This window comes from Streptomyces sp. H39-C1, assembly GCF_027158125.1.
GTDB lineage: Bacteria > Actinomycetota > Actinomycetes > Streptomycetales > Streptomycetaceae > Actinacidiphila > Actinacidiphila fildesensis.
Genome location: NZ_JAPVLS010000016.1, coordinates 56,956 through 114,626 on the forward strand (window position 1 = coordinate 56,956; position 57,671 = coordinate 114,626).

55 protein-coding genes, 2 pseudogenes and 2 riboswitches are annotated in these 57,671 nt (G+C 63.1%); of the genes and pseudogenes, 26 read left to right on the top strand and 31 right to left on the bottom strand.

Going from position 1 to position 57,671, the window contains the following annotated elements:
* The first annotated feature begins 9 nt into the window (after positions 1 to 9).
* From O3W51_RS13465 to O3W51_RS13475, 3 genes are all read left to right on the top strand, one after another.
* Positions 10 to 846: a helix-turn-helix domain-containing protein gene (locus O3W51_RS13465; RefSeq protein WP_269271780.1), complete on the top strand. Its 837-nt coding sequence runs from the start codon at positions 10 to 12 to the stop codon at positions 844 to 846.
* Complete coding sequence (locus O3W51_RS13470; protein ID WP_269271781.1) at positions 843 to 1,067, top strand: DUF397 domain-containing protein; 225 nt, start codon at positions 843 to 845, stop codon at positions 1,065 to 1,067. Before O3W51_RS13465 ends, O3W51_RS13470 begins: the two co-directional genes overlap by 4 nt.
* 123 nt (positions 1,068 to 1,190) lie before the next feature.
* Positions 1,191 to 1,523, top strand: a complete 333-nt coding sequence (locus O3W51_RS13475) for a histone-like nucleoid-structuring protein Lsr2 (RefSeq protein ID WP_269271782.1) — start codon at positions 1,191 to 1,193, stop codon at positions 1,521 to 1,523.
* A gap of 479 nt (positions 1,524 to 2,002) precedes the next feature.
* Here the strand turns inward: O3W51_RS13475 and O3W51_RS13480 are convergent, their stop codons facing one another.
* Positions 2,003 to 2,206 carry a hypothetical protein gene (locus O3W51_RS13480; protein WP_269271783.1) on the bottom strand — a complete coding sequence of 68 codons (204 nt, stop codon included), beginning with the start codon at positions 2,204 to 2,206 and terminating at the stop codon, positions 2,003 to 2,005.
* Between the two features lie 2,391 nt (positions 2,207 to 4,597).
* Between O3W51_RS13480 and O3W51_RS13485 the strand changes: the two genes are divergently transcribed.
* From O3W51_RS13485 to O3W51_RS13515, 7 genes are all read left to right on the top strand, one after another.
* The gene (locus O3W51_RS13485) at positions 4,598 to 4,858 is read left to right on the top strand and encodes a hypothetical protein (protein ID WP_269271784.1); all 261 of its coding nucleotides are present in this window, start codon (positions 4,598 to 4,600) and stop codon (positions 4,856 to 4,858) included.
* Positions 4,859 to 5,717: 859 nt separating this feature from the next.
* Positions 5,718 to 6,377, top strand: a complete 660-nt coding sequence (locus tag O3W51_RS13490) for a hypothetical protein (RefSeq protein ID WP_269271785.1) — start codon at positions 5,718 to 5,720, stop codon at positions 6,375 to 6,377.
* A 374-nt stretch (positions 6,378 to 6,751) separates the two neighbouring features.
* A complete protein-coding gene (locus O3W51_RS13495; protein WP_269285923.1) occupies positions 6,752 to 7,012 on the top strand; it encodes a hypothetical protein in 261 nt (86 codons plus the stop codon).
* Positions 7,013 to 7,421: 409 nt separating this feature from the next.
* Positions 7,422 to 7,808 carry a hypothetical protein gene (locus O3W51_RS13500; RefSeq protein WP_269271787.1) on the top strand — a complete coding sequence of 129 codons (387 nt, stop codon included), beginning with the start codon at positions 7,422 to 7,424 and terminating at the stop codon, positions 7,806 to 7,808.
* A gap of 591 nt (positions 7,809 to 8,399) precedes the next feature.
* A complete protein-coding gene (locus O3W51_RS13505; RefSeq protein WP_269271788.1) occupies positions 8,400 to 9,668 on the top strand; it encodes a hypothetical protein in 1,269 nt (422 codons plus the stop codon).
* Between the two features lie 66 nt (positions 9,669 to 9,734).
* On the top strand, positions 9,735 to 10,370 hold the full coding sequence (locus O3W51_RS13510) for a hypothetical protein (protein WP_269271789.1): 636 nt from the start codon (positions 9,735 to 9,737) through the stop codon (positions 10,368 to 10,370).
* 105 nt (positions 10,371 to 10,475) lie between these two features.
* Complete coding sequence (locus O3W51_RS13515; protein ID WP_269271790.1) at positions 10,476 to 10,868, top strand: Lsr2 dimerization domain-containing protein; 393 nt, start codon at positions 10,476 to 10,478, stop codon at positions 10,866 to 10,868.
* Positions 10,869 to 11,250: 382 nt separating this feature from the next.
* Here O3W51_RS13515 and O3W51_RS13520 read toward each other — a convergent pair whose 3' ends face one another.
* The 20 genes from O3W51_RS13520 to O3W51_RS48820 form a co-directional block, all read right to left on the bottom strand.
* On the bottom strand, positions 11,251 to 11,523 hold the full coding sequence (locus O3W51_RS13520) for a hypothetical protein (RefSeq protein ID WP_269271791.1): 273 nt from the start codon (positions 11,521 to 11,523) through the stop codon (positions 11,251 to 11,253).
* Positions 11,524 to 11,567: 44 nt separating this feature from the next.
* Positions 11,568 to 12,368, bottom strand: a complete 801-nt coding sequence (locus tag O3W51_RS48455) for a peptidoglycan-binding protein (RefSeq protein WP_331283911.1) — start codon at positions 12,366 to 12,368, stop codon at positions 11,568 to 11,570.
* Positions 12,369 to 12,458: 90 nt separating this feature from the next.
* Complete coding sequence (locus tag O3W51_RS13535) at positions 12,459 to 12,728, bottom strand: hypothetical protein (protein WP_269271792.1); 270 nt, start codon at positions 12,726 to 12,728, stop codon at positions 12,459 to 12,461.
* 10 nt (positions 12,729 to 12,738) lie between these two features.
* A complete protein-coding gene (locus O3W51_RS13540; protein ID WP_269271793.1) occupies positions 12,739 to 14,433 on the bottom strand; it encodes a glycerophosphodiester phosphodiesterase in 1,695 nt (564 codons plus the stop codon).
* On the bottom strand, positions 14,430 to 15,467 hold the full coding sequence (locus O3W51_RS13545; protein WP_269271794.1) for a hypothetical protein: 1,038 nt from the start codon (positions 15,465 to 15,467) through the stop codon (positions 14,430 to 14,432). The genes O3W51_RS13540 and O3W51_RS13545 overlap by 4 nt, the downstream gene beginning before the upstream one ends.
* Before the next feature lie 13 nt (positions 15,468 to 15,480).
* Positions 15,481 to 16,491 carry a phage tail domain-containing protein gene (locus O3W51_RS13550; protein WP_269285925.1) on the bottom strand — a complete coding sequence of 337 codons (1,011 nt, stop codon included), beginning with the start codon at positions 16,489 to 16,491 and terminating at the stop codon, positions 15,481 to 15,483.
* 3 nt (positions 16,492 to 16,494) lie between these two features.
* Complete coding sequence (locus tag O3W51_RS13555) at positions 16,495 to 17,733, bottom strand: siphovirus ReqiPepy6 Gp37-like family protein (protein ID WP_269271796.1); 1,239 nt, start codon at positions 17,731 to 17,733, stop codon at positions 16,495 to 16,497.
* Between the two features lie 77 nt (positions 17,734 to 17,810).
* Complete coding sequence (locus tag O3W51_RS13560; protein ID WP_269271797.1) at positions 17,811 to 24,551, bottom strand: CHAP domain-containing protein; 6,741 nt, start codon at positions 24,549 to 24,551, stop codon at positions 17,811 to 17,813.
* Between the two features lie 10 nt (positions 24,552 to 24,561).
* The gene (locus O3W51_RS13565; protein WP_269271798.1) at positions 24,562 to 24,801 is read right to left on the bottom strand and encodes a hypothetical protein; all 240 of its coding nucleotides are present in this window, start codon (positions 24,799 to 24,801) and stop codon (positions 24,562 to 24,564) included.
* Positions 24,802 to 24,965: 164 nt separating this feature from the next.
* A complete protein-coding gene (locus O3W51_RS13570) occupies positions 24,966 to 25,265 on the bottom strand; it encodes a hypothetical protein (protein WP_269271799.1) in 300 nt (99 codons plus the stop codon).
* A gap of 85 nt (positions 25,266 to 25,350) precedes the next feature.
* Positions 25,351 to 26,028: a phage tail tube protein gene (locus tag O3W51_RS13575; protein WP_269271800.1), complete on the bottom strand. Its 678-nt coding sequence runs from the start codon at positions 26,026 to 26,028 to the stop codon at positions 25,351 to 25,353.
* 77 nt (positions 26,029 to 26,105) lie between these two features.
* A complete protein-coding gene (locus tag O3W51_RS13580) occupies positions 26,106 to 26,498 on the bottom strand; it encodes a hypothetical protein (RefSeq protein ID WP_269271801.1) in 393 nt (130 codons plus the stop codon).
* Entirely contained in the window at positions 26,488 to 26,847 is a 360-nt protein-coding gene (locus O3W51_RS13585; protein ID WP_269271802.1) for a hypothetical protein, read from the bottom strand. Before O3W51_RS13585 ends, O3W51_RS13580 begins: the two co-directional genes overlap by 11 nt.
* A gap of 306 nt (positions 26,848 to 27,153) precedes the next feature.
* Positions 27,154 to 27,738, bottom strand: coding sequence for a phage gp6-like head-tail connector protein (locus O3W51_RS13590; protein WP_269271803.1), 585 nt, complete (start codon positions 27,736 to 27,738; stop codon positions 27,154 to 27,156).
* Positions 27,739 to 27,861: 123 nt separating this feature from the next.
* Positions 27,862 to 28,854: a phage major capsid protein gene (locus tag O3W51_RS13595; protein ID WP_269271804.1), complete on the bottom strand. Its 993-nt coding sequence runs from the start codon at positions 28,852 to 28,854 to the stop codon at positions 27,862 to 27,864.
* Positions 28,855 to 28,870: 16 nt separating this feature from the next.
* Positions 28,871 to 29,467 (bottom strand): hypothetical protein, encoded by a 597-nt coding sequence (locus O3W51_RS13600; protein WP_269271805.1) that lies wholly within the window; start codon positions 29,465 to 29,467, stop codon positions 28,871 to 28,873.
* 70 nt (positions 29,468 to 29,537) lie between these two features.
* A complete protein-coding gene (locus O3W51_RS13605) occupies positions 29,538 to 30,986 on the bottom strand; it encodes a phage portal protein (RefSeq protein ID WP_269271806.1) in 1,449 nt (482 codons plus the stop codon).
* Complete coding sequence (locus O3W51_RS13610; RefSeq protein ID WP_269271807.1) at positions 30,973 to 32,541, bottom strand: hypothetical protein; 1,569 nt, start codon at positions 32,539 to 32,541, stop codon at positions 30,973 to 30,975. Before O3W51_RS13610 ends, O3W51_RS13605 begins: the two co-directional genes overlap by 14 nt.
* Before the next feature lie 19 nt (positions 32,542 to 32,560).
* Positions 32,561 to 32,953, bottom strand: coding sequence for a phage terminase small subunit (locus O3W51_RS13615; protein ID WP_443047853.1), 393 nt, complete (start codon positions 32,951 to 32,953; stop codon positions 32,561 to 32,563).
* A gap of 208 nt (positions 32,954 to 33,161) precedes the next feature.
* Positions 33,162 to 33,515 carry an HNH endonuclease gene (locus O3W51_RS48820; RefSeq protein ID WP_443047854.1) on the bottom strand — a complete coding sequence of 118 codons (354 nt, stop codon included), beginning with the start codon at positions 33,513 to 33,515 and terminating at the stop codon, positions 33,162 to 33,164.
* Positions 33,516 to 35,088: 1,573 nt separating this feature from the next.
* Between O3W51_RS48820 and O3W51_RS13620 the strand changes: the two genes are divergently transcribed.
* The 12 genes and pseudogenes from O3W51_RS13620 to O3W51_RS13670 all read left to right on the top strand — a co-directional run bounded on the left by O3W51_RS13620 (position 35,089) and on the right by O3W51_RS13670 (position 41,832).
* The gene (locus O3W51_RS13620; RefSeq protein ID WP_269271809.1) at positions 35,089 to 35,547 is read left to right on the top strand and encodes a hypothetical protein; all 459 of its coding nucleotides are present in this window, start codon (positions 35,089 to 35,091) and stop codon (positions 35,545 to 35,547) included.
* A gap of 99 nt (positions 35,548 to 35,646) precedes the next feature.
* Positions 35,647 to 35,952: a hypothetical protein gene (locus O3W51_RS13625; RefSeq protein ID WP_269271915.1), complete on the top strand. Its 306-nt coding sequence runs from the start codon at positions 35,647 to 35,649 to the stop codon at positions 35,950 to 35,952.
* A complete protein-coding gene (locus O3W51_RS13630; RefSeq protein WP_269271810.1) occupies positions 35,849 to 36,733 on the top strand; it encodes a PD-(D/E)XK nuclease family protein in 885 nt (294 codons plus the stop codon). Before O3W51_RS13625 ends, O3W51_RS13630 begins: the two co-directional genes overlap by 104 nt.
* A gap of 3 nt (positions 36,734 to 36,736) precedes the next feature.
* Positions 36,737 to 36,955, top strand: coding sequence for a hypothetical protein (locus tag O3W51_RS13635; protein ID WP_269271811.1), 219 nt, complete (start codon positions 36,737 to 36,739; stop codon positions 36,953 to 36,955).
* Positions 36,956 to 36,978: 23 nt separating this feature from the next.
* Positions 36,979 to 37,506, top strand: a complete 528-nt coding sequence (locus O3W51_RS13640) for a hypothetical protein (protein WP_269271812.1) — start codon at positions 36,979 to 36,981, stop codon at positions 37,504 to 37,506.
* A gap of 47 nt (positions 37,507 to 37,553) precedes the next feature.
* Complete coding sequence (locus O3W51_RS13645) at positions 37,554 to 38,405, top strand: DnaB-like helicase C-terminal domain-containing protein (protein WP_269271813.1); 852 nt, start codon at positions 37,554 to 37,556, stop codon at positions 38,403 to 38,405.
* Positions 38,406 to 38,777: 372 nt separating this feature from the next.
* Positions 38,778 to 38,975 (top strand): annotated as a pseudogene (locus O3W51_RS48825) (CHC2 zinc finger domain-containing protein); the annotation flags it as partial.
* A 25-nt stretch (positions 38,976 to 39,000) separates the two neighbouring features.
* Positions 39,001 to 39,651, top strand: coding sequence for a toprim domain-containing protein (locus O3W51_RS13650; RefSeq protein ID WP_269271814.1), 651 nt, complete (start codon positions 39,001 to 39,003; stop codon positions 39,649 to 39,651).
* On the top strand, positions 39,652 to 40,647 hold the full coding sequence (locus O3W51_RS13655; RefSeq protein ID WP_269271815.1) for a hypothetical protein: 996 nt from the start codon (positions 39,652 to 39,654) through the stop codon (positions 40,645 to 40,647). It begins immediately after the preceding gene.
* Positions 40,644 to 41,270, top strand: a complete 627-nt coding sequence (locus O3W51_RS13660) for a hypothetical protein (RefSeq protein WP_269271816.1) — start codon at positions 40,644 to 40,646, stop codon at positions 41,268 to 41,270. Before O3W51_RS13655 ends, O3W51_RS13660 begins: the two co-directional genes overlap by 4 nt.
* Before the next feature lie 57 nt (positions 41,271 to 41,327).
* Positions 41,328 to 41,543, top strand: coding sequence for a hypothetical protein (locus tag O3W51_RS13665; RefSeq protein WP_269271817.1), 216 nt, complete (start codon positions 41,328 to 41,330; stop codon positions 41,541 to 41,543).
* A gap of 61 nt (positions 41,544 to 41,604) precedes the next feature.
* Positions 41,605 to 41,832 (top strand): hypothetical protein, encoded by a 228-nt coding sequence (locus tag O3W51_RS13670; RefSeq protein WP_269271818.1) that lies wholly within the window; start codon positions 41,605 to 41,607, stop codon positions 41,830 to 41,832.
* A gap of 296 nt (positions 41,833 to 42,128) precedes the next feature.
* Here the strand turns inward: O3W51_RS13670 and O3W51_RS13675 are convergent, their stop codons facing one another.
* Positions 42,129 to 43,787: a recombinase family protein gene (locus O3W51_RS13675; protein ID WP_269271819.1), complete on the bottom strand. Its 1,659-nt coding sequence runs from the start codon at positions 43,785 to 43,787 to the stop codon at positions 42,129 to 42,131.
* 32 nt (positions 43,788 to 43,819) lie between these two features.
* Between O3W51_RS13675 and O3W51_RS13680 the strand changes: the two are divergent.
* A pseudogene (locus O3W51_RS13680) lies at positions 43,820 to 44,164 on the top strand (class II aldolase/adducin family protein); the annotation flags it as partial.
* Between the two features lie 159 nt (positions 44,165 to 44,323).
* A complete protein-coding gene (locus O3W51_RS13685; RefSeq protein ID WP_138352963.1) occupies positions 44,324 to 44,869 on the top strand; it encodes a DoxX family protein in 546 nt (181 codons plus the stop codon).
* 119 nt (positions 44,870 to 44,988) lie between these two features.
* Here O3W51_RS13685 and O3W51_RS13690 read toward each other — a convergent pair whose 3' ends face one another.
* Positions 44,989 to 46,293 carry a PspC domain-containing protein gene (locus tag O3W51_RS13690; protein ID WP_138352964.1) on the bottom strand — a complete coding sequence of 435 codons (1,305 nt, stop codon included), beginning with the start codon at positions 46,291 to 46,293 and terminating at the stop codon, positions 44,989 to 44,991.
* Positions 46,294 to 46,524: 231 nt separating this feature from the next.
* Between O3W51_RS13690 and O3W51_RS13695 the strand changes: the two genes are divergently transcribed.
* On the top strand, positions 46,525 to 47,805 hold the full coding sequence (locus O3W51_RS13695) for an ATP-binding protein (protein WP_138352965.1): 1,281 nt from the start codon (positions 46,525 to 46,527) through the stop codon (positions 47,803 to 47,805).
* Positions 47,802 to 48,473 (top strand): LuxR C-terminal-related transcriptional regulator, encoded by a 672-nt coding sequence (locus O3W51_RS13700; RefSeq protein WP_138352966.1) that lies wholly within the window; start codon positions 47,802 to 47,804, stop codon positions 48,471 to 48,473. The genes O3W51_RS13695 and O3W51_RS13700 overlap by 4 nt, the downstream gene beginning before the upstream one ends.
* A 307-nt stretch (positions 48,474 to 48,780) precedes the next feature.
* Here O3W51_RS13700 and O3W51_RS13705 read toward each other — a convergent pair whose 3' ends face one another.
* From O3W51_RS13705 to O3W51_RS13740, 8 genes are all read right to left on the bottom strand, one after another.
* Positions 48,781 to 49,854, bottom strand: a complete 1,074-nt coding sequence (locus O3W51_RS13705; RefSeq protein ID WP_269285930.1) for a C40 family peptidase — start codon at positions 49,852 to 49,854, stop codon at positions 48,781 to 48,783.
* A 292-nt stretch (positions 49,855 to 50,146) separates the two neighbouring features.
* Positions 50,147 to 50,776, bottom strand: a complete 630-nt coding sequence (locus O3W51_RS13710; protein ID WP_138352968.1) for a hypothetical protein — start codon at positions 50,774 to 50,776, stop codon at positions 50,147 to 50,149.
* Positions 50,773 to 52,188: a DUF58 domain-containing protein gene (locus O3W51_RS13715; protein WP_307811175.1), complete on the bottom strand. Its 1,416-nt coding sequence runs from the start codon at positions 52,186 to 52,188 to the stop codon at positions 50,773 to 50,775. Before O3W51_RS13715 ends, O3W51_RS13710 begins: the two co-directional genes overlap by 4 nt.
* Positions 52,185 to 53,204 (bottom strand): AAA family ATPase, encoded by a 1,020-nt coding sequence (locus O3W51_RS13720; protein WP_138352998.1) that lies wholly within the window; start codon positions 53,202 to 53,204, stop codon positions 52,185 to 52,187. Before O3W51_RS13720 ends, O3W51_RS13715 begins: the two co-directional genes overlap by 4 nt.
* Before the next feature lie 220 nt (positions 53,205 to 53,424).
* Positions 53,425 to 53,910 (bottom strand): hypothetical protein, encoded by a 486-nt coding sequence (locus O3W51_RS13725; protein ID WP_138352969.1) that lies wholly within the window; start codon positions 53,908 to 53,910, stop codon positions 53,425 to 53,427.
* Complete coding sequence (locus O3W51_RS13730; protein WP_138352970.1) at positions 53,907 to 54,902, bottom strand: DUF4129 domain-containing protein; 996 nt, start codon at positions 54,900 to 54,902, stop codon at positions 53,907 to 53,909. The genes O3W51_RS13725 and O3W51_RS13730 overlap by 4 nt, the downstream gene beginning before the upstream one ends.
* Positions 54,903 to 54,906: 4 nt before the next feature.
* A complete protein-coding gene (locus tag O3W51_RS13735) occupies positions 54,907 to 55,959 on the bottom strand; it encodes a C40 family peptidase (protein WP_306664929.1) in 1,053 nt (350 codons plus the stop codon).
* A riboswitch (cyclic di-AMP (ydaO/yuaA leader) is annotated at positions 55,958 to 56,122 on the bottom strand. (Overlaps the previous gene by 2 nt.)
* Before the next feature lie 203 nt (positions 56,123 to 56,325).
* A complete protein-coding gene (locus tag O3W51_RS13740; RefSeq protein ID WP_138352972.1) occupies positions 56,326 to 57,480 on the bottom strand; it encodes a C40 family peptidase in 1,155 nt (384 codons plus the stop codon).
* Between the two features lie 6 nt (positions 57,481 to 57,486).
* Positions 57,487 to 57,660, bottom strand: a riboswitch (cyclic di-AMP (ydaO/yuaA leader).
* Between the last annotated feature and the right edge of the window lie 11 nt (positions 57,661 to 57,671).

Consider the following 57,671-nt stretch of genomic DNA (forward strand, 5'->3'; position numbering starts at 1 on the left):
GTTGAACACATGAGCGAGCAGCCGCACCCCGTGGCGACCGGCGAACCCGCGAACGGCCTTGAGTGGTTCGGGCGGGAAGTTGAAGAGGCGTTAGCCCACAAGGAAGGGGCCAGCCAGCGGGGTCTAGCCGAGGCGACTGGGTACAAAGAGCCGTACGTGTCCAAGGTGAAGAACGGCAAGTCGATGCCGTCCCCTCAGTTCGCGGAGGGCTGTGACCGCTACTTCAACACGTCGGGCTGGTTCGCGCGGATCCTGGTGAGAATCAGCGAGCGCGGGCATCCCAACTGGTTCATTCCGTACGTGAACCTGGAGCGGGACGCGAGCCGGGTTGAGGACTACAGCAACGCGTTCGTCATGGGCATGTTGCAGACCCATGAGTACGCGGAAGCGGGCTTCCGAGCGACACACCCGCGTGAGACTGACGACCAGATCAAAGCCCGTGCGGAAGCTCGCTTGCGTCGGCGTGACGTGATGCTGCGCAAGGATCCTCCGCTTCTGTGGGTCATCCTGCATGAGTCGGTCCTGCGTACCGTCGTCGGTAGCCCCGGCGTCATGGCTGCACAGCTTGGGCACCTCGTCGCCGAAGCGGCAACGCCCCACATCACGTTGCAAGTTCTCCCCTTCAAAGCGGGTGCCCCGGCGTCATCACTACCGTTTACCCTGCTTACGCCAGGCAGCGGGGCGACAGTCCTGTACTCAGAGACCAGAGATCAGGGCCACGTGAACGATTCGGCGACAGCTGTTGGGGGCGCTAAGGCCACGTACGAACGGCTACGCGCTGCCGCACTCTCGCCCGATGAGTCTGTGACCCTCATTCGACAGATCGCGGAGGATCACGCCAGATGAGCAACACCCCCGACCCCAGCGGTTCCACACAGTGGGTCAAGAGCACTTACAGCGGCGGCGAAGGCGGACAGTGCATCGAGTGGTCACCTGCGGCAGCAGTGACCGGCGTCGTCCCTGTTCGCGACTCGAAGGACCCGCACGGCCCCGCGCTCACCTTCACGCCGGATGCGTGGGCATCGTTCGTTGCTGGCGTTCAGAGCGGAGAGTTTCCTACCGCCTGACGCCACACTCGACCAGCCCTCGCCACCCCACGGCGGGGGCTTCGTCGTGCTGCCTGTCCGTACGGGCGTGCACACAACGGGTTATTTCTATGCGTTGCTCCGGCGTGCTGCTAATGTGCGCCAATGGCCCAGAAAATCGTAACCATTTACACGGATGACCTCACCGGCAAAGAGTCCGCCGAGGCATCTACTCACACGTTCTCCGTCGATGGCGTCTCCTATGAGATCGACCTCGGCCCGGACAGCTACGACAAGCTTCTCGACGCGTTGGGCCCGTTCGTCAAGGCTTCCCGCAAGGTCGGACGCACCCGTGGCGTAAGCGGCCCCCGCAAGGTCGGTCCGGTCAACAGTGACACGGCAGCGATTCGCGTATGGGCCAAGGAGAACGGCTACGACGTGAACGACCGGGGCCGCGTTCCCGCCACTGTCCGCGAGGCGTACGAAGCCGCCCACTGATCACGCTTCACCGCTTGTAAGACCCCGCCACCCAGCGTCTCGGATGGCGGGGTCTCATGCATGGGAGCCTTCGGCATACGGGGGCTCCCATGCATGCAGGTAGGTTGTCGAGATGGATGTAGACGCAGTACTCCGAGACATCACCGCACAAAGACTCAGGAACAAAGGCCGATCACTGACCTCCGGAGACCCGCTGATGCCCGCACTGGAGTGGGATGCGGTGAGCGAGGCATACACGGTGAAGGAGTGGGGTCCCTACCGCCTGCACATAAGTTCGCTCGGCGGTGACTGGCGACTGATGATGACTCCAAAGGCGTCTCCACATACCTGGGACTACGGCTGGGCCTACGCGACAGGCGATGACGCATACCTCGCCTGTCTACGCTGGGATCCCGCCACGCAAGCAGAGCCCGAAGACTGGACACGACAGGTCGGAATGGGCGTCCGCGGCCTGCCGATAGCGAGGCCGGCGGAGGACGCTAGCCGAGGACGCCAAGACTGCTGAGCATCAGAAGTAGGAGCGTCAAGGAGACTCCGGCCGCGGCACCACCGCGCGTGATGACGGCGGGGAGTCGGCTGCTATCGAGGTACGCCAGGAGGCCGGCCAGCATACCGACGATCACCGCTACCAGCGTCGCGGCCAGGACCAGCAGCAGCCTCACGCCGATCGACAACCCCATCATGAACCTCCGTTGCACACAGCCGAGATGGACGATTCCCAGCATCTGCGCAGGCCGGCAACCGCACTAGGATTCCGGACTACATCAGAACTTCTCAGGACTTCACAGGACTACGGGGGCGGACGTGGGGCGACGAGCGAACTCACTGGACCCGGAGAACCCCCTCCATGCCTTCGCCGCCGAGCTGAAAGGACTCCGGGATGCAGCAGGCCCAGCAGGAGCCCTTAGAGCCACCTGTGACCTCGTAGGGATCAACCGCACGACCTACTACGCATGGTTGAGCGGCAAGCAGCTACCCGGCAGAGACGTTCTGGGGATCGTCGTGCAGGCATGGGGCGGCAACCTCAAGTATTGGACGGACCGGCGTCGGAAAGCCGAAGCGTCCATGGCTGGACACGTTCAAAGGCGACACGATGCACCCTCTGCTCTTATCGACGCTGCGTTGGAAGATTTAAGACGCGCGAATCACTTGCATCTGAGGACATTGAATACACTCTGGGAGCGAGCGAGGTCCTCACCCGAGAACCTGATCGAGCTGGTGCCTCAACTCGCGCTTGTTGACTTTGAGGACCTATTGGCTGGGCGAAATGAGAGAGATCACACGACGGCCTACTACGAGCGACAGCTTCTAATCGGTGCATTGGAGGCTGACTTCGGACTAGAAACCGAGGAGCTGAGTAGGCTAGCAAATCACTGCCGAGAGACCGCACTTCTCGCTCGAAAGAGGGCAGAGGCTTTACATCGCCTTATGTGGATGCGCAGCAATCAAGGGCGTCCGAAACGCGAGTAAGATAAGTAAGTAGGTAGTGACCGGCAGTCACCAGATACGTACGTCGGCGGAGGACATGCCTCGGCTGGCGGTTCCTCATGAAATAGAGAAACATTACCCCACCTAACGTTATACATACCTAATTGTGATTATGGGTGACGGTTGCCCGACCTAATTACCTAACCTTATTGCGTTGGCATTTATTGCGCATGCATGAATCCGGGGATTGAGTAGTTAGGTCGCTGGGCGGCGGGGTGGCCCGATTGAATGGGTGGGCTACTGCGGACCGCCGTGATTCCCGCATTCCTTATTGGGCCCGAGGTGGCCACAGAAGGCTATTCCAGCGGTCAGAATGCAAGGGTTGGGGTCGTTGTCCAGTGCCAGCATTTGCGGCCCGCTATGGCCCTCCTGTGGCAGTCCGCCGGTCTAAATTGGGGGGTTACTTAAGCGTGTACGGGATGCTATAGTAGAGACATCGCCAAGCGGGAAGGGCGAAATCCGGAGCCGAAAGGCAATGGAATTCGAAAGGCCCGCGAATGTGATAAGCTGATGAAGTCAGAAGGGGAAAAGCTCGAAAGGGCCTAACGCCCGATGATGGATTAGCTTCCAATGATATTCACTATGATGCCCGGAGGGTGTGGACTGGCCTGTGACGGTAGCGATATCAGTGTGGTGCTTTATTGCCACACCGTGACGCTGCTACGAGGCTTCGCGAAGCACAGCAAAGGAAGCATGCGTTACTTGAGAACTGAATAGTGTAGCTATGTGTTCGCAGGAGGGTAGTTACCTGTGGAACCGTACGTAGCAGATAGGGCACATCTGCCCTTGACTAGCCTCCGTTGAGAGTGACTACTGCGTATGCTTCTTAGGGTCGGTGCTTGCGCCGTGACGTCACCTGTTTTCAATCCTGCGAACCTTCTCCAATTTTCTTTCTCTCTTTGCACTTCGGTGCAGCGTGGGGGATAGGTCGTAGGCTCGCATGCCATATGTGGTCCTTCTTATGCCAGTCCTGTCCTCGGCGCTGCCTTCACAGTCCGCATGGTCTGTGAGGTCAGTCGATAGATGGAGAGATTGAGGCTGGTCCGTGGGCATATATTTTTGCCGAATTACTTAAGTGTGTACGGATTGGCCTTAGGAGATGAGAGGTGGAGTTGTGTCCCGCGTGTTTGCTGTGTGGCATGGCGGTTCCGGATTCGGCCTGAGTGACATGTTCAAGGACATGGAAACGTGGGTGTCGAGAGGGGCTGCTAAGGATGCCCTATGGCGTAGAGCTCACTCCGGCATGACCCCAATCACTGATGGTGCCAGCCGTGTCGTATTCTGCGACGCCGGCGAGGTGCATATCAGCCATGCCGCGGGGGCCATTGCGTACCCGCTTGTCCAGGTGGATGAGTGCAGTATGGACATCTATGTCGGCAGTAAGGCCGAAGGTAGATGGGAGCTTGCCGACTACCCGGTACAGCGTTGGACCCTAGGTCCGCGTGGTGGGGTTCGCGTCGAGTCGTATTGATTGTCGAAACACGCCTTCTCTTTGCCCAATTACTTAAGTGTGTACATGAGAAGGCGTGTTCGCAAGGAATGGCCTCCTGTTCCGACGTGGCAGGCCAAAGAAGGAGAAGATACCGATGATCGACTGGGATACAGGCGTCGTGATCCTCGCAAAGGTGATCCGTCGTAAGGAATTCGTCCTTGGCAAGTCGACCGTGCTCGTTAGCAGAGCCGTCGTGCTACTCGATACGGGAGAAGTAAGAACAAGTTCTGTCCGCAGGGATGGGCGGCATGTTTCTACGCCCTTCAAGTGGAGCTTTGAGAACACGGTCGCTTCTTTGCGCGAGTTCGAGCGCGAGTTTATTACCGAGGAGCTTTCCGAGTGGAGGCGTCCATAGCCGAAACGGCCTTCGGGTCGTCTGCGGGGGTTTGCCTACCCGTACTGATGTGGCAGGCAATGAGAAAGGAGAGAGTGCCAGTGTCGTTCAATGCGATCCTGTGCGCAGAATGCAGCAAAGGCATGTATGCGCGTATCGCGTATCGCATGTACTCGTGCTGCGATTGCGGCAGGAAGCTAGCCGAGCGGGATTTGGTTCTTGACCCAGGGGAAAGAACGTTTCTCATCCATGAGCGGCTTTATGTCGAACGTGATGATGCGTCCTAGACCAAGGAGAAGTTATGTCTAATGTGATGTTCTTTCATCGGGAGATTCTGCGGAACCAATTTGGTTCATCGGTCTCTCGGAGGGAGGCAATTCGACGTCGCCAGCATGGGGCTCGACTGACTGTTTCCAAATTGGAAGCCCGGCGAGTCGAGTACGTGCACAAGTCTGCCGGTCAGCTCCTCCATCACATGGGGGATCTGAACTATGGGTTCACCATCTTCAAGTTGCTGCCTCTGAGCGGCCCTGGTTACAAGGCGAGCGCGTATTGGCCGAGCGGGAATGACTTGGCGGTGAGCCAAGCCTATGTCTTCAGGCGACGGAATCAGGCTATTAGAGCCGTGCAGCATCGCATGACTCTAGAGACCGGTGCCAATGTGTACTCGTCCTGGTCGCGCCATGACCGTGCGGCTGAGCGTCGTGCTTACGTCGGAGACAACCCGTTCTCTGAATCCGTTCTTTGGCACCACACCATCGATTACTAGTAGTACAGCTCTAGATCAATGCTTCGGTGTTGAACTGGCTACGTGCGGGTTCGATTCCCGCCTAGGGCGCCCCAACCTGATTAAAGGCTGGGAGAGAAAAGGAGAAGCAGTATGGATGACTACTGCAATGTTGCGTACGCCTACGTCCCGCAGTTGGGGTTTACCCGATTGCAGTGGAACGGTAATGGTGGCGCAAAGGTCAGTCGTGTCTTCACTGGACAGTCCGAGCAGCTGTGTGACGGTTGCCGGACTATACCGCTGGTGCAGGACATCGATCTGACGGAACTTGTCAGGAGCGTCGGGTACTGCTGCGATCACCAGCTCTTCGGAGTAATGGTTGATTTGGACGTTACCGATATCCAGTGGGTTCCCGAGTCCGTCTATCACCGATCACGACATGGTCAGGACTTGAACCTGAGCCCCTATGACCTGCTGGCCCTTCTGTATATGGGGACCAAGTGGGATCGGTGGAACCTCGAAGTGGCGTCGTATGAGGCGCCGATGTGGTGGAGAGCCACGCTCTCTGTCCGGAATCCCTTCGACGATGAGCAGTGGCTAGAGCCGGTCGTAATCGATGCCGGCCACGTGCGCACGATGCTGCGTACCGCCGAGAGTCTCATGCCGATTGATGTGCCGGCTGCGGAGCTCTTGCGCGCCCTCATGTCTGCGGATCATCGCGGCGTTGGGGATGCGATGAGGGCTGTTCGTCCGTCCTCGGCGGATCTGATTCTTCAGTACGCGATATTCGGGAAAGCGGTTTTCCACGGATGACAGTGAACGAGTATCCAGGGATGCCGATGAGTTACCTCGATGGGCGGCGTTAGGTCGTCGCAGCCCCCCTAGGCGGTGAGAGCTGGTTGCGAATACCAGCAGGGGCGCCGTGGCCTGTCTGGCCACGAGAGAAGAGGAGAAGCATCGTGAACAACGATGACTCTATGTGCGAGCGCCTCACGAACATGCAAACTGCCTGGAGCGAAGCAACTCCAGGAGAGACGCACGCGACTTGGTCGGGGCATCTCACGGCATGCGGTAAGCCCGTAATCGAGGCGAAGCCTGTTTACGACTCACACCCTCGTGACATTACGTGCGCGGAGTGCGGGGGTACAGCAGTGTTCGATCTAGAAACGGCCCGAACGTGGGCGCGGGTGATCACCGATACGTATGAGGTATCGGGCAGGCTCAGCCTCTTGGATGCTTACGACCTTCGCGAGACTGCCGTGACGTCGCTCGCACCAAAGGCATTCGTTCAGCGGCGCGAAGGGGATTCTTGGAACGCGATTAGCACCAACTTCCTGATGTCTACGGGTGCCGCGACTGAGAAGGATGGCACGTCGATATTTGTCGGTCGTGTCGGCTTGGCAGTACTTGAGGCGTTCCGTGAGTCGGAATACAAGGGCGGGTACTAGGTCGTGACAGTTCGATATCACGGGCGGGACGTTCCTGACACTGAGCCGCTAGACGATCTAGGGCGATCTCTTGCCAGCGGTGGATTCACATTTACTCGCTTGTCCGAACCTGTCTGCATTCGGATCACTAGCGGTCCTTGGGCCTCCAGGATGTCTCTCTACTACGACGACGCACAGGGCGTCTTCTCTGGAGAAGTCATCCCTTACGGCGCGAGTAGTTGGAAGAGGGCCGAATGGTTGGCCTTCACGAGTAGCGCCATTTACTTCGTCAAGATACTCGCCGAATAATTCGGCAGCCCTCCTAGTTGGGTTAACTCCGGTGCAAGTCCGGAGAGGGGCTCCGTGGCCGAACGGGCCACGAAGGAGAAACGGAGAAAACCATAATGCTTCCCTCCAAGGGTGGCGCTGGATGACGCGCTGGGTTATGGCGCTTGGGGAGAAAGATCCCGAGCGCGATCCGTCCTATGCGAGTCTCCCTGATCTGGCCGATGCCCGCGCTTCAGTCGTGGTCAAGAGGTTCGAGCAGTTGTTCCCTATCGTGCACGGCTGGAAAGAAATCTACGGTCCGGAAATCACATGCTGGGCAATGAGCTACTCGGCCGAGCTCGGCATCGAAGAGATTCAAGCTGCCTGGAGTGACATCACAATGGGCCCCTGGATTCGTCTTGATAGGCAGCAGGGGGGCTACATCAAAGTCTCTGACTACCGGGGATGTGAGCCAGAGGGGGAGTCATTGTTCCCACCTCCTGACTTGCCGACAATTGAAGCAGATCCGGGGGGTACAGATGCGCATTGACAAGATCAATACCGATCAGCTTGTGCTTACCGAGCATCTGGGCTGGAACTGCACTGCTCAAGTGCACATGGACCGGGCCGGATGTCACGTTAGCAGAAGCGAGGTGACGTTCTGGATTGGTGAAAAACCATTTGACGGAGGCCCCTGCCCTGCGCGGGTCGGTGACCATTGGGATTCGGGTCTGAGTTACGTCAAGTGGTGGATGCTCGGCAATGTGAAATACAGGGCAAACATATGGTTGCCGAAGTACGGACATAAAGCTCTCTACTGTACAGGGCAGTCAGAATGTAACTGCGAAGTGCACAAGGGCTAGATACGCGCTGCCTCCCTAGGTGGGTAAACCCGGTTGCAAATGCCGGGAGAGGCACCATGCTGGCCAAAACTGGCTAGCAGGAGAGAAAAGAGAATAGGTCATGACGAAATGCGGACCCTGTGCTTTGGAGGGAACGGTTTCTAAGGTCGTGGGTCAGCTTTCTATGACCTATGGCAGCGTAGCCGAGGTGTTCATGTGCGCACGACATGCGAAAGTCTTTATGGCCTTCTTCATGGAAGCGTTCTCTTCGGTCGCGATCATTGATGGAGAGGAACCAGGTGTCCGATGACGTCATCCTTTACGGTCCGATAGGTCGGGCTGTTAAAGAGATCGCGCCATATGTCGAATCGGATCCAGTCGGCATCTACGCGGCATGTCTGTCCATGTGGTCAATGGCCATCGGCGACAGAGTGTTTCTCGATCCGGACTTGCAGCGCAGCCCTCTCGTGTCCACTGCCCTCGTGGCTGGCACGGGAATCGGTAAGGGGGTTGCATTGGGTGCAGCTCAGCACATCATGGCCAAGTCTATTGGCAATGATCTTGAGCTGCGGACAACATCCGGAATCACATCCGGAGCTGCCCTCGTGGACCATATCTATAGGCAGATGGTCAAGACAAATGAGGCGTACGGGATCGAGGATAAACGTGTCCTGGTAGTGGAAGAGGAGTGGCGGGAGATCCTGGAAAGGGCATCCCGTGACCCGTCGTTCACATCCAAGATTCGCAATGCCTGGGACTGTCGAGTTCTCCGGAACACGACCAAGAAGAAATCTGAGAGCGACGCTCCGCAGGAAGTGAGAGGGGGACGTATTGTCTTTCACACTCACATCACTCCATCGGATTGGCGAAAGTTCATCAGCTACGACGATGCCGCAGGTGGTTCCTACAACAGGATGCTGCCGATTCAGTTGGATCGTGTGCCGCTGCTGCGACATAGGCAGCTGCCGGACGTCGATACGCGTGACCTGGTATCGGCGTTCGCCTGGCTGTCCAATGAGCCGCACGTCATGGAACCCAACCGGAAGGCGGATTATCTCAACTGGATTATGAGGAGGGCGGAAAGCATTCTCCTCGCCTCACTGCCTGAGCATCAGGGGGCTTTCGTGGCTCGTACGGCAGAGTCCACATACCGAGTTGCCGCACTACTGGCAGCCTCGGACGGAACCTCCCGCATCGCAGAGAAGCACATGCGTGCTGCTATCAGCTTCGTCGGGTACAGCGTTCGCACGGTCCTTGACCTGACTAAGGACGGGCCTGGGAAGAGCAATAAGAAGATCTCTCCGGAGGAGCGGATTCTTAAGCACCTTTCAGATCACCCGGGAGGGGTGCGGTCGGCTGTGCTTCAGCGGGCGACAGGCGCGAATGCGGCGGATCTGGAAGTGATGAAAGGGCGCGGATTGATCGCCCTTGAAGTCATCAAGGATGGGCCCGGTCGGCCGGTGATGCTGTACCGGATTCCGCGACAGTCACCCAGGCTGAGAGGCGGGGGCGGCCTGCCCGCGCCCGCAAACCCCAACCCATTCCTCGCGCTGCTGAATGTGGCATAGAGACACCTCGACACTCTCGCAAATCACAACCCTGCGGGAACCCAGTAGGAACACAAGGGAGAAGAAATGACGCTGTACGTAGCCGTGAATGGCAACGTCCACTCATCCAACACGGAACCGGAAAAGTGCGTAGTTGTCCGAAACAACTCCGTGACCGGATTCAAGGCTCTGGAAGTCGTGCCATTCGAGGACTATGAGCCTGGTACGGACTGCGGTAATTGTGAGGAGGCTATCGCAGACGAGATGCACGTCTGGATAGCTGCCAGCCCGGTTCCGGTGAGCACGCGCGAGGAGACTAAGAGCTCCGTGGCTCAGACCTCGTTGGCCGATGACGACGACGATGACGATGATGACGATGACGACGGGGACGACGAGGATTGGGACACTTTTGTAGTGGATCCGATCAAGCGTGCTCGTGTCGAGAAGGAACTCGGAATCATCGATGCGGAGCAGGCTATTGAGAACTGGACAGCGATATTCATCGCATCCAAGTCTCAGCGCGGAAAGGCGTTTTGGGAAACCAAGATCGAGGCCCTCAAGGTGGCGATTCAGGTAGATCCCGAACCGGATGAGGTGACGGCTGTTCCGGTGGAATCCACGGACCCTGACCCCGGGATTCAGGAAGCCGAAATTGTCGCGGAGCCTGTCACGATAAAGGCGGAACCGAAGCCCCCAAGCCGTAGAGCTGCCGCCAAGAAGTAAGTGATCCGCCCGCCTAGCTTGGGTGAACCATGGTGCAAATCCATGGCGGGCACCATGCACAGCCGGTCCGGTTGAGCAGATGATGATGGAACCTGGAGAACGTCAATGGCTAAGCAGACACGAGTCGTCACGGACTACACCGACGATATGACTGGTCTGGAGATTGCCGAGGAAGTAACGGAGGAAGGGTTGAAGTTCGGGATCGACGGCGCCGACTTTACGATGGATACGCACGGGGACGCAGCGAATGAACTCCGGGAGATGCTCGCTCGGTGGGTTGCGAACGGAGCAATAAAGGTTGAACGGCATGTGTACGTCGCTCCGAGGCCCAAGCGTAAGCCGGTAGACCCCGTGCGCATCGCACTCATTCAGAAGATCCGGAGGTGGGCGAAGTTCATGGAGGTCCCGTGCCCGGAAATGGGGCGCGTGCCGGGGAAGGTCCAGGAAGCCTTCCGCAAGTCCAACCCGGATGTAGATATGACACCTCTCTCCCGCTGATCGAGTAGTTCGCCACGATGGAAGGCACGGTTGCCCGATGGGGTAGCCGTGCCTTTCGTTGTAGCGGCCTACGGCTCTCCCTTGGGCGTACGTCGCACAGCGGAGGGCGTTCCCTTTACAGCCTCACCAGTCGAGCTCTCTGCCCCGTGCACTGGCCCCGCCTGTCCCTCACCGGATGGGCGGGGCCTTTCTGCGTTGCTGACGTGGGCGTGGTCCTGGCCCTGGCCCTGGCCCTGGTCCTCGATGAGCGAGGCTCGGTGCCTCAACCACAGAGGCCGCGCAGGAGCGGGCAGGCAGAGCCTGAAACGACGAAAGAGCCCCCAAGCCTCTCCGTAGTGGAGTGGCTTGGGGGCTCTGTGCCGTGCGTCTGTAGCGGGTTGGGTCAGATGGGCAGCTGTGTGTCCGTAGCGTCGTCGGTGGGCAGCTGTGCGGCGGTGAGTGTCTTCCCGTCCTCGAACCGCTGGACGATCTCACCGCCACCCAGCATCGCGGCCAGAACCGCGAGGATCCCCTCACGAGGCAGGCCGGGCACGTACACGGCCGCCAGGGCAAGCGCGGACGCAAGCACGCTGTAGACACGTGCGGGATGGGTTCGGACGAAGTCGATCAGCCCGTATCTGCTCGCGCGGGCTATGTCCTTGTCGGTATCCGTCATGAGTACTCCTTGAGTTCGGGGGTGTTGGTTGGTCGATGGGTGGGCTACTGCATGAGCCGGTGCCAGGTCTCCGAACCCGGGTATCCGTCCGCATCGGAGCCGGACCAACCCTGTGCAAGCTGGAATGCGCGAACCGCATTGCGGTCCGCGTCACCCCACTTCCGACCCGGACCGACCGAGTAGAACCGGCCGAGACCGTGCCGGACGAGCGCCTTGCCGAGCTGAGTGACGAAGTCATTGACCGCGCCGGCCTTGAAGTACTGCGCACCCGGAAACGCGGGAATCGCGGGGGTACCGCCTCCACCGCTCGGGATGTCAGCCTCGCTCGCCTCCTGCCCGAAGAAGGTGACACCCTTGCGGCCCTTCCACTCCGGATCGGCGACAACGACACCTTCGGCGAAGGCAGGGATGCCATAGCCGTAGACGTAACTCGACTTGCGGGCACGCTGCTTCAGATACACGCCATCACCCTCGGCGCTGCCGTTGGCGTTCGTGTTGCCCTCAATGGTGAAGATGGATTCTGCGTCGTATCGGTAGACGATGCCGGTGTGACTCCCACCGCCGGCACCGAAGAACACGATGCCGCCAATCACCGGATACACACTGAACCGGCCGCGGCTTCGGTACCACTCGACACCGCTCGGGCACCAGGCATATCGAGGCACTACGGCAGTGTTACCACTCTGTGCGGCCACCCAACTGACGAAGATCCCGCACCACGCGGCCTCATCCATCCCGTACCAGGCGCCGTATCGGTTCTTGTTGTTCCAGTGGCCATCCGAGTAGCCCTCTCGATAACCGACCTGGCTCTTCGCTACGCGGATCAGTTCCTTCGCTCCGGACATGTTTGCTCCTTGCGTGTGGGCATGAAAAAGGCCCCCGAGTTGCGGGGGCCGGGTGACAGGGTGCGTTTTTTATTCAACTGGTTAGATAAATCAGTCAGGCTGACGGAGTGCCGTGATACGCGCGGGGTTGAGTGCGGTCAGCAGGTCAATCAGTCGGCCGTTCTCCGCTTCGATGCGGGTAAGGCGATCCTTGATCTCGGACAGGTCGGATTGCAGTCGGTCCGCACGGGCTCGCTGAGCCTCGGCTTCCTCACGCCATACCCGTGCTGTGTTGATCTGGACTGCGGCCTTCACCAGGACGACAGCTGCGGCGACGGATGCCACGGTCCCCGCGAGAGCCAGGATGTTGCTCGGGCTCATATGGCTCCTCTCACAGAGGTGTGATTGTCATCCGCCGCCAGATCGGCCGTGCCGTGAGGGTGGTGACCGTTCCGTTCGACAGGTGAACGTATCCGCCGCGATATGCGGTGTTGTTCACGGTCAGGGTGATGTTCGGTGTGACATCGATGCGCTTCACAATGACCTGTGTAGGTGTGACATCGATCTGGAATGTGACCCACTGGCCAGCCGCGGGAGCAGCGGAGGATGCGGCTGCGAGCTGGGTACCAGTGGTGGATCCTGGTGCGTGGGTATAGAGCTGTAGGTCGCCACTGCCACGCAACGCGAGGTGGTATCCCCCGGAAGCATTGGCCGCACCGAAGCGGTATGTGTCGTCCTTCAGCCGTCCGAAAGCGATGCCGGCATGCTCGATAGCAGGGGGTGGAGTATCGAAGCGCATGTCGAACTGCACCCGGTAACCGCTCGATGGAGGGGTCGGAAGGGAGCGAGACCCGATGAGTCCGGATCCGCTCACGACTCCGAAGTACACGCCGCCGGTCCCGTCGTACTTCAGTGCCCTGGCGGGGTCGTACGTTACGTAGCCCATGTCCCCGGGCGCCTTGATGCCGGTGGCCCAGTCATCGGCCGGGCCAAGCTGCTTGCTGTTGCGCACGTACTGGATCTGCGGGCACATCATGCCGCGTACGCCGAGTCCTACCAGTCGGTCACGTTCGGACCGGCGGTGTACCTCCCAGCCGATGGCGAGTTGCCGACGCGCGGTGATCTCCGCTATGCGAGCGTCGGTCATCCCGTAGGGGGTACCCCACATGTCGATGTTCTCGGCGATGGCGTCCATCTGCGCGTTGGTGGTGGCGACATCGAGGTATGCCCACGTCTGGAAGCCCTGAGCCTTCGCCCAGGGCCACGTGTTCGAGGAGATGTGGCTCTTCCACACAACGGACTGGTTGGCGTACGGATAGAAGTCACTGAGTAGCTTCTTCAGGACCGGTACGGCCGCATTCGACTTTGGCTCCAGGAAGATGATGCAGCGACCCATGAAACGGTCGAGGACATCACGCAGGGGAGTCAGCGGTTGTTCCACCCAACCAGAACCGAGGAGTGGCCCGGCGTTGGTACGCACCTTGTTGTGGACAGCCGCGTACGTCCACGACTCGATACTTCCAGTGCTGTTCGTGGTCCGGTCCAGGAGCGCGTCATGCAGGCATACCAGCACACCGTCCGACGTGACGTTCGCCGAGACCTCGATGGCCTTCGCACCGTGAGCTATCGCGGATTCGTAGGCCATGAGCGTGTGCTCGGGGTATTCCATACCGCTGCCCCGGTGAGCGATGTAGAAGGGCATTTCGCTGATGAGGTCATCCACGGTGATGCTGGTCTGCGGGAGGAACCGGGTAGTAGCCCACTCGCGGCTGCCGTGTGGATCGGTCGCTGAAAGGTGCTCTTTCAGGCGGCTGTTGGTGTCGGTAGGCAGTACCTTGTAGCGGCCGGCCCCGAAGTCAATCCAAACGTATTCTGTCCCATCGGGGCCGTAGAAGGCGGGAATCATTCCGGAGGCATCCGCGGTTAGTATCGACAGTGGATTCCCGTTGATGTCAAGCAGGTCGGTCAGCTGAAGAGCATTGTCGGTGCCGGATTCCCATGCTGTTCCGGTGACGAAAGGGAGTCGCGCGCCGGTAGACGTCTCGGCGGCGGTGTCGGTGGTACCTCCGAAGAGATAACGAGTCATGCGGTCCCCTCGTTGTAGTAGTCGGCTTCGTAGGTTCCGTTGACGATCATCGTGGCTCCCTTTGGGAATCGTCCCCACCAGTCGCCGCCCTCATATGCGTTGTTCGTGTAGTTCTGGAGGATCGGCTGGCAGGTCCATCCGCCGTTGATGTAGCCCGTGCCGATCATGTAGTTCGGCATTCCCTCGTAGACTCCGCCGGTTGTGTTGTTCCAGAGGTTGGCCGCCATCACCTGAATGATTCCTCCCCTGGCGCGCTCGGGAAGGGAGATATTCATCTGTGTTCCGTTCCATGTACGGCCGGATGTATTGGTAACATTCGCCGTGAAATTGAGTGTGTTGGAACCTATCCATTGGTAGTGACCCTTGGCGCGATAGGATCCGTTCGACCAGTTGAGCTGTGGAGCGTAGGTCCGCGTTTTCCCGACCGCAGACACGATGGACCACCCGCCGGCCGCCGCGTACATATGCAGTTCCTCGGCACCGGTTGCACGGTTCTTGAAGTACACGAGGTCGCCCGGCGTCGGGTTTGACGGGACGTTGGTCTCTGCGACGGCGGGGATCCTCCCGCTGTCGTGCAGGGTGCGCACATCTCGGATGCTGTCGATCACTGTGGTACTTCGACGGACAGTCACCTGTGCGAGTGGGTACTGCCAGATGCCGCCGGTGGTCTGCGTTACGGCAGGAGGTATCGGGTTGGCTGCGGGCTGGCCCTTCAGTACACGGATGACTGCCTTGCCGTCCGTCACGGTGAGCTCGATGACCACCAGGTCTACGCGCGGCTGGGCCTCGGTCTGCGGGGCGAGGGGGAGCGTCATCAGCGCTGAAGACCGGTAGGCGAACCCCCGGACGATGGCCCGGCCCGGAGCGATGTCGATTGACCCGACCTGAGTCGTGGAGACCGACACCGACAGTGCCAGATCCCCCCACCGCCCGGTCACACCGCTGAGGGCGGAGGGAGAGACGAGGGACTGCCACCGTGCCGCATCCACCCGTACCCCGTCGCCCTGGTCGAACGGCCAGGATGTTTCAGCCATAGAGACTCCTTGCTTATCCGCCGATGTAGGAGAGGTAGCGGGGTACGAAGTGCAGGCGAATCAGGGTGTTAATACTGACGTCGACCGCGGTGACTTTCAGAACGTTCTTGCCGGGATGCAGCGACCACAGAGCGGAATCCGCTTTCATCTCCGGCCACAGATTGGTACCGCTACTCTTCAGGGTTGCGGTCTTTACTCCGGGATTGGTGTCCACGGTCATGGTGTCTTCGCTCGGCACAGTGAACGCGTCGCGCATCTTGAAGGATTTTCCTGTGGTCCGGTTCTCCAGAATGAGTCCGGTAGCCGGTCCCACGCACGACCAGACCGGCCATGATTCAACTGACGAATCGTTGACGACCTCGACTGTTCCATCGGGTTGGAATGATGCGGCACTGATGCGCATCGGAAAGAACGATGGATAGGCGGAGCTGGACAGGAAAGGGGTCGAGGATTCTTGGGTCAGGGTCCAGTCGTATTGCCGCTCCGCATTGGAGTACCAATATGGGTCCATGGCCCGGAAGACCAGGGCGTACTTGATCCAGGTGAACCCGGCGTTATCCCGGGTCTCGGAGCCTTCGCCCCCGGAGAGGTAGTAGCACTCGATGTGACGGGCGATGCCATCGCCCTCGGATACTGTGATCCAGCCTGGCCCAATATTTGGGTTGAGTGCGCCGAGCAGTCGGTTATGAAGCTTGATTGCGCTGATCCGGTCGACTCCGCGAATCACCACAGGAATCGTGATATCGCGTGTGGTGGCCCGAACTGATTTGAAGAGGCCACCGTCCATGTTGGGAAGCTGATCGGCCTTCAGGTCGAATGTCGGCATGCCGAGACCCGCAGGACCTGAGGGGATCCCGATGCCGGCAGATCCCGCTGTGCAGGAGAGATCTCCGGTGAGAGGGATGATATCGAGATTGGCACCCGTCCACGTCATGAAGGTACGCGGCCATCGAATCGGTACGTAGTCGCCGCCGGGGGGAATGCCGCTGTCTGGGACATGCACTGGTTTCGCGGGAATCGGCATGCGTCACATCCTGGAACTCAGTTGGTTGACCTTCCTCCATAGGGCCTTGATCTCGCCGAACACATTCGTCGGCGCATCGGTGCCCTGGTTGCCGACATTCGGCGTGATGGACGACCCTTCTGCGGAGTCGGAGATCGTGACCTGCCGGACGATGTCCTGGTGAACGGTGCCGTCCACTACGCACGTGACCTTGTCACCGAGCCACCAGTGCACCCCGAATGTGAGGGATGGTGTATCCACGGGATAGACCTGCATATTGCCCTGTGACTGGTTCTGGGAAAGGACCTCCTGGCCTCGCTGTCCCATGGTCACCAGGCATGATTGCACGGTCGTGCCGGCCTCGACTTCCCCCACCAGCACCGGCTTGCCAGTCTTGTCCTTCTTCAACGGAACATCGCGGGCATCAACGAATTGCTCTGCGATGACGCCCCAGTAATCTTCCGCTTCCTTGTCGATATACGACGTGATGAAGCGCTCTTTCCCCTCACCTTGAGCGGCGACGATAGCGCGCGTCACCTTGGGTGCGGTCATGGAATACACAAACTCTTTCAAGTTCCCAAGGTCGGGGGAGAACCGAATCATCCCGGTGCGATCTCGGACCTGAAAGGTTTCGAGTCGAATGGTCCTTGTCTCGGGGTCATAGACGTTGCGCCAGCCGATCCCACCTGCCTCCGCGATGGTCTTTACCGCATCGCGAAGGTTGTCGAAGCGGAGACTGTACGGCGTGACCGGCCCGTATTCGTCGTACTTCCATGTTCCGACGGAGGTCGGAGTGAGGTACCCGAATGGTTTGCGACTGTCCAGGGACTCGCTGCCGCTATTCCGGCTGATCACCGATTGCAGCGCATGTGATGCGGTGAGTGCGGTAGTCGTATCGGAAGTCGTCGACTGCTTGTCGAGAGGATTGGAGGGGTCGGGATAGCAGACGTGCGACTGCATGATGTAATTGTCATCGGCTCCGGAGACGAAGAGTGCACCCGGCCCGCTGTCCGTGTCGATGGTCCAATATTTCTGAATGCCCTGCACTGGGCCCGAGAGAATGGGCTTCTCGACACCATTACGGTACACGATGATCCCGCACCCCGGCTGGAGAAGCCGGGCATGCGGCAATCCCGCCTGGATCTTTAGCGTCCACTGGCCGGTATCGCAGAACTTGAGAGTCGCAGTGAATTCAATGTAATCGTCGATCTGTCCTATCGGGATGAGCTCACGGTCCCGGACCACAATCTTGTACTCACCCAAAGGGCCTGCCTCTGATAATGAGACAGGGCAGGAAGTCCGTTAGATCTCCCTGCCCTGTCTCTCTTACTGTGCCGCCGTTAAAGGCCGTGCATCATGTACGCACGGTCCATGGCTCGGAGGATGGTCTCCTCGGTCGGCACGTCCGGCGCCGCGTTCACCGTGACGTTCACGGCACGGCCACCCAGGAGCTCGGATGTCTCCTGCGCGGTGTGAACTCGCTCGCCGCCCCGGAAGGCCACGAGTTCTGGGCCCTGCTCGCCCACCAGGGCGAGACCGGGCGACGCACTGTTCGTGCCCTTGGCGTACCAGTGGTTGCGCTGCCAGAAGTCCCACGCCTGCGCAGGATCGCCGTAGCGCTCCTTGATGTAGCCCAGGCCCCACCGCTCCTGAGTCACCGGGTTGGTGAGCCAGTCAGACCCGGCCGCCGCCATCTTGCTAGCGGGAAGCGACTGGGGGATGCCGTAGGCGCCGCTGTCGCGGTTACGGGCGAGCTGGTTCCATCCTGACTCGCGTGACCACACGGCATCCAGAGCACCGAACTGACTGCCCCATCCCCGGTCGCGCAGCAGCTGCCTGCCGACAGTCTTGTTGCGATCCGGCGTGCCGCCGTCGAGGCCGCCAGCATCCGGGATGTCCACACCCTGTGTGTAGGCGCCCGGCCACCCGGCAAAGCTCACGCCTTGACCACCACCGCCACGAGGACGGAATACATGATCAGGGTCAGACATTGCCCTCACCAATCGCCGCACTGACGGGCCGGTGTTGCCCTCGATAGTGTGAAAGACGCCACCGAGAGCTGACTCGACCATGCCGATATGACCGCCATTGCGGAAGGTGACTACATCGCCGGCACGTGCCTGCGAGGCGTCGATACGCGAGCCCGCGGCCTCCGCGTTCCAGGTGGATACGCTCGGCCATCGGTTGGCCGGCGTGCCCTGCGGAGAGTTCCAGTACGAGGAGTTCGCACCCGCCTTGTCGACCACCCATGACACGAAGTCCGCGCACCACTCCTCGCCGTTGAACTGGTTGTACTTGACTGAGTTCGGCCCGGACTCGGTGTATCCGAGCTCCTGCTGTGCGGCCTTCACCGCAGCCGAAGCACCGCCGACATGCTCGTCGAGGTACCGGCCCCAGCCGAGTAGGTTCGACCTGAACGAGCCGAACATGCCGCTGCCTACCCCGCCCATCACACCGAACGCATCACGGAGCCCAGCAGTGAAACCGCTGAGGTTCTCCGACCATCCGCGCGTGATCGCATCGGCGTACCCGGTGTAGGGATCGGCCTTGTGCGCGGTAACCCAGTCGCTTCCTGACTGCCCCTTCCATCCGATTGGCTGCACGATCCCACCAGCAGCGAAGGCGTTGCCGCCTCTGCGAGCGGTCCGATTCCATGTGTGGATCTGATCGGCACCCAAAGCTCGAACCACCTCCGGACGGAGGATTCCCTCACCCGGAGAGAGGATGGCCGGCACCGTATCCCGTTCCGGCGCGTAGCCTGGAACGACACCACCAGTCGCGAACCGAAGCGGCTGCAAAGGCGCTGCAGAACCTGCGAGTCGCGCCATTGATGCCGTCATTGACACGGCACCGCGGTTGTACGGCCCCGTGACAGTCGATCGAGTGGACGCGTCCACATACGACATCGCGGACCGCCAGGTTCCCGTGATGGAAGACCCCGCAGAGCGGAACTGTCCATCGAGACCTCCGACACCACGACCAAGCGCGGCAAGCGAGGCAAGTGACGACTGCTTAGAGCGGTCAACCTGCTGTGCAGCCTGCGACCACACCAGCTGATGCGACGCAAGGAAAGCTCGTTCCGACTGCGTGAGATCGCCGCGTACCTGAGTCGACCAGGCCGTCATGGACGGCTGCGCGGACGACTGCCACGCAGTCTGTACCGCCGTGCCGATCGTCGACCAGGCACCAACCGATGCCACCTTGAATGCCTCGGTGGTCGGAGACAGATCCGTCGTAACTTCCTGCGACATGCTGACGAAACTCGGCTGAATCAGGGTCCGCCACATCGCCTCAATCTGCTCGGCGAGACTCTTAAAGTTCCCCCCACGAGCAGCGGCATTCAGCCCGTCGATCTGCCCTGTTCCCATCATGCGTACGACCTCGGGTCGCAACACAGCCTCACCGGGCGACAGCATCGTACGCACACTGTCGCGGCCGGGAGAGTACCCGGGAACCACGCCGCCGTTGGCATAGCCCGTCGAGAAGTCGAAGAGCCCCTTCATGTTCGGTAGCGCGTCCTTCAGCCCGGAAAGCAGATCGCCAATGATTTCCTTTCCGTACTGCGAGGGATTGGACAGGAACGACGTGAACAGTTTCCAGGAATCACGGAACATTCCGATGAAGGAGCCGAAAGTGGTGGTTGCCCAGTCCTTCAGATCCTCGACAACGCCCGTGGGATTGGTGAGGAATTGTATGTTGAGCTTCACCAGCTCCTCGGCGCCGGACCACAAGGATTTGACTAGCTCGACGAGGTTGCTGAATACCTCCCCGATGGTATCGAGGCTGAATATGTCGGTGGTCATCCGGCCAGCCCGCCCGAGAACGTTTCCTTCTCCGTGATACACGTTCTCCATAAAGGAGCTGGAGACGACAGGGTTGACCAACCCCATCGCAAGGCCGGCCAGTTGCGACCACGGGGCGCCCTCAGGCTGTTCCGTCAGCCAAGGGGGCAACTTCTGCGTCACCCAGTTGGTGAGTTGGTCAGGGAGTCCGGAGAACTTGCTTCCAGCCCACTGCGTCTTATCGCCGACCCAAGCGCGTACGTTCTTCCCGGTATCTCCGAGTCCCGTCGTCGCGCTATCGACACCAATTGCTGTCGTCGCCGTGCGGACGAGACTGGAGAGATCCAGGATCTTGGTCAGTTCGTCCAGGCCGCCGAAGAGGCTGGAGATACCGCCACCGCCGCCGCCGGAGCCGCCGCTTCGAGGAGCGCCGAGACGGGGTGCTGCCAGCGCAGACATGCGGGCGAAGCCTGCACGGGGACTTGCAGACATGGCAGCAGCAGAGCCACCGCTGGCACTGGCCCCCGCAGACGGACCAATCGATCCGCCACCGAAGGAGGCATGCACACCATGGTCCACGAAGCCGCGTACCAGCGGGGCAGCGGAGCGAGCGGCCTTCTTCTTGCCGCCGCTCTTCTTGTTACCGCCACCCGCGCCGTTCTTATCGCTGTCCCCACCCGTCGCATCGTCCACGGACTTGAGGGCCGCCGCCAGGAGACCGACGGCCTTCGTGACGTCGTTGACTTTTCCTTCCAGTGACTTGAGGCGCTTCTCAGCGGTGCCGTAGCTGACACTATTGATCTTATTAAGCGCGTAGTTCAGACCGGACCGGCCGGACGGAAGTCCGACCGCATCCTTCACTTCAAGGACTCGGGACTTCAGGCTATCGGCGCCCGTAAATTTGCCATTGACGGTGTAGAAGCTGATGTCTTTCAGTCCACGGATGGCCGTTGTCAGGCGAGTGACAGCCGCTTTGGTCTCCTGTACCGAAGCCTTGAGAGATCCTTCCGCCCCGTCGAACTGGCTCCGCACACTGGCTGTGGACGCACTCACATTAAGATTAGTTATCGCAGACCGGGCACCCTTGATCTTGCCTTCGGCCTCACCGGCTGAGGATGCCAGCGACGCAGTCGGCCCACCCAATTCACCCTGAACGCGGGCGAGAGAGGATCCGTTCACCGGTTCCAGGGCTTGCGTCTTGATTGCCTTGACCGCCGACTCCGCCTTCATGGCGGAGCTCTCCACCGATCCCGCGCCCGCGCCGGACAAGTTGTTCCGGGTCGGGCTGAGATCGGCACTGTTCAACGCGGCGATACCAAGGTTCTTGATGTGCTCAATCGCCTCGCGTGCCTTGACCGCCGAGAACGAGACAGACGGTGTACTGCCATCGAACTCGCCTTGAAGATGGGCCAATCGCACCTCATTGATGCGCTTGATCTCCAGGTCCATCAGCTTGAGCTTGTCCTCGACCGCTTTGATGGCCCTCTCGGCCTCGCTGGTGTTCAGATTCAAGGCTTCGGTCTGAGTCCGGGGGACTGCGGGCAGGTGATCGCTGGCCGTATTGCGGCTGCGCTGTCGCCTCTCCCTGCCCTCTTGCTGATGCGTACCGCGCAGTTGGCGGGTGAGCTGATCGCGCTCGGAACGGGAGATGTCCCCGCGGTCATGTGAGCGATCCACGGCATCCCGGCCGGAGCGGTACTGCTCTCGCGACCGCTGCCGGCTGCTCTGTCGAGTCTGGTCATACCGAGCACGGTTCTCACGGAGATCGCGCTCAGTACGCAGGTGATCCCGCGCATTATCGGCGGTCTGCGGAGTCCGGTCGCGGTAACGACGCAGCGCGCGATCCCGACGCCGGTAGTCATCTCGTGCTCGTGACCGGCTGTCGCGTTCGTCGAAGTCGATCCGGCCGCCAGAGCCTCGCTGGATGGCAGTACGGGCGGTTCCCCGCAGGGTGTCCGTCCTGCTCTGACCCATCCGCCTGCGTGTGTTGTCACGGCTTTCGCGGAGATCGTTGCTCCACCCCCACCCGTCGGCCTGTGCGGCCCGTGTGCGGTTTCGGGAGGCTCGGTAGCCCCCAGTGAAGGATCCGCCACCACGGGAGGAGAGCACCCCGGCACCGAGATGCTTTGCACTACGGGACAGGCCGAGAGCCGCAGTGCCCAGTCCCTTGGCTGTACCGACGACGGCCTTACCGAGGATCTTGGCTGATCCGCCGAGCCCGGAGGCGATCGAACCGACCTTCCCCAAGATCTTCGCAGCCACACCGAAAGCAATCAGAAGCGGCAGCGCCTTGAGCGAGAAGGAGATGAGCGTCTTCATGAACCCCTGAAGCGCGGGGTGATCCTTGAGGAATGCCACGGCGGACGTCGCAATGCTGATGACCCGATTCAGGCCGTCAACAAACGATTTCGCCGCGACCTTCATGCCGGGAAGAACTTCTACCCACAGAACCTTCAGCCCGTCGAGAACCTTGAGGACATTCATGTATAGGTCGGTCTTGACGTGCGTGAGCATGCCGGTATCCGGATCGCGGGCGACCTCAAATTTTCCGTTCTTGTCGCGCTGGGCAAACAGGCCCATGAGGTCGCGCTGCATCCCTTCCTTCATGCCCTGAAGGCGACCACTGATCGTAGCGGTCTGCGCCCTCTTCGCTGAATCATCAATGCCCTTGCCCGAGTTGATGATCTCTTCAACGAACTTCCGGCCGCTCGGGGCTTTCGATTCCGTCATGTCGGCCATGAGGAGAGCGGAGGCGGTCTTTCGCTTCCCCGGCGTGCCCTTGTCTTCTACGTAGTTCGGCTTCCCGTCCTTGAAGCCGTTCTGAACGTACTTACCGCCGTTGTTCTTGACCCACTCGTAGTGACCGGCGTCCTTGGTATAGCCGCCGCGCGAGTTCTTGATGAACTCGCCCTTCTCGTCCGCCTTCCAATTGCCCTTAGTGTCCTTGGAGTAGTGGGCCTTATCGGTCTGCTCGACATACTTCTTGTCATAGTGCTGCCCCTTGGAGGGAACCACACTGGTACCGCTTTGGTCCTTGTAGCCGAGCATGGTCGCGATCTGCTGCATGGACATGTTCGTAGCGTTCTCGAACGGCTTGAGATTTCGGAGGGTCAGCTTGTCGGTATCCAGGATGTACGCGATCTGCTGCATGGCGCGAGACAGCTTCTCAGGGTCGGTGATACCGCCCTTGGCCGCGTTGTTCGCGATGGCCTTGATGAGCTGTTCGGACTGCTTGGCGGCAGTGTCCGGCTTCGTCCCGTGGGACGTGAGGATACGTACGTACTGCGGAGCGAACTCGTTCATATCGGCAAGACTGAACGAGGAGTTGATGGCAAAGTCCTGAAGGTCGTTCAGCATGACCTTCGTTGCCGTGATCGACACGCCGAGTCCTCCGAGCGAGTTCGCGGCCTTGTCGAAACTGTCGGTCGCCTTCACGCCGAATGTCGTGGCCAGACCGCCAGCGATAGCGAGGGGAGCAATGACATTGCGGCCGAGTAGCGTTGCCAGCTCCGCCGACTGAATACCCAAATGGTCGAGCTGCTGGGCGCCCCGTCGGAAGCCGGTACCCATCGTGGTCAGTAGGCCGGCCTGCCGTACAGCAGCAGCCTCTTGCGCTGCCGTAGCGGCAGTGAGCTGGGTACGCAGCTGAGCCAGACGCTCCGTCAGTTCTGCCTTGTAGTCCATGGTGACTTGGCGTTCGGCCTGCATTTCCTGGGTCTTCGCTGCCTTGTAGTCACGCAGACCCTCACGCAGACTCGCCTGCAACGCCGCGTTGTTCTGCCGCAGAACAGCCTTGTACTCAAAGCCCGTTGCCTTGAAAGCCTCCTGCTTGCGGAGTTCTCCGAGCTGGCTGGCCTTGACCATCGTCTTGACGGCGGATTCTTCGTCCAGGCCCATTGTCGACAGGATGCGCTTATGCCGGGCAGAGAGACCTTTCAGGGCGTTGTATTTTTCGTCGGCGGCTTGGAACGCTAGGCGGACGATGGTCGCGGTGGCCTGGCCCTCCGTCTCGACGACCCATTGAATCGCCTTGACCTGGGCCTGAGCGGCCCGCGTGGCAGCGGCTTTGAGAGCGGCCTCGGACGCCTTACCGGCCTCGGCGGCCTCGGCGGCCATCTCCTCCAGCGCGGCGGAGACCTTGGGAACAAAGCCTCGTTCGAATGCCTTGCCCGCCTCATCGGCGGTACGTCCGATAGCCCGAACCGTCTCTTCCTGCATCGTTCGCGTCGCGGAAAGATCGAGCGTCGGAACTACCGGAACCTTGGCCCGCGCTACGGGTATGCCCTGATCCTCAGCCATCAAGGCCCCCTTAGATTGAGTTCATCTCGCCAAACCACGCGGCGAGTTCTGCGCCGGAGGCCATGACAGGTTTGGTCGGCTCGCTCTCGGCAACACCCGGGCGCCACATGGGCTCGGGCGGATCGATATCACTGTCTCCGCTGGAATTGGCGCGGATGAACATGTAGTTAGCGGCCTCCAGCGAATCGGAGATACGCGCCAGGATATGAGCCTCGTGCGACCAGATCGCCGACTCATCTACCGCCGTCACCAGTGCCCCAGACCCTTGCCGGGATAGGAGCGAGGAGATGAGTACATGCACGCGTCTCAGGGAGAGTTGACCTGTCCACAGGTCCAGCAGATCGACCCCGTACACCTCTAGCAGGTCGGCCTCAAGCTCATCGCTGTGGTCCCTCAGTACGGTGAGGGTGCGAATCAGTTTCCCGAATCACCGAACCCGGCACCCTGGGTGATGAGGTTGGCGAACTCCTCGAAATCCTCGATAGTCGGCTCGGTCGTCGAGAACTTTGCCCACTGAGTCGGGCCGACGATGGCACGGATAATCGCCAGTTCACCACGGTCGTCCTCGATTGCCTCCAGAACAGGAAGGGGCAGGCGCTTCGCGGACTCCACAAGGAACGTGATGTTCTTGTACTCGACCTCTGTCGGCTGGCCGGTTGCCTCGGCCTTCTTCGCAGCGGCGGTCGGGGTCTTCTTAGCGGTCGGGACAGCCATATTTGTACTCCACAGGACAGGGGGAAAGGGTGAGTGCCGGGGCGGTTTGAGCCAGCCCCGGAAGGCTCAGAGTTAAATAGATAGATCAGGCATCGGGCGGCGCGGACACTGCGGGAGACTTCCGCATCGTGGTGCCGGCATCCACGCTGTCGGCGAAGAGGGGAAGCGCCGTGATCGGAGCAATCGACGGGTCGTCGGTCAGGAGATAGCCCAGAGTGCCGTCGCTATCCAGTGCGTCAAGGGTCAGTTCGAAGGTCTGGTTCTTGGTGCGGGTCAGGGAGATCGAGCCGCGGTCACTCACCATGGCGCGGCCGACAACTGCCCGGTACTTCGCAGCATCGTCCGACCAGTCCACGACCAGCGAGACCTCCGCGAGATCCGGATTGGAGGAGATATCCAGCCGGTACTGTTCCCGGTCACCCGGCTTCTTCGGCGTGACCTTGACCCACTCCGAGCCGTAGAACAGCCGGGTGGTCACGTCATTGCCCTGCATCAGAGTCGACTTGACCTGAAACGCGGCCGACTTCACATAGCGCAGGACCGGAACGGAACTCTGCCAGACGGCCAGCTCGTCCGTCTCGATCTTCGGTGTGATTTCGGTTCCGTCCTCCGAGCAGTAGCCCAGCGCGATGAACCCGGCAGTCTTCAGGTCGTCATCAACGCCCTGTGGCAGAGCATCGACAGCGAGCGCACCGAAATGAACGTAGAGGGCACCATGGGGTGCGAATCGAATTTGCTTAGCATCATTGCCAACAGCAGCCATAGGCAGTCTCTCTCAAGGATCGGGGCATGGAAAAAGCGGCCACCAGTTGGGTGACCGCTTGCGGGGATGGGGCTGGGTCAGGCGGATGCCTCGGTGAGGTAGAGCGCAATGTCGTGGACGTATCGGAACTCGGCTGACGTGGCGTCGGGCAGCGGGAACGGCATGGAGACCTCGGCAACATCGAGGACCTGGGCGCCGCCGACGACCGTGCCGGGCAGGTCATCGAGCAGGGAATCCCGCAGAGTGGATGCCAGGCCGGCGGCCTGGGTGTGCGTCGAGTGGTAGACGTTGATCGTCACGTCCGCACGGTCCATCCGGCGGCGCACCACCCGGTATCCGCCGGTGCCTTCCAGCACGACCGTGGGCTTCCCCCGGACACGACCGATCCGCGTACCGGACACCATGACGCCCGACAGATCCGGCAGAGTCGCGATGTAGGCGTGGAGTACTGCGATGGGGTCACTCGACACTGCGGCGCTCCCTTGCTACTGCTTCCCGGAGGAAGTGGTACGCAGGTGTCTTGTCCGTGCCGTACTCCAAATGCATCGCATGGGAAGCACCCGCGGGAACATCGGCATCAGGCACCACGCCACCGATGGGCTTCCCGTCGATCCACACCACCGCAGTCCTGACATTGACCGCAGCTGCGGTCTGGTTCCCATGCGGGCGGCGTCGGTTCACCCGGGCCAGCATCGACCGGTACCGCCTGGCAATGCGCAGCGTGGCCTTCTCGACCTCCGCCGCCGCTTGCGCTGATCCTTCGAGGCGAACCAGGGCCCGTTGATCCCATTCGATCTCAATGCCGTTGGGCTTGCTCACGTCGTCACCTCCCACATGCGGACGACCACATGACGGAGAGACCCGCGATCCCAGCGGGCCGGGATGCCCCGTACCTCGTACCAGTCGCCTCGATAGAGGACACGGTCCGAGGCTTTCGGCTCGGCGGATACCGGAAGGAATGCAGTCCGTACCGCGGCTGCCGTCTCGGTGGAAGGGTCATCATCTTCGGTGCTTTGGTAGGGCTGTACTGAGGCCGGCCCCGACCAGATTCGCCGAGCGCTATCCCAGTCACGTAGACGCGTATAGCCGTCTTCGACGACCGGTGCACGGTGGATTTCTAGGAGGTCATCGAAGCGCATGAGACCTCCTGACCTCACGAGACGTCACGGTTCTGCGGTACTTGCGCAGGGCCTGCTGAGCGCCTGCTGACAGTCCCTGAGAGGGAGCGGAGAGGCCGTAGGAGATCTCAAGATCGCCGACGCGTTCACTCATGACGCCAGGCTGAACAGCCAGCCACCGGGCCACCTCCGCACACACGATGGCCACCACAGCAGGCGGCACGGCCGGATACCCGTATGTGGCCGTCACGGTGATGTAGTGCCCGTGCTCCTGGGCAACCAGCTGCCAGCCGCCTGGAAACCACAGCGACCCACGGCGATACAGCCACCGCCCCATCACAGGCGTGCCATCCGCCGCAACGACACTGGTTACAGCAAGAACGGGACGCATGAACCGGGGGAGCGCCACCTCCGCATCCGGGACCAGGTCCAAGAGCACTGGCTCATCTCGATGGAACTGGAAGTCGGCGCCACAGTGATCGGTCACCAGGGCTGAGACGTCATCGAGGAAGGCGCTGATGCGCGGTCTTTCCTCATCAGTGACCGGTCGGCCCAGCCGTACGGCCACATCCTCAACGGTTGCCAGGCTCACGGCGGCTCACCGCCTTCTTGGCCCGGCGCCGTACCGGCTTCACCGGTTCGACAGCATCACCCTCACCCCAGCCACTACCGGAGAGCATCGGCTCACCAGAAGCGACCTTCAGCGGGGAGAGGGCTACGAAGGGTTTTTCGGGCCGATGGCGATGAGCTGCTCCGGCCGGACGATCTTCGCGTCGTAGTGAATGCGCGATTTGATCGCGTCCGTGAACTTCTTCTCCGGCTTGTAAGTTGCCATCTCCGCATGCGGGATCACGACACTCACCGCATTGGTTGCACCGAGCAGCATGTCAATATTGCGCAGGTTGTCAATAGCGGGTTCGACCATCGGCTTGTTCGGCGTCTTCACCGTGCCAAGCTGGTTCGAGACATAGATCGGGATGTTAAGAATCTGGCCGATGTGGCCAGTTGGGATAACCGGCTGGCCCCCGTAGAACGATGCGTTGATGAACATCGGATCCTTCAGGAACTCCTTGCGGACACCCGGGGAAATCACCAGGTAGCGGTCCTCTGGGGCTTCGATATAGTCGAGCTGCATGATCGCTTCGAGGATCATGTCGTAGGCGGAATCCGTCGGCTTCCGCTCCAGCTTCTCCACCTTGCTCGGCAGATCCACCATCGCGGCAGGCAGAGCGCCAGCGGGGGCGGAATTCGCGTCCTTGCCGTTCATCGCATGCGTGATGGTGTCCGCAACCACCATGTCCAGGGACCGAGCCGCGCGGCGTCCACGCTGGCGCACGAGCGACGTCATCTTGTCGATACCGGCCTGAGTGAAGAGCTGATCCAGGGAATCGATCTCCAGATGGAACGAGGAACCCTTCTGGACCGTCATCCGGATGTAGTCGAGTTCGGCATGGTCGGCTTCGCCGATCTCGCCGTACGCCTTCACGACGCCCTTGTCTTCCACGGTGTCGATGAAGTGCGGAACTCGAATCGTGTCGCCGCCCTTACGGAACTCGCCCTCATAGGTGCGGTTGGTGATGAGCGGGGACGAGAGAATGCTGTGCTGTTCGAGATCCTGGAGTAGCTGAGACGTCCAGATCTCCGGCGTGAATACGCCCTCTACGCCTGCGGTCAGGCGCGCTCCTGCATCCTTAGAAAAACCTGCCATATAGAGTCCTTAGTGGTTAGATCTCCCCGCGCATGACGGCATCGAGCAGGCCCTTATCCCGGGCGGTGTTGATCTGCGCGGTAGTCATGCGGGCGAGATCGGAGCGTGAAATCTGACCGGCCGTGCTGGACCCCTGTCGACCGAGCCCAAGGCCCTGCGCGTATACCGGGGCCTTCTTGGCCGTCGGCAGCGTGGACACGAATGCCTTCACCGCTGCCGGATCCGGGCTGCCGTCCTCGCTCACAAAGCGCGACAGGTTCAGGAAGTCCGCGTCAGGCAGCGTCGCCCCCGCGCTGGCCGCCTGGGCGCGTAGCTCGGCCGCCGCCAGGCGCTCACCGACCTCCGACAGGACAGCCGTGCGTGTCTCGGTGCGGGCCTGCTCAAGCGCCCGCTCCTGGTCGGACATCGAGACCTGCCGAAACTGGTCGAGTTCCTTGGACGCGGCCTTGAAGCTCGCTTCGTTCTTGCGAGAGAGGCCCTTCCACTTCTCGACCTCTGCCTGAAGTGCGGAAGGGTCGAGCGCAGGAGCTACGTCAACCGGGGTACCGGCTGGATCTGTCACTGCGGCGGAAGAAGCCTGCGCGGATGCGGGCGTGATGGTGGTGTCAGTCATGTGTGGCCATCCATTTCGGAGACGAGACAGCCCCCGTTCCGGGGGCCAGTGGAGAGGTTGTATCGAAGGGTCATCGCCGACTGGCGTCGTCCCCGGCCTGCTTGCGAGCAGCATTGCCCGCGTTGCCCTGGGGGGCAGTTGCCGCCATTTCGGCGACATCATTCGTAGCTCCCGCGGGCTGGGAAGCAGAGGAGGAGATGGCAGAGGGGTACTCGCGTATGAGCGCTTCCTGAAGGTCCAGCAGCGCGGGAAAGCGGTCGATCTCCTGTGGAGTGAACCCGGCTTTCTCCCAGAGAACCGCAGCCGGCACGCCGAGCGCGAAGAGCTTGACCAATGCGTCCATGTGCTGTGCTTCACTGCGGTTCTCGACCTCGCGCCAGATGACTTCGGCGCCGTAGGCGTCGGCACGAGGGTCACCCTTGACGGCGAAACAGAGCCTCATGACCTCGACCCAAGCGCGACCGAAGTGCAAGATGCGCTCGCGGGCCTTGGCAACGAGTCCGTACTCCGCAGCCTCGGCACCCTCTCCAGTAGCGGGCTGACCGCTGGGGTCAATCATGTAGGAGGGGATGCGGGAGATCGCCGCGAGATGCTGAGTCAGCATGTCGATCAGCGTCCTGTAGTTCTGCAAGTCCGCTGACTGGAACTGGCCGAACTTCGCTTGCGGGTCCTCCGCCTGGAGCACCTTGTCGATCGCGATCCGGAACGGTTCAATCGGGTTTCCGGCCTCGTCCTCGACGATCTCCAGCCCGGTCACGAAGCGTGCCGGGAAGGCCGCCATCTCGGACGCAACCAGCGCGTCCGTTCCGGTCTTGTTGATCGCGTCTTGCAGCGGGATCACTGACGCAAGGTCAGAGGTCGGATGGCCTGTCAGGCGGGCCCGATTGGAGATCGGTACGACGGGAACGCGTTTGAGGGGATTATCTGCTTGTACGGGAGGGAACCAACCAAGTCCCTGGGCGAACGAGGTGTACACGTATTCATCGGTCCACAGGGTTGCGTACTGCCTGCCCCAGTCATCCGAATAGAATTTCGCGGCGGCCTCAATCTCCGTACGAGATCCGGCCCGGTACTGCACGATGACATGCTCGGCGGACTCACACGAGATGATCGGCTCGCCATCGACGCCCGCCCACACAATCGCGTACGACTCGCCGTGCAGCATGGCATCCAGGTGGGCACCACTCGACTGCACGGTCATGTCGTTCCGCAGCCAAATCTGCTGCGCGTCCTGGTCTGCGTCCGGATCCGATGTCATCCGGAAGCCCTCAACCGCGAGGCGTTCGTTCACAGAGTCCACGATCAGGCCGCAGAAGTTGTCGGACCAGTCGCGGAAGGCATCGCCAAAAGCGGTGTTGTAGAGACTCTGGCTGAACGGCATCGTGGACTGACGGCCCTCGTAGTAGTCCGCGTACCGCCGGATCTGGGCCAGCCGGGTACTCAGGCGACCCTGTAGGTATATGAGCCATTCCACCGGAGTGGACGGCGGGGATCCAAGGTGGAAATCATCCGAAGCCAATCACCCGCCTCCTCTTCTTAGTCAGCCGGCCGTCCGCTATCGCATCCGCGCGGGCCTCGAAAGCCAGCACGGCGCACACGGCGAGGTCGATCTTGCGTTTGGATTTTGGACTGTCCTTCCGGATGAGGACTCCCTGCGGTATCTCGCGACTCACGGCGTTGAGGACGTGGCGAGTCAGCGTTCCCGGGTCCTCATGCGAGAGGTCACCGGTGGTCACCGCGGTACGGAATCGTTCCAGCGCATGCACCATCCGGGAGGGCTTGGAAGTCCAGTACTCGAAGACTCGATCGTCGCCGTACGCGAGCGACCACCGACCGATCGCTTCCTGCCAGTACGGCGGATCCGCGTACATCCACACCACGTCATAGGTGGCGAAGGCGTGTTGAATCACGGCCTCTACGGCCAGAACATCAACTTCCCAATCGGGGCCGGCGTGGTCTGGCTTCTCCCATACACCCAAGGTGAAGAGCCGCCCGTCACGCAGTCTGCAACCCACCAGCCCAGTGGCATCGCCGAAGAGACTCCCATCGAACCCGCACGTGATCTGATCGCCCGGCTTGATGGGATCAGCGTCTGAGAAGCAGGCATCCCACTCAGCCTTGCTCATCCAACCCGCCGCGCTCTCCGCAATGTTGTTGAGGTAGAACCGGTAGTCGTGCGCGGGGTTGTCGCTGTAGACGATGACGCTGACGAGCTGGTCAACCGGCGCCCACCAGGAGTCTCCGTACGCCTCGACCAACCCGGCCCGCACGCGATCGGGGTCCTTGAGGTCGATGTTCGGCTCGGCCTCGCGACAGTCGTAGAGGATCAGGGGATGGCCGTTCAGGACCGCTTCGTGTGTCCTCTGCGCAACAGAGTCTTCGTTGGGGTCGTAAGCGTTGGTCGTCTGCACACTCCGGGAACCCTGCGACAGAGTCTTGTTCGTGTTGCGCTGTAGCGTCTGGTGGAAGATGGGCCCCGAGTTGGAGTGCACCCAGTGATGCGTCTCATCACAGACGACGAACGTCGGCCGCGCCCCTTCGTTCCCTCGGGTGGAAGACGTGACAGGCGTAATCTTGCCCGGCCGATTCCCCTTGAACTGGATCATCGTCTTCGAGATATCGAGGTCGTATTCACGCTCCGCCGGCGACTCCGAAAGCATGCCGCGGATCATGTCCATCGTCTGGGCTGTCTGATCCAGCGAAGTGGCCGCAAGCTGGACTAGAGGAAGATGTACATGCTTGCCAACCGGGATCTTCGTCCCGTCCTTAGCCAACTTGACGACGCCGGTAAATCGACACGGGCCGATGAACTCAATGATCGCCAATGCTGCGAGTAGCGGCGTCTTCCCGAAGCCCTTGGCGCGCCTTAGCGTGGCCTCGTTGTACACCCACGAACCGTCAGGCTTGAGCGCGTACAGCCATTTGATGAAGTGCTTTTGCTCTTCGGTGAAACGCCAAGGCGAACCGGCACGCTCGCCATCCGGCTGGACAATAAAGCGCTCCGCCCAAGCCAGGATGTGATGCCCGAGGGTGAGATCAGGCGCATGCGCCGGGAGATTTCCCGTCTGCGGCACAGCCTCACCCCGTATCTACTTATCCAATTAGCTCGTCCAGCACGTCATCCCCCGCCGAATCACTGCCCGACTTCATGCGCATACGCAGGCGCTGGCGATCGAGCACGGTTCCGCCGAGCAAGGATTCCTGCTGGCGCAGCTCCGCATATGCGCGGAGGTCGGCACCTTCCATCTCGTAAATACGCTGTACGAGGAGAGTAAGAGTCTTGAGACGCTGAACGTCAGTCGGTAGGAATTGCTCGGACTGTGGCGAATGGCGCCATGTCTCCCACCACTCCTGAACTTCGGGAAGGAAGCGCTCCGGGTGGTCGAGCTCAGGCACGATGCTGGACCCTGTCCCGGTCAGCTCTGCCGTCTCGTGGCGGTTCCGCCGTACCGCGTTTGCTTTGGGTGGTGCACCTCGGCCAGCCAACTAGCGCACCCCCCGCATCATGCGGTGAGGGAGGCCGTACAGGTCCCCCAGGTCCTCCAGCTCTTCCCGTGCCTCCTGCTGCCACGACCGACGCTCAGCCGCACGTGTCCGCAGAGGTGAGACACCGAGCGCCTGGCCTTCGGGCTGACACTGGCAGGCGTCACAGGATCGGCTACAGGACATGCGGGACTCCTTTGAATTAGATAAATCAGAGGGCAGATCTACCGAACTGCGACTCGCGGACGCTCTTGGCCTTATGGCAGGTCTTGCAACATGCTGCAAGGTTTAGCGGGTCGTCCGTACCACCGAGGGCGACGGGGATAATGTGGTCGACTTCATTTGCTTTAGGGCTCCCGCACAGGTAGCAGTGGTAGCTATCCCGGCGGAGTATCTGGAGCCTCAGTCGTGACCAGCCAGCATGCCGGGCCTGGTTTCTCTTCGATGTATTCGACCAGGGCTGACGAGGATCCACACGCCGTATCGCATGTTCTGTGCATGCGCCGGCCTTGATGGCAATCCTGGGACATCCGGAGCGGAAGCACGTTTGTTTTGCTCTAGGCATGCATACCTACTAAAAGTCTCGGGGTGTCATCCCCCGGAAGAAATCAGACTGCACTGTCATCACTGGGGTGACGTGATGAAATTGCTTCCGGGGGAAGAACAGCCCCGCAGGGGCGCTCTATCAAAGGAGCCTCAACCCTGCGGGGAGCTTGATACTCCTGAGCAGTTTTGTAGCGCTCAGAAGGAGTGATGCTGAAAATCTGTTGTGGTGACCAGATTTCAGAACAGATACATAAGGTTCGGAAGAATCTGAGTTACTAACCTTTGAAGGCTGTAGATGTACCTAGGAATCTTCTATCTCTTGTATTCCTTATAGGGAGGAACGTGTGCGTGTGTTGTTCTCTCATACCTATAGCGGTGTCACGCCTCGAAAGCGAGACGGTGATGCGGCTGTGATCGCCGTCACATCTCGGCGGGCTTGACCGTGCGTACACACTTAAGTAATGTTCTGCATGTCACCACACACCAGCCGCCGACTCCGGGGCATGGTGTGCACGTACTGGCAACTGGGTCACGAGCCCGGATGATCGGTACGGCTGTGACCCCGGGAGTGATCCAGGGTTGACAACGGCACAGCATGTCTCAGGCCACCCCGAGAGCGCGGGAGGCACTACCTGATCAAACGTCGAGAAGCATCGACGTATCCACCAGTCCCACAGCGGCCTCCGCAAGGTGCCCGACCCAGATTTTTCGCCGTTGAACACGGCCTCTCTCCGCCGGTTCGCCGGTCGCCAGTGCAGGCACTACCACTGCATGGGGGAGAGGAAGCGGGGAGGACTGGCGCGGCACCCAGGCGAAGAACCGTGGGCTGGCTGGATGGGCATGAGGTGGGGGTCCCCGAGAGACGGGTATTCAGGTTTGAGCCCTGGAGGTCGCCCGCCGTTCGCCCAACGATCTACCAACACGACATCGATCGACCACAACTTAGTGAACGACTCTGAGAATCTGGCAGAGACTCCGTGGACTCGCTCCCAGGGCGGCTCCGCCATATTCTCAGCCATGTACACCGAGGATCGGCGCATGAGCAGCAAAGACCGAGAGAAGCTCAAATACCGAGAGAAGAGGCGGGGCACACGCATGGACGATCGCGCGTTCTCTTCAAGTAGGCCGGCACTGCATCCCGACCAGGGCCGCATCCATCACACTAGGATTCAGTGGAGCGTGGTCAGCTCAGAAACTTCCATGCTGAACAATCGTGCAATCAGCGAAGTCGGGTCGACATCTCGACCAATCGCAGAGCTGTCGTGATTGCAAGATCACCGATTCAACAAATTGCAGACGGTGAAGAACGGAGAGTACCCGGCTTCCCGCAGCTTCTCGTACTTCGTCCCGTTCTGCGGTCGTGGTTCGGCGAAGTGAAGTCGCCGAATGGGGCTAGTCCCCTACCGGGCACAAGGATCATGTCACATGGGGTGGGGGGCCTCACCATGTGCGGGCTGCGCCTCTCTGGGATCTGTAAGCCGGTAGCCAGAAACATGGCGACGCAGGCAGCGAAACGGGGGGATGATTTTCTCTGGTGAGGGCAGGGGAAATATCACGAGTCCAGTCGAACCCACAGAAAGAGAGACCCCCCAATGGCCCGCCCCGATACCCTTCCCACGGGAAGCGAGCTGTTTACCCTGCTAGCAAAAGGTGAGTACAGGAATCAAAAGGAAATCGCGGACGCCTACGGAGTGAGTGAAGCTGCCGTGAGTATGAAGCTGGCGCCCTTCAAGGAGAAGAAGATCGACTATAAGGCCATCTTGCCCTGGCAGGTGCTGCCTGAACATTGGAGGAACCCGCGCCCTGCCCGTAGCCTTCGCCTTCACTTGAGGTCGAAGCTGGAAAATCATACGTTGTCGGCGGCCGAGGTATCCGAGCATGATAAATGGCTTGACAGCCTGGAGAGCCAGACCCTCAACTACAGCCAAGAAGCAGGCTGGGTGTACGTCCCTCGTACACCCGAGCACGGTGATTCCGTGGCATTCCTGCCCAGCGGTAACGATCTTGCTCCGGAGACGGTCGACCTGTACCGTATGGGAGCAAATGAGTAGATCGAACGGAGTAGCGTAGAGGTGGGCGCTTATCGACGGCGCTCACCTCTTTTTTGTATCTGAAGGCCCTCGACCGAAAGCCATAGGGATAAAGTGCATATGATCGCAACGGTTGCAGCTAACTATGGGGCCATTCTCAACGCGAAGCCTATAGTGAAGCGCATCCTCGGGGGGATGACGGCAATCTCCGGCATGGTCATGCTCTTTAGTACGAACGACCAGGGGGAGTACTTCATCCACTACCACTGCGCAGAAACAGACGGCAGACAGCACGTAAAGCACTTCGCGGCGATCCCTGAGGATGTCAGTTTTCTGGGCACGACACCTGTGCGGGGATACGAGTACACGCCAGAGGGTGGAGGGAATAGGTTTGCCGATATCTACTACCGCGCCAAAGCGTCGTAGCCACAGCCAATACAACAGTTACTCTCAATGCGGCGAAGCGTACAAACTGGAGAGGGTAGACAGGAAACCGTCTGATCCGGCCGGATGGTTCGTGCAAGGCAGCGCGGTTCACTACGCTGTCGAGTGCTACGAGCTTTCCGGCCGAACGCTTTCCACTAGCCAGACCATCGCCCGCTATCGGGAGAAGTGGGACGCCGACATGGCGGCCGGCCTCGCCGTCCAACCCGACGTAAGCAAGTGGCGCACAGGCGGCTTCAAGAGTGGCACCAAGGATCTCGCCGACAGATACGACCTCGGTGAGCACCAGGTCGCCGACTACGTCTCCTACACGGAGACCAGCACCGACACCATCTGGACGACACCGGATGGCCGACTCGCCATCGAGTTGCAGTTCGACATCATGGTCGGCACTGTGCCCGTCCGCGGCTTCATCGACCAAATCGTATCCACCGCCTACGGGCTCTCTGTCCGTGACGTGAAGACCGGTACCAAGAAGCAGTCGTCGGCCCTCCAACTCGCTTTGTACCGGCGGGCGATCTGGGAGACCTACCGGATCGATGTCATCTGGGGTGACTTCTTCACCTGCGCTCGGAAGGGGCGATCACCTCGGGCCGGAGGCCCCACGGACCCGATCGACCTCACCACCATCGATCAACACTGGCTAGAGCAGCAGTACGCAGCGATGGACGCGGCCGAGCGGAACGGCGTCTACCTTGCGAACCCTGGTGATCATTGCACCGTCTGTGGAGTGCAGAAGTTTTGCAAGGCGAAGGGAAACTAGACAGTGACCACCACCCATGACTACGCGGGCTTCTCCGTGACCTTCCGCCCGGCGCCGAACCTGGAGATCACATTCGCGGGTGACACTCCGCTGACGGTCGGGCCCAATGTTTCGGCCTTCGTCCACGCGGCTTCGCGCTATGCGGATCTGTTCAGCCAGGCGCAAGTCGCCTTCAACCTGAGTGAGCTCGGTGCAACCGTCGTTCACACAACCAGTAACTAAGCAATGCGAGCAAAGGACTCTAGTTGACATTCTTCGCCCCCTCGGCGCCATCCACGTACGTGAAGTTTACCAACCCCGGTGATTCTGTGTCCGGCTACATTGAGGAGGTCTCAGAGCCGTTCCCTGTCCTCGAATTCAACAAGGACACCCCGAAGCTCGATTCCAAGGGCAACCCCGTGATGCAGGTGAGGGTGATCATGGCAACGGATCAAGACAAGGGTGAGGGTGATGACGGCGGCCGATCCCTCTACATCAGCGGATGGCGAATGCGGACAGCGATCGGGGATGCCATGAAGCGGGCTGGTGAAATGTCCGCCACTCCGCAGCCGGGGAGTTTCCTCAAGTTGACGTTCGCCAGGCTCGGCCAGGCTAGCCACGGGATGGCCCCGCCCAAGGTGTACGTCGCTGAGTACACCAAGCCGTCCAAGGCCGTTCAGGTCACATCGCCTGTCACGCAGGCCCAGGGGCCCAGGCAGCCCCCGACCCCGCCGCAGCCGGACGCCAACCTGTGGGGCGGCCCCCAGGAGTCGGCTGGCGCCGCACCCTGGTAGTTCCCGACCTATTTTTTTGGCGAATTACTTAAGCGTGTACACATCTAGTGGGGGCTGGCTGCCAAGCCGCATGCGGTACGCGGCAGCCAGCCCCGGGAGGGCCACGACTCATACTCACACTCACCCAGGCGCTGCATACGCGAGGCAACTCGGGTGAACCAATTCCCACGGTCTTCAAGGCACTCGACGCCATTGGCGTGACGTTCCGCCAGGGCCAACTTCATCTGATCGCCGCTGGACCAGGAACCGGAAAGAGTGCATTCGCGCTGAACCTGGCGCTGAAGAGCGGCGTGCCAACGATGTACTTCAGCGCCGACAGCGACGCATTCACTCAGTATGTTCGCGCGGCAGCGCATGTCACCGGCTGGACAACCAACGACGTCGAAGCTGCCATTCACAACAAGCAGACAACGACGATTGACTCTGCACTGGAGACCTACGGCAACATCCGATGGAACTTCGACGCATCACCGAGCATCGACGAGATTGAAGAATCGCTCAGGGCCTACGCCATGGTCTACGGATATCCGGCCATCACGATCATCGACAACGTGACCAATGTGGACGCCCCTGAGATGGGGGAAGGTCACGCCGGCCTCGATGAGCTCTGCGCTTTCTTCCACGATCTAGCACGTCAGACCGGTACCGCTGTGATCCTTCTGCACCATGTCACCGGCATCTACAACGACGGTATGAGCCCTATCCCGCTGTCGGGAATCAAGGGGCAAGTCGGACGAGTACCAGAAGTGATCCTGACGATGCATCGCGGCGGTACAGAGTACGAGGGCTACAGCCTTCGCGTATCCAACGTGAAGAACCGAGGGGGAAGGGCCGACGCTAGCGGTTTCACATTCGCCGAACTCGGCTGGATACCAGAGAGGATGCGGATCAATGGCTAACCCGAAACCCCGCAAACTGGCGAAACCCAACGGTGCTGCCGTGAAGGCGAGAGGGCGGAACTGGGAGAACGCAGTCGTCACTACCTGGAAGCGACTTGGACACCCAGACGCCAAGCGCAACGGAGCTATCTACGGAAGCAGAGACCGCGGCGACATCGGAGCTATCCCACTCACCTGTCAATGCAAAGCTGTGGATCGCGTACAACTTTGGAAGCATCTAGACGATGCGATAGAGCAAGCCAACAACAACGAAACCGGCGACGAAACCTGTGTCGTCTACAAGAGGCATGAAGCCTCGACCAGCAACGCAGCTTGGGTATTCCCTGGGTCATTCGCCGAGAGGCTACTGACAGCCTACTACGGACCGAAAGCGTGATCCCGCAAGTCAAGCCGCCCATCATCGATGTCATCCGGCACTACTTCCCCGACTGGCAGACCCCGCGAAGAGGCAGTGGATCGTGGCAGTCCTGCAAATGCCCGTCGCACGAGGACAGCAACGCCAGCGCCTCAATCAACATTGACGAGGGCGTTATCTACTGTCACGGATGTGACTTCAGTTTCGATAGCTGGGGCGTCATCATGGAAGAGGAGAAGATTGACTTTCCAGCCGCCATCGAAGCAGCGAATCGCCTTTTTGGATCAGGCAGCCACGACGTATCACCAGCAACTCGCAGCAGGAACTCCCGCCGCACTGCATTTGGAGAGCCGGGGCCTGACCTGGGACAGTGCTCGATACTTTCGGCTGGGATACGTCGGAAGCCCAATCTCGGGCCATGAGCGATATGCGGGAATGCTCGCGATCCCCTACATCAACATGCAAGGGGTCGTGGCGATCCGATATCGGTGCCTTGCCGGCCACGATTGCAAGGAACTCGGACACGGCAAGTACACACGTGAACCGGGTGATGAAGCCAAGATCTACAACATCAAAACACTCACCCTCAACGTGCGTCGTATCGCCGTCTGCGAAGGTGAAATCGACACCATGACTGCCTGGCAATGTGGCATACCCACTATCGGCGTAAGCGGAGCCCAAAACTGGAAACCCCTCTTTCACCGACACATCCGAGGCTACGAAGAGGTCGTCAATCTGGCTGATGGAGATGACGCCGGACTGAAATTGGCAGACACCATCATGGGGAAAAACGAACACGCCTCCCTCGCTCAGATGCCACAAGGATCGGACGTCAACAAGTACTACATAGACCATGGTGCTGAAGCACTCAAGACGAAAGCGAGGTTCTGAATGGGGAATTTCGCTCTGGGTGACTGGATCACCGTCAAGGACGCCACCAGTACCGAGCACATGCACTGCATCGGAAAATCGGGATGCCTTACCCGACGCTCCTTCACCGATGACACGGATCGCGCCTGGCGTGTTCGATTCACCGACGACAGCGAGCAGATCATCTACGAGAGTGAAATGGACCTGAATGATTGGACCCCGACCAAGGCGGCTTCGAAGTGTGGGAATGATGCTGTGAGACGCATTGTCCTGATCTCCGACCTACAGATGCCGCTGGAACACCAACGGGCAAACCGGTCTGTCATCAACTTCATCCACGACTACCAGCCCGACGAAGTCATCAATATCGGTGACATCACGGACTACACGTCGCCCTCTCGATGGTCCGCCGGCCGTCGCGCGGAGTACGGCATGACCGTCCGCCAGGAGGCCGACTACACCCGCAGGAAGCACCTTGATCCCCTGCGACAGGGCTACAGCGGACCGTACACGCTGCTGGGTTCGAACCACGGTGAGAGGCCCAGGAAGTACCTAGTGGAGAGAGCGCCAGCTCTCTACGACGATGAGGCATACCGAGAGGACAAGCTTCTCGACCTGGACGACTACGGCATCGCCTTCGAGCCGCTTCGGTACGACTTCGCGCCCGGCTGGGCTGCCATACACGGACACACACAAGGGATCAGCCTCTCCCGGCATGCGGGCGGAACGGCAATCAACGCTGCCCGGCGCCTTGATCGCAACGTTGTCATGGGCCACACCCACCGCGCAGGCATCGTCAACGAGAGCACTGGTTCCGGCGCCTCCAAGACGCTGACTGGGGTCGAGCTCGGTCACCTCATGGACATCCGAAAGGCCGAGTACCTAGGCGCTGCACGGTTCGCGAACTGGCAAATGTCGATCGGTCTGTTCTACGTCGACGGCAAGAACGTCACACCCCACCTTATTCCCGTACGCAGCAACGGATCATTCATCGCGGAGGGCGAATACTACAGTTGAGTTACATCGATCCAAACATCATCGAGACTGCACGTAAGGCAGCCGTCAAGCTCGCGCGCGAAAACAGCTACTGCGAAGCGGACGACATCGAGCAATTCATTCTGGTGACGTACTGGGAGAGCCGCGGAAGGTTCGCGGAGTATGCGCCCGAATCCCTGTACAGCGTCTTCCGGAACATCGGCTTGGAGCACTGCAAGGCGGAACGTCTCCACCACACCTACAACACAGCTCAGTGGATCTACACCCCCCGCGAAATACGCAACATCCTCAAACACGCCTACTACACCGAGGAGGGACGCGAGGTCATGCCCAACCGCAAGGACGACCTGATCAAGGTCGCCAATGACCGGAACAGCGTGGCCCTCAGCATCTGGGACATCGACGAATGCTTCCACGAACTCACCGCCAGCCATCAGTCCGCCATTGAGCGGGCGTACCTACACAACGTGATTCCCGAGCACGGTAGCGCCGACCAGAAACGCCTACAGCGAGCCATCGACCGCCTCACCGAGCGGCTGAATACGAAGGTCGATATCGACGGGAAAGAGCGCTCGCAGGTGCGTAACAGGATCCGTGGCGTATCTGCGAGTACTGCAATCGGCGGGACGAACAGCTCCTACTAAGGCCCTGCGAGCGGATTCGCCGGGTACGTCATCAACAACAAGGCAGGTAGCTAGTCCATGGACCCGAAGATCACTATCCGCCTCTCAATCAATGGCCTGCGTGAATATTTTGAACTCTACTCCTTGTTCCGCGTGATCTGCTTCGACTACTGCATAGAGGAGGAAGACGGATCTCAGACAGTAATCCTCATCAACCTCACCGCCGGCGAGTCCAGGCGCATCCGGAAGACGCTCAAGAAGATGGAACGTCAAACCCGTCGCAATCGAATTTGATTCTGAATCAGTAGCAGCATCACCCACAAGCTGAAGAGGGTAGAACTTGACGACTGACTCTATGCCGAACCCCGACGACTTCGCGGCCTACCTCAATGGGATCAGCGAGCGGATCAGTGACGCAGCTCGCGCCGAGTCGTACAAGCTCGCGGTCGGGGAAGCAATCCGAGTGATCAGCTATGCGGCAGAAGTACGCGAAGCCGCCGTAGCTGCCGGATTCTCGATGGAGCTGTCCGAGGAAATGGCAATGGACTTTTGGACGATCGCCAGCGGATTTGATTCGGAGTGACCCAGTCGAAAGAATTCCCTGCTCCGGGTGCCCACGGCTGGTATCCCGTTTCGGAAGCAGAAGAGTACACCGTAGATAGAACTGGGACGCGGATCTGTAGCTCTTGCGGTGAAGTACTCGGTAGCCTCGGATTGATAGGACGTTGACTTTACTGATCTAACCCTGACTCCCTCTAAGTCTCGCGGTCCTACCCTAGAGGATGCCGATAGGGAACTCGAAGATTGGATACTGCTTCAAGTAAAAGCTGCCCCTCGCCTAGGAGAGGGGCAGCTAGAGACTATCCGTAAACTCCTTGGCTAATGAGCCTTCTTGAACACGACCTCAATGAGTGTCGGGTCGAAGGCGGCTTTACGGGACCGTCCTTTGGGAATCGGGTGAACGATTACCGCCTGAAGGACGGTCCCTATTGCCAGGCCCTTCTGTGCCAGGTCGAACCGCTCCCAGTGCGCCTCTGTGAATCCGGCGAGAAAATTCTTTGCAGCTTGCTCTTGTATGAACTTGTCCCTGTCGGCCTCTGACTCCTTTATTTGGGAGTCGAGGTCGTCCTTGAAGTCCAAGTAGTCGTCGAGATCTATCCGCCCTGACTTGTAGCTGGCCTTGAGCACTTGCCTGCGAGCGATGAGTCTATCGAGCGTAGCTTTGCCATGCCAATCTTTGTGTTCTGGCTGGATATTTGAAAACTGCTCTTCGAGCGTCTTGATGACTATGGTGGAAACTATCTTGTCTATCTTGTCCATCCTCCGGCTTACTTTCCGGCATTCGGCGGCATTGCAAACGTAGTTTCCCCATTTATGGTTACCGTAGGGAGGGCGGCCCACCATGCCGTGCAGGCATCGATCCACTTTCGTTCTGCTCTCTAGTGCGGTTCCTGCCTCTGTCCTGCTCTCTGTGGTGGCCTCTGCGTTTTCCTCTTCTTTTATCGGTGACCCACATCGTAGAATTCCCGAGCTCAGATGCTTCCTCGCTACCTTCTTGGCTTTCGGTGGCCTCTTATCCGTTTTCGCATTGGGCCACTTCATTCTGCATATCTGTCGCCACTCTTCGGGTGTCGCGATGGTCTCCCACACGCCGACCACGGGCTCACCAGTCTTCGGATCAAGCACCAGTTCACCATTGAGGATTCGGTATCCACATATTGCTGGGTTCGTAAGCATGGCCGCGACTGTCGCAGATGCCCACTTGCCGCCGCGTACAGTGGAGATCTTTTCATTGATGAGCCAGACGGCAATGGTGTTCCATCCCTTTCCGCTCAGCTTCATGTCGATTGCCTTGCGAAGATGCGCCGACTCATACGGATCTAGTATTTCGTTCAGATCCCGCCCGAGCTTCGCGTCTTTGTCGAGCCATCCGAAGCGGCGCACGCCTCCCGTGTACTTGCCCTCGCTTGCCCGATCCCGCGTTGAGCGCTTGCTGCGCCTCCTGATCTTGCGGACCTCGGTCTCGCCTATAGAGGAAGACATGAGCCCACGTGTTTGCTCTACTTCGGCATACACATCGACGAGTTGGCGTTTGTCGGTGTAGTAGAGACAGCCCTCTTCGTCTACGGTGAGAGAGCGATAGAGGCGTAGGTAGTCCTCAGGAAGTCGGACGACGCGCTCTTCCTCGACAGCGATGATGCCTTTAATCGGGAAGCCATCTTCGGTCTGTCGTGCCCGAAGGTCGCGGATCATTTGCACGAACGCCGGTCGGGTGGTGTCCGGGTCCGCAGCGGTGATGTCGTTGTCCGTGTAGCGGTAGACGACAGCCCAACCGTGTTCCGCCGCTGCGGGGTCGCAGTGCAGCTCATGCTGTCGGGTGACGCCGAGTTCTTTCTTTCCGTTCCGCTGTAGGTCCCTGCTGATCCTGCCGTACGAGCAGACGGGGCAGCGGTCGCCGAGCCACTCCTCAAACGTCTGACCTGCGGCTAGGGCTGCCGCTAGGTCAGGGTGTATCTCCCACGTCGAGCTTGCGGGCATCAGTCCTCCGAACTACTGTGCTGTTTAGGAAGTATGACGACCACGCGCTGTTCGACGACTACACGGGCGTCGTGGTCGACGAGGAGGAGGGCCGCCGCATCGCGGAGGCGCTCGGGCCGCACAAGGCCGTCATCCTGCGCAACCACGGGCTGCTGACGGTCGGCGACTCGGTCGACGCGGCGGCGTGGTGGTTCATCACGATGGAGCGCTCCTGCCAGGTGCAGCTGACCGCCCGGGCGGCCGGGAAGCCGGTGCTGATCGACCACGAGAGCGCCGTCCACACCCGTGGCCAGCTGGGCAACGATCTCGTCGCCTGGATCAACTATCAGCCGCTCTACCAGCAGATCTCGCGCAGCGAGCCCGATCTCTTCGGCTAGCCGCGGGGCCGGCCGCGGTGGGACCGGGCGGGGATCCGGCCGGATTCGCCGGGAACTGAGTCGGATCCTTGCGGTCTACGTACCACCCGGTGAGAGAGTCGTACGTGAAGAATCGTTTCCATTCCTGGGGGGCGCGTACGACGGGAGAGGCGGGACAGCATGCTCCGAATCTGGCGGGAGACCGCGTCGCGCTATGCGCTGATGCCGCTGCGGATCTTCCTCGGCGTCACCTTCGTCTACGCGTCGCTCGACAAGCTCACCGGCTCCGTGTTCCTCACCGATTCCGCGCCGGGATCGCTGGTCGGCACCCTGCACGCGGTGCGTGACAGCGCGGCGATCCCGCAGATGGTCGATCTCGCGCTCAAGGCGCCGCACGCCTTCGGGTACGCCATCGCCTTCGGTGAGCTGGCCGTCGGCATCGGCATACTGATCGGCCTGTTCGGCCGCCTCGCCGCGCTCGGCGGCGCAGCGATCTCGCTCAGCCTGTGGCTGACGGTCAGCTGGGCCACCGATCCCTATTACTACGGCAACGACCTGGTGTACCTGATGGCCTGGCTGCCGCTGATCCTCGCCGGCACCCCGCTGCTGTCCGCCGACGGGCTCATCGCCTCACGCCGCCGGTCCGGTGTCGCCCCGCTGCCGCCGTCGGACCAGGCGGCTGATCACCGACGTCACCGCGGCGCAGGCCAGACCGCCCGCCGCTAGGGCCACCGTCAGCGGCCGGGAGGGATCCCAGCCGCCGGCGGCGTCCAGCAGGAACACCGCCGCGAGGCCCAGCAGTACCAGTCCCATCACGAGGGACGCGGGCTCGAATCCATGCCGTTTCACCGGACCACCCTCATCTGTCCCGCGCCCACCTCGACGTCGAGTTCGATCGTGCCGGTCGACGGGATGCCCGCGTCCGGTTCGAAGACCACCTGGCTGCGCGTGTCCGAACTGAGGTCCACACCGTGGTTGACCTTGCCCGGCAGCTGCACCTCGCCGAAGCCCATCTGGTAGTTGAGCCGCACGGTGGCGTTCCTCGGCAGCCGGACCTCGGCCCGGCCGGCGCCGACCTCCAGCTTGGTCGTGACGGTCTTCCCGCCGAGCGGCAGCGCGGTCAGATCGAGCAGGCCGTGTCCGGTGCCCTGCTCGTAGTGCGGCTGGAGGTCGGAGACGGCCACCGGGCGCCAGTCCGTCGTCGCCCACTCGGTGGTCATGCTCTTGGGAACCGCGGCGGCGCCCACCAGCAGCGCGATCGTCAGCACGGCCCAGAAGGCCGTACCGCCCCTTGCCCGGCCGGTCCAGGCGCTCAGGACGAAGGCCAGCCCGAAGACGGCCAGCGCGGACGCCAGCCCGATCTCCAGGGCCGTCCCGAGCGGGTGCCCGTGCCAGGCCGCCGCCGTACCGACCGCGCCCGCCATCAGCGCAACGAAGAACGCCAGCACGCCCAGCCAGGACGACTCCCGCCGGGCGGCGGACTTCCTGGCCCGCCAGGCCTTGCGGTCCTGCTCCTGGTACGGGCCGTCGTCCGGCCCCCACAGGTAGCCCGTGGAGCTGCTCACGCCGGCCGAGAAGTCCTTGGTCAGCGGATCGCGCCACCACGAAGGGGTCACGGGGCTCGGCGGCGCCTGCGCGGCCGGCGGGGCGTCGGCGGCCGGACCGGCCGCCACCGCGCTCGCCTCGCCGTCGAGCTGGGCCCGGCGGCGCTGCTGCGACCAGTAGACGGCGCCCACCACGGCCGCCAGCAGCAGGATCGAGAACCCCTGGTCGGTGCCGTTGCCGAGCATCGACGCGTACAGGCCGCAGCCGACCAGCGCGACGAGCACGGCGGTCAGCGCCGTCCCCTCGACCCGGCCGGACAGCAGTCGGTGCGCCTCGCTCTGGTCCTCGCCCTCCTGCGGGATGACCAGCCAGGCCATGCCGTAGACGATCAGGCCGATACCGCCGGTGAGCGACAGCACGGCGAGCACGATCCGGAAGATCACCGGATCGAGCTCGAAGTAGCGGCCCGCGCCGTCGCACACACCCGCGACCACCCGGCGGCGGCTGCGAACGATGCGGCGCCGGGCCGGGGGCTCCGGTGAGTCCGGAAGATCCGGGGTGGCGTCGGCCTCGGCCTCGAAGGCCGGCCTGCTGTCCTGCGTCATGCCTCCATGGTGGCGGCCGCGGGCACTCTCCGGCACCAGGTACAACCCTGGCCGATCCCTGAGCCGGCCCCCAGGGGCCGGGCTTCCGACCCATCACCCGGTCCGGGTGGGGCCTGGGGCACCCGGGCCCCTGGGCACCTGGCCACCCGGGCCCCTGGTCCCAGGGGGTCAGGGTGACCTCCGGGAGGAACCCTGATGCCCCGGGCGGCCCCGGCGTGTGACGATCGGGGTATGCCAGCCACCACCCCTGCTCCTGCGACGGGCGCGTCCTACCTAAAACCGCCCGACCCGGCGGACCCGCTGGCGCGCAAGCTCTACCGCAGCTCCGAGGGCCGGATGATCGGCGGAGTGGCGCGCGGGCTCGCCGGGCACCTCGGGCTGCCGGTGTCGTGGGTGCGTGTGGTGTTCGTGGTGCTCGCGACGTTCAACGGCCTCGGCATCCTGCTCTACGCGCTCTTCTGGTTCTTCGTGCCGCTCGGCGTCGGCGGGGTGAGCGAGGCCAAGGAGCCGCGCGACGCCAAGTCCTGGCTGGCCGGACGGCGGCCCGACAAGGGCCAGATCCTCGCGCTCATCGCGCTGTTCATCGGCCTCGGCGTCCTCGTCAGCAATCTGAACCTGGGCGCGGCCAACGCCGCGATCTGGCCGCTGCTCGTCATCGGCCTCGGCGTCGCCCTCGTCTGGCGGCAGGCCGACAACGCCCGCCGCAGCCGCTGGGTCGAGATGAGCCAGGGCAAACGGTTCTGGCCGATCGCCCGTGGCGCCGCCGGTGTGCTGCTGGTCGGGGCCGGGGTCACCGGCTTCCTCGTGGTGCGCAGTTCCGGCAGCCACCTCGGCGGCATCCTGCAGGCGGCGCTCGCCGTGCTGGTCGGGGTGGCACTGATCGCCGGGCCCTACCTCGTACGTCTGACCCAGGACCTGTCCGCCGAGCGGCTGATGCGTATCCGGGCCCAGGAGCGTGCCGAAGTCGCCGCGCACGTCCACGACTCCGTACTGCACACCCTCACCCTCATCCAACGCAACGCCGAGGACCCGCGCGAGGTCGCCCGCCTCGCCCGCGCCCAGGAGCGCGAGCTGCGGGCCTGGCTGTACCGGCCGGAGGGCACCGGCAAGGAGGACGAGCCGACGAACTTCGCCGACGCCGTACGCAAGGCCGCCGCCGAGGTGGAGGACGCCCACGGGGTGCCCGTCGAGGTGGTCTGCGTCGGTGACTGCCCGCTGGACGACAATCTGGTCGCACAGATGGCAGCCGCACGCGAGGCAATGGTGAACGCGGCCAAGTACGGTGGCGACGAGGCGGTTCAGGTGTACGCCGAGGTCGAGGAGCGCAAGGTCTTCGTGTCCGTACGGGACCGGGGGCCCGGATTCGACCTCGACCAGGTGCCGGACGACCGCATGGGCGTCCGGCAGTCGATCATCGGCCGGATGCAGCGGAACGGCGGCGAGGCGCGCCTGCGCAGCGCACCGGGCGGGGGCACGGAAGTGGAACTCGAAATGGAGAGGGTGGCGTCATGACTGAGGACCGACGCGTAAGGGTCGTGCTCGTCGACGACCACCGGATGTTCAGGACCGGTGTACAGGCCGAGATCGGCGAGACCGAACGAACGGGTGTCGAGGTCGTCGGCGAGGCCGCCGACGTGGACCAGGCCGTCACGGTCATCACCGCGACCCGTCCCGAGGTCGTCCTCCTGGACGTGCACCTCCCCGGCGGCGGCGGTGTCGAAGTGCTGCGGCGCTGCGCACCGCTCATGGGCGACGCGGAGCGGCCGGTCCGCTTCCTGGCGCTGTCGGTCTCCGACGCCGCCGACGACGTCATCGGCGTCATCCGCGGCGGCGCGCGTGGCTACGTCACCAAGACCATCACCGGGCCGGATCTCGTGTCGTCCATCTTCCGGGTCTCCGACGGCGACGCCGTCTTCTCCCCGCGGCTGGCCGGCTTCGTCCTCGACGCCTTCGCCTCGACGGACGCCCCGCCGGTCGACGAGGACCTGGACCGCCTCACCCAGCGGGAACGGGAAGTGCTGCGGCTCATCGCGCGCGGCTACGCGTACAAGGAGATCGCCAAGCAGCTCTTCATCTCGGTGAAGACGGTCGAGTCCCATGTCTCGGCGGTGCTCAGAAAGCTGCAGCTCTCCAACCGGCACGAGCTGACGCGGTGGGCGACGGCACGGCGCCTGGTCTGAGGGCCGGCGGGTCCGAGGCCGTCGGGTTCAACGGCCTCGGCGCGGACGCGGCCCTACGGCTCAGGCGGCCGGGGCCGGGTCCGCGAGGCCGTCGATGACCAGGTCGGAGAGCCGGACCTGGTACCAAGACGGTCTGGCTGGTGCTGTCGGCCCAGTTCTCGGCCCATGGGAAGAACGGTTTCCGCGCACCCCAGGCTGATCCGCCGTCAGAACCACCCGAGCGGCCGGTGGTACGGGACGAACGCGCCCACGCCGCGCCGCCCCACCTGCCGCACCTGACCCCGAGCAGCGTTCGCAGGGGCCGTACTCACGACGGGCGGCTCGCGCCCGCGAAGGGCATTTCGTTGATCGGGGCGATGCGGATCGGGGCGCCCGGGTGGGGGGCGTGGATCATTTGGCCGTTGCCGATGTAGAGGCCGACGTGGCTGATGCCGGAGTAGAAGAACACCAGGTCGCCGGGTTGGAGTTGGGACTCGGAGACGCGTTGGCCGGCGTTGATCTGGGTGTACGTGGTGCGGGGGAGCGAGACGCCCGCGGCCTTCCAGGCGGCCTGGGTGAGGCCGGAGCAGTCGTAGGAGGACGGTCCGGTGGCGCCCCAGACGTACGGGAGGCCGAGGGCGCTGTAGGCGAAGGCGACGGCCTGGGCGGCGCGGGCGGAGGGTGCCTGGACGGCGCCGGGGGCGATCGGGACGCGGTCGGTGGAGCGGTCGGCGTGCTGAGTGCCGGATGTCGTCCCGGTGTCGTCGCCGCCGTCGTCCACACTGGCCCGCTGGGCGGCCGTGAGGCGGTCCAGGAGGACCTGGGCGTCGTGCAGCTTGGTCTCGATGGTGCGCTTGTGCTCCGCGAGCTTCGTCTGGGCGTCGCTGAGGGCGGCGAGTTTGGCGTCCGCCGCGTCGTGCGTCGTGGTGATCTCCCGCTGCTGCTCGCCGAGGGTGCGCAGGATGTCGGCCTCCCGGCCGCTCACCTGGTCGATGAGGGCGGCACGTTCGAGATATGTGTCGGGGGTGGAGTCCAGGGCGAGCTGCATGGCCGGGTCGATGCCGCCCGAGCGGTACTGCGCGGCGGCGATGGCGCCGATCTGGTCGCGGGTGGCGTTGAACCGGGCGGTCTTGCGGGCCATCTCGTCCTGGAGCCTGCCCACGTCGGCGCGGGCGGTGTCGGCCGCCTCCTTGGCGCCGTTGTACTGCTCGGTGGCCTGTTCCGCCTGCTCGTACAGGGCGTCGACCCGGGTCTTGACCTCGCCGACGCTGAGCTGCGGGTCGGCGTGGCCGGTCTCGCCGAAGGCGCTGACCGACGCGGCTCCCGCCATGGCGAGGGTGGCCGCGGTTCGTGCGGTGGTTCCGGTGAGTGAGCGCTGCTTGGGCTTTCTGTGCGACGCCACGCGGCCGTCACTCCTTTGTGCCTAGCTGGTGCCCGCCTGCTGAGACCTCGATCCGGCGGCGTCCGCACGGGGAAGCGGAACACCGCCGGATCTTCGGCGGGGGTGGCCGTGCCGTCGGGTCCGACGGCAGTGGGGTTCGGCCACCTGGAGGAGGACGCTAAACCTGGGGGGTACGGAGGAGTACGGCGTAGAGCAGGTCTGGTCCCAATCGGCCGTTGGGTGATCGTCATTGATCAGTGTTCGACGGGTGACATGGCCACTTGCAGAACGGCCTTGACCGATGGGGCAGTTGTCACTCCGTGGGCGACTCGTCCCTGCTATGGGGCGTGGCCGATCTCCGCGGCCTGCGCGGCCACAGAGCCGTTCCGACCGCGTACGCCGCGGCGCACACGGCGGACACCGCGACCGCCGGGCCCCAGGCACTGCCGTCGGAGGGGGCGAACGCGGCGAAGAGGACCAGGCCGCTCGCGCCGTACGCGGTCAGCGGGATGTGGCGCGAGCGCAGCTGGCGGATGCCCGCCGGGCCGGCGGCGCAGGCGTCGACGATGAGGAGATAGGTCAGCAGCAGGGCCGTGACGCACGACGCCAGCCAGACGGGCGGCGCGCTGAACGCGGCGAGGACGACGCAGCCGACGGCGAAGACCGTGTTGCGGTGCTGGGACAGCAGCGCGGCTTTACGGGCCGAGTACTGGACCGGGCGCCGGACGAGCGGCGGGGCCGCCCACCAGGCCAGCACGACCGCGGCGAGCGGCGTCAGTACGTCGCCCATCGTGGGGGAGCCGGTGACGGCCGGATCGCAGGCCGCGAGCGCCAGTGCGACGCCGAGGCCGCGCACCGGCCGGACCGGGACCTGGGGGAGGGTCATGGCGGAGGACGGGGACGAGGACACCGTGGCGGGTTCCGGGGACAGGAAGGGAGTCATCGGGTCCTGCCCTGGATTCGGGTGCGGAGCAACGGTGCGAGGGCGAGGTCGAGGCTCTTGCCGGCCGACTGGGCGACGACCGGGATGCCGCGTTCCCGCAGCGCGAACCGCATCGCCGCCCGGTCGGCGAGCCAGAGCCGCCGGGCCAGGTGTCCGACGGTGTCGCCGGGCGCGATGTACGGGGCGCCGGTCGGGATCTCGATGACGACGAGAGGGTTGCCGCGTTGCGCGAGATCGCCCAGCACTTCGAGGATCCGCTCGTCGGCGAGCTGGGTGATCGCGTAGACGAGGGCGCCGCGGGGCAGCGCGGGCGGCGGCAGGCGCTGGAGGGCGGGGACGGAGTAGCCGAGGTCCTTGCGGACCTCCAGCACGCTCTCGACGATCCGGTAGAAGTAGCCCCCGCCGGAGCCCGGTTGCAGCCAGCGCAGCGTGCCGCCGATCGACACCAGGCCGACCCGGTCGTGGCTGCGCAGATAGGCGCGGGTGAGGCCGGCCGCGGCGCGCACCGTCTCGTCGAGTCCTGAGGCCCTGGTCGCGGGGTCGATGAAGTCGACGAGCGCGTCGACCAGCACGACGGTGTCGGCGGTGCGTTCGGCGGCGAACTGGTTGATCTGGATGCTGCCGCGCCGGGTGGTCGAGGGCCAGTGGATGCGCCGCTGCCGTTCGCCCCAGATGTGCGGGCGCACCCCGACGACCTCGATGCCGTCGCCGTTCTGCCGGGCGGTGTGCTCGCCGAGGCGGTCCGGCAGCCGGACCGGGATGGGGGTGAGAGAGGCCTGGGTGGGCACCGGGAAGACCTGGATCTCACCGAGTTCGGCCCGCACGGTGCGACGGGCGAGCCCGCCGGTGTCGTAGACGTCCACATCGACGGTGCCCAGGCTCCAGCGACCCCAGCGGCGGGCGGTGAGGGCGAGTTCGACGACGGGGCCGGCCACGGCGAGCGAGGTCAGCTCGACGCCCGGCCCGAGGGTGATGCCCGGGTCGATCCAGCCCGCGGCGCCGTCGAAGTCCAGCCGGATGCGGACGGCGATGTCCTCGTTCTCGAAGCAGCGGCCCGGCCCGGTCTCGACGGCGGCGCTCAGCCGGCTCGGCCGGCCGGACGTCAGCACAGCTCCCCCCACCGCTCCCGGCCCGGCGAGTACGAGCAGGACGACCGGGCCCGCGGCCAGCGCCAGCAGCCACGCGTGGCCGGTGAGGAGCGCGGCGGCGGCCGCCACGGCGGCCACCGTGAGCAGCCGCAGGGCGCGCTCGCCGGCCCGCCAGCCGGGCGGCGGCGGGGACGGCGGTTCGGCCGGTTCCGCCGCCTCGCCGGCGGTGGCGTCCGGGGAGCCGCCCAGTGCCCGCGCGATGTGCGTGGGGACCGCGACCGGGCGGGCTGCGGGCCGGCCCGGCGGCTGTCGGTCCGCGGTCACGGCCGCGCTGCCGGGCGCCGGAACGCGCCGGGCCTGTCCTCGGCGCCGTCGGAGCGCTTGTCCTCGGGCAGGGTCTGCGGCGCCGGTACGGACCGCGCGAGTTCGGCGATGACGTCGTCGGCGTTGATCTGCCGCACCCACAACTCGGGCCGCAGCGTGACGCGGTGCGCGAGGGCCGGGACGACCAGCGCCTTCACGTCCTCCGGGGTGACGTAGTCGCGGCCGTCGAGCACCGCGCGGGCGCGGGCCAGCTGTACGAGCGCGAGTCCGCCGCGCGGCGAGGCGCCGACCTGGATCTGCGGATGGGCACGGGTCGCGCCGATGAGGGCGACGACGTACGCGATCAGATCGTCGTCCACCTCGACGCTCTCCAGGCTGGAGCGCATGGCGAGCACCTCGGCGGGCGTGCTGAGGGTGTTCAGTACGGCTTCGGGGGCGGCCCGGTCGAGCCGGATGCGGAGCATCGACGCCTCGTCGCGGGGCGGCAGGTAACCCATCCTGACCCGCAGCAGGAAGCGGTCCAACTGGGCCTCAGGCAGGCTGTACGTGCCCTCGTACTCGATCGGGTTGGCGGTGGCGATGACCACGAACGGCTCGGGCAGCCGCCGGGTGACGCCGTCGACCGAGACCTGCGCCTCGGCCATCGCCTCCAGCAGCGCCGCCTGGGTCTTGGGGGGTGTGCGGTTGATCTCGTCGGCGAGCAGCAGATGGGTGAAGAGCGGTCCTGGCCGGAAGACCATCTCGCCGCTGCGCTGGTCGTAGAAGGGCGCTCCGGACACGTCGGAGGGCAGCAGGTCGGGGGTGAACTGGACCCGGCGGAAGTCGAGTCCGAGCGCGGTGGCGAAGGAGCGGGCGAGCAGGGTCTTGCCGAGTCCCGGCAGGTCCTCGATGAGGATGTGGCCGCCGGCGAGGACGCCGAGCATGACCAGTTCGAGGGAGTCGGGCTTGCCGACCACGGCGCGTTCGATCTCGGTGAGCACCTGGCGGGCGCGTTCTCCGGCCTCGCGCGGCGTCAGGGCGGCCGGGGACGCGGCGGCGGACCGAGCGGCGGATGCCTGAGCAGGAACCTTGGTGGCGGGGGCCGGGGCGGAAGTGGCCTGGGCGGAACTGGGCTGAGCGGAAGGGGCCTGGGCGGAACTGGGCTGAGCGGCGGGCTGGGCCGGCTGAATGGTCGTCACGGTGCTCCTGGGAGGACGTTCGGCGGTTCAGTGGTTCCGAGGGGGTCGGCGGTCACCGTCACAGCTCGTCGAGGCGGTCGACGACGGCCCGCAGGACCTGTGCCGGGATGGTGCCCTCCGGGGCGGGCCGGTGGGGATCGATCCAGGGCCACAGCTCGGGGCCGACGACGGCGGCGGCCCGGTCGGGCTGGGCGCGCAGCGAGATCCCGTGCCGTTCGGCGAGCCGGGCCGCGTACAGGCGTTGGAGGCCGGGTCTCAGGGTGTGGGTGAAACCGTCCTCGGACGACATCCCCTGGGCGACCGCACGGCCCCAGTCGCCCAGCCGGGGTGTTCTGCTGCCCAGCAGCCGGACCGGTCTGCGGTAGCCGTGGTCCTGGGAGTCGAAGCCCGTCGCGTAGCGGGCGGTGAGCAGGGCGACCGCCGCGATGAGCACGGCGCCGGTGCCGGCCGCGGCGAATCCGCCGGCCAGGGCGAGGGCGGCCTCGGTGCCGGCCGCGACCGTGCCGAGCACGAGCAGCGTGTGGCGCGTGGAGCCGGGGGTCACCGGTCGCCCGCCGGGGCCCGGTCGCCGGTGGTCGCTACTCCTACGGCTGGCACGGCCTCCGGGGCTTCCACGGCGGCCAGTTGGGCCGCGATCGTGTCGAGGGCGGTGCCGGCCCGCCGCAGATGGCCGTCGTCCATCGGGTGGCTGGAGTACCGCGCCTCGCGGAAGAGCTGGGTCAGGTCCCCGGCCGCGGTCCCGGTCAGCGTCCCGCCGGCGACCGCGCGGTGCAGCAGGTCCGTCGGGCTGTCGGATTCGAGCCGGGCGATCCCTGACCGGGCGAGGGTGGTCTCCATCGCCGCGTAGCAGGCGATCACCGCGGCACGGGCGTCCTCACCGTGCAGGGCCCGGCGGCCGGAGTCGACGGCGCCGGCCAGCGCGCTCTCGGCGCTGTCCGGGTTGCCGGGGATCAGTTGGAGGCCGGGTCCGGCCTTGCCCGCCAGGTACCAGCGCAGCCAGCGGACGAGCGCGACGACGACCACGACCGCGGCCAGTACCGCTCCGACGACGAGCAGCAGATGGAACAGATCGAAGGACGATCCGGCGGTCGCCTGCCCGGTGGAGGACGGCGGCTGTGTCGGTGCCTCGGTGACGGGCGGCCCGCTCGCCGTCTCCGTGGGGAGGCTCTGGTCGGTCCGCGGCTCCGTGCCGGCCGGGCTGCTCCGGTGGCTCAGCAGCACGGCGACGGGCACCACCGCGGTGGCGGCGGTCAGCAGCAGGAGCGCCGCGTCCTTGAGCCGTTCGGCCACCGGGTCCGGGCTGTCGATGTGCTGCACGGCCCGGCGGTAGCGCGCGGCGAGCAGCGCGCCGCCCACCACGCACGCCAGGGCCAGCAGCAGCAGATACCCGCCGTGGTACGAGAGCGGGCCCGAGCCGTCCGGCGGATCGAGCACCGACCGGCCGCCACCCGCTCGCAGCGCACCGGCCGCGAGGACCAGACCGCCGATCGCGGCGGTGGCGAGCAGGAGGACCGGCCGACCGGTGATCCGGGCCAAGGTGTCAGGCGAGTCGCACAGCGCCGGCGAACGGCATCCAGCTCATCTTGCCGACCTCGACGACACCACCGGGGTGCGGGGCGTGCACGATCTCGCCGTTGCCCAGGTAGATGGCCACGTGGCTGATGCCGGAGTAGAAGAACACCAGGTCGCCGGGGCGCAGCTCGGACTGCGAGACGCGCGTGCCGTCGTTGATCTGGGTGTACGTGGTGCGGCTGATGCTGATGCCGGCCGAGCGGTACGCGGCCTGGGTCAGTCCCGAGCAGTCGTACGAGTTCGGGCCGGTGGCGCCGGAGACGTACGGCTTGCCGCGCGCGGCGAGGGCGAAGGCGATGGCCTGCGCGGCGCGGCCGCTGGCGGGGCCGTTGTACGTGTAGGACGCGCTGTTGGCGCTGCCGGACTGCTGGGTGTCCAGCGCGGCGACCTTCTTGCGGTCCTCGGCGGTGAGGCTGGTCAGCAGCTTCTGCGCGTCGGCGAGCTTGGCCGCGGCGGTCTTCTTCTCGGCGGCCAGCTTGGTCTGCGCGGCGGCCAGGTCCGCGACGCTCGCGGCGGCCTTGGCGCGCTCGGTCGTCGCGGCCGTCTGCTGGGTGCGGAATTCCTTGATGGCCTCTTCCTGCGTGGCCGACACACGGTCCACGAGGTGGGACTGCTCAAGGTACTTCTCCGGGTTGTCGGAGAGCAGCAGGGCGGTGGTCTGGTCGACGCCGCCTTCGCGGTACTGGGCGGCGGCGAACTGGCCCAGGGTCTCCCGCGCGTCGTTCAGCTTCTGGGTCTTCTTCGCGACCTCGGCGAGCAGCAGATCGGCCTTCGCGCGCTGCTGGTCGGTCTTCTCCTTCGCCGCGTTGACGTGCTCCGTGGCGGCTTCGGCCTTTTCGCGGAGGTCGTCGACCTGCGCCTTGACCTCGGTGATGGAGGGCTTCGCGGGCGCGGCGCTCGCGGACTCGCTCAGCAGAGTCACAGTGGCCAGCGCCACCGTCGTCAGGCCCACCACGGCACGCGGGCCGGTGGAGGCGAGTATTCGCGGGCGCGGTTTGCGGTGCGACGCCAAGGCAGACATTCCTTCCGTGGACCGCTTACCGGGTTAGCTGACGGGTTCGGGCGATGGAAGGCCGCCCTACGGTGCTCGCGTCCGTTGTGCGGACGTTCGCCCCGATTCACCCCAAGTCGTGCGCGTGGGTCCCCGGTTCCGGCCTTGCGGTCGGATTCAGCGGAGGCAGCTCGCCGTCGGCACTGCGCCGGCTTGTGGAACGAGCTGCCTAGCGGGCCACCGTAGTCAACTTGAGTGACTCTTGGGAAGTTTCCATCAGAAGGTGAGCGAAATCGCTTCGTTACCTTACCTATTGTGACCGTCCGTCCGAATGGCGGGCCGACAGCCGGGACCTGTCGGTCCGTCTGTCGATCCGTGACATTCGGGACGGGGGACTCAGGAAGGGCGGGAAGCGCCGTAAACCGGCATTTGGGTGATCGGTGCGATCTTGACGACCGTGCCGGTGTGCGGGGCGTGGATCATGTTGCCGCCGCCTATGTAGAGGCCGACATGGCTGATGTCGTCGTAGAAGAAGATCAGGTCGCCGGGCCGCAGGTCCGACATCGAGACGCGCTCGCCGGCCTTCACCTGGTCCCAGGTGGTGCGCGGCAGGGAGACGCCGGCCGCCTTCCAGGCCGCTTGGGTGAGCCCTGAGCAGTCGTACGAGTTCGGACCCGTCGCGCCCCACACGTACGGCTTGCCGATCGCGTTGCGGGCGAAGGCGATGGCCTTCTCCGCCTGCGACGCGGTGCTGTGCGAACCGGTTCCGCCGGTCCCCGGCGTCGTCCCGGAGCCGGTCTTCGCGGCCTCCTTGGCGGCGGCGTCCCGTGCGGCCTTCTCCTTCGCGGCGATCGCCGCGGCGCGCTTGCGGTCCTCCTCCGCCTTCTTGGCCGCCAGCGCCGCCAGCCGCGCCTTCTCCTGCGTGGTGAGGGTGTTGAGGAGGGTCTGCGCCGCCGCGAGCTTCTCCTTGACGGTCTCCTTCTCCGTCGCCAGCTTCGTCCGCGACGCGTTCAGCGCGTCGAGGCCCTTCACGGCCTCGGAGCGCTTCTGCGTCGTCGTGGCCTGCTGGGTGCGGAAGTTCTCGACGGCTTCCTTCTGGTTGCTGGTCATCCGCTTCATCTGGTGCGTCTGGTCGAAGAACTGCTGCGGATCGGCGGAGAGCAGGAACGTACTCGTCGTGTCGACGCCGCCGCTGCGGTACTGGGCGGCCGCGTACTGGCCCAGGACGCGCCGCGCGTCGTTGAGCGACTCGGTCCGCTGCGCGACCTGGCTCAGCAGCGCCTCGACCTTGGAGCTCTGCTGGTCGGCCTGCTCCTTCGCGCCGTTGTAGCGCTCGGTGGCGACCTCGGCGTCGTGGTTGAGCGCGTCGACCTTCGCCTGGACCTCTTCGATGGAGGGCGGCTGCGGCTGCGCGGGTGCCGCGCTCGCGGTCTCGCCGAGCAGGGTGACGGTGGCCAGTGCCGCCGCCGTGAGACCGACGGCCGCGCGGGGGCCGGTCGTGGTGAGCAGGCCGGCGCGTATGCCGGGGCGGGGTTTGCGGTGCGACGCCAAGGCGGGAAGTCCTTCCGTAAACCGCTTACCGGGTTAGCTGTCGGGTTCGGGCTGTCGGAAGGTCGCCCTACGGTTCGTGCGGAACGTCCTCTGCGGAACATCCGTGCGGACCGATTCACCCCAGTGGTTCCAGTGGGTCCCCGGCTGCGGCCTCTCGGCCGCACTCAGCGGAGACGGTCCGTGACGGCGTG

Bases quoted from the DNA above. Each gene is read 5' to 3' on its own strand.
- O3W51_RS13465 (WP_269271780.1), top strand. From the start codon at position 10: ATGAGCGAGCAGCCGCACCCCGTGGCGACCGGCGAACCCGCGAACGGC.
- O3W51_RS13470 (WP_269271781.1), top strand. From the start codon at position 843: ATGAGCAACACCCCCGACCCCAGCGGTTCCACACAGTGGGTCAAGAGC.
- O3W51_RS13475 (WP_269271782.1), top strand. From the start codon at position 1,191: ATGGCCCAGAAAATCGTAACCATTTACACGGATGACCTCACCGGCAAA.
- O3W51_RS13480 (WP_269271783.1), bottom strand. From the start codon at position 2,206: ATGATGGGGTTGTCGATCGGCGTGAGGCTGCTGCTGGTCCTGGCCGCG.
- O3W51_RS13485 (WP_269271784.1), top strand. From the start codon at position 4,598: ATGATCGACTGGGATACAGGCGTCGTGATCCTCGCAAAGGTGATCCGT.
- O3W51_RS13490 (WP_269271785.1), top strand. From the start codon at position 5,718: ATGGATGACTACTGCAATGTTGCGTACGCCTACGTCCCGCAGTTGGGG.
- O3W51_RS13500 (WP_269271787.1), top strand. From the start codon at position 7,422: ATGACGCGCTGGGTTATGGCGCTTGGGGAGAAAGATCCCGAGCGCGAT.
- O3W51_RS13510 (WP_269271789.1), top strand. From the start codon at position 9,735: ATGACGCTGTACGTAGCCGTGAATGGCAACGTCCACTCATCCAACACG.
- O3W51_RS13515 (WP_269271790.1), top strand. From the start codon at position 10,476: ATGGCTAAGCAGACACGAGTCGTCACGGACTACACCGACGATATGACT.
- O3W51_RS13520 (WP_269271791.1), bottom strand. From the start codon at position 11,523: ATGACGGATACCGACAAGGACATAGCCCGCGCGAGCAGATACGGGCTG.
- O3W51_RS48455 (WP_331283911.1), bottom strand. From the start codon at position 12,368: ATGTCCGGAGCGAAGGAACTGATCCGCGTAGCGAAGAGCCAGGTCGGT.
- O3W51_RS13535 (WP_269271792.1), bottom strand. From the start codon at position 12,728: ATGAGCCCGAGCAACATCCTGGCTCTCGCGGGGACCGTGGCATCCGTC.
- O3W51_RS13540 (WP_269271793.1), bottom strand. From the start codon at position 14,433: ATGACTCGTTATCTCTTCGGAGGTACCACCGACACCGCCGCCGAGACG.
- O3W51_RS13545 (WP_269271794.1), bottom strand. From the start codon at position 15,467: ATGGCTGAAACATCCTGGCCGTTCGACCAGGGCGACGGGGTACGGGTG.
- O3W51_RS13550 (WP_269285925.1), bottom strand. From the start codon at position 16,491: ATGCCGATTCCCGCGAAACCAGTGCATGTCCCAGACAGCGGCATTCCC.
- O3W51_RS13560 (WP_269271797.1), bottom strand. From the start codon at position 24,551: ATGGCTGAGGATCAGGGCATACCCGTAGCGCGGGCCAAGGTTCCGGTA.
- O3W51_RS13570 (WP_269271799.1), bottom strand. From the start codon at position 25,265: ATGGCTGTCCCGACCGCTAAGAAGACCCCGACCGCCGCTGCGAAGAAG.
- O3W51_RS13575 (WP_269271800.1), bottom strand. From the start codon at position 26,028: ATGGCTGCTGTTGGCAATGATGCTAAGCAAATTCGATTCGCACCCCAT.
- O3W51_RS13595 (WP_269271804.1), bottom strand. From the start codon at position 28,854: ATGGCAGGTTTTTCTAAGGATGCAGGAGCGCGCCTGACCGCAGGCGTA.
- O3W51_RS13600 (WP_269271805.1), bottom strand. From the start codon at position 29,467: ATGACTGACACCACCATCACGCCCGCATCCGCGCAGGCTTCTTCCGCC.
- O3W51_RS48820 (WP_443047854.1), bottom strand. From the start codon at position 33,515: ATGCCTAGAGCAAAACAAACGTGCTTCCGCTCCGGATGTCCCAGGATT.
- O3W51_RS13620 (WP_269271809.1), top strand. From the start codon at position 35,089: ATGGCCCGCCCCGATACCCTTCCCACGGGAAGCGAGCTGTTTACCCTG.
- O3W51_RS13625 (WP_269271915.1), top strand. From the start codon at position 35,647: ATGATCGCAACGGTTGCAGCTAACTATGGGGCCATTCTCAACGCGAAG.
- O3W51_RS13630 (WP_269271810.1), top strand. From the start codon at position 35,849: ATGTCAGTTTTCTGGGCACGACACCTGTGCGGGGATACGAGTACACGC.
- O3W51_RS13655 (WP_269271815.1), top strand. From the start codon at position 39,652: ATGGGGAATTTCGCTCTGGGTGACTGGATCACCGTCAAGGACGCCACC.
- O3W51_RS13665 (WP_269271817.1), top strand. From the start codon at position 41,328: ATGGACCCGAAGATCACTATCCGCCTCTCAATCAATGGCCTGCGTGAA.
- O3W51_RS13670 (WP_269271818.1), top strand. From the start codon at position 41,605: ATGCCGAACCCCGACGACTTCGCGGCCTACCTCAATGGGATCAGCGAG.
- O3W51_RS13675 (WP_269271819.1), bottom strand. From the start codon at position 43,787: ATGCCCGCAAGCTCGACGTGGGAGATACACCCTGACCTAGCGGCAGCC.
- O3W51_RS13685 (WP_138352963.1), top strand. From the start codon at position 44,324: ATGCTCCGAATCTGGCGGGAGACCGCGTCGCGCTATGCGCTGATGCCG.
- O3W51_RS13690 (WP_138352964.1), bottom strand. From the start codon at position 46,293: ATGACGCAGGACAGCAGGCCGGCCTTCGAGGCCGAGGCCGACGCCACC.
- O3W51_RS13695 (WP_138352965.1), top strand. From the start codon at position 46,525: ATGCCAGCCACCACCCCTGCTCCTGCGACGGGCGCGTCCTACCTAAAA.
- O3W51_RS13700 (WP_138352966.1), top strand. From the start codon at position 47,802: ATGACTGAGGACCGACGCGTAAGGGTCGTGCTCGTCGACGACCACCGG.
- O3W51_RS13710 (WP_138352968.1), bottom strand. From the start codon at position 50,776: ATGACTCCCTTCCTGTCCCCGGAACCCGCCACGGTGTCCTCGTCCCCG.
- O3W51_RS13735 (WP_306664929.1), bottom strand. From the start codon at position 55,959: ATGTCTGCCTTGGCGTCGCACCGCAAACCGCGCCCGCGAATACTCGCC.